The sequence below is a fragment of the Bacteroides mediterraneensis genome, assembly GCF_016900355.1.
Lineage (GTDB): Bacteria > Bacteroidota > Bacteroidia > Bacteroidales > Bacteroidaceae > Phocaeicola.
Genome location: NZ_JACJKA010000004.1, coordinates 57672 through 115342, shown reverse-complemented (window position 1 = coordinate 115342; position 57671 = coordinate 57672). Strand labels below are relative to the sequence as shown.

The window sequence follows — 57671 nt, the reverse complement described above, 5'->3', positions numbered from 1 at the left end:
AATCTCCATTTCTTTTTGATTGTCAATCAGTTGGTAGTCGTAGGAGAGAGATTCTAACCTCGTGAGAGTTGAATTTTTGGCATCGCCCGTATCTTCCTGCGCAAATAAGCCAAAGAGATCGGGTTGAGCGGCGGAGGAAGAAGGAGCCTTCTGTTCGGTTTTGAGTACCCGGTCAATCAGGGTCCGGAATTCCAGCATTTCGAATAAACGGCGTAACTCTTCTTCGTTGGGGGCTTCCCTTTTTAGTGCTTCCATGTCGAGGGCAATGGGCACATCCGTTTTGATGGTTGCCAGGAATTTGGAGAACGTAATCTGTTCCTTGTTTTCTTCTACCTTCTTTTTAAGAGCTCCTTTCAGTTCGTCAGTATGCGCTAACAGGTTCTCGATGCTCCCGAATTGCGCAATCAGTTTCTGGGCGGTTTTTTCTCCTACGCCGGGACAGCCGGGAATGTTGTCGGCTGTATCTCCCATCAGCCCCAGCATGTCGATGACCTGTAGGGGAGACTCGATGTCGAATTTAGCTTTGACTTCCTTGACTCCCATGACCTCGAAATCTTTGTCGCCGTATTTCGGACGGTACATAAATACACAGTCGCTCACCAGCTGACCATAATCTTTGTCGGGGGTCATCATGTAAGTGGGGATACCTTTCTTTCCGGCTTCGGTAGCCAGTGTGCCGATTACGTCGTCGGCTTCATAGCCTTGCACCTCCAGAATAGGAATATTGTAGGCACGGATAATATCTTTGATGATAGGGACAGACTGCCGGATGGCTTCCGGCGTTTCTTCCCGCTGAGCTTTGTAGGCTTCATAAGCTTCGTGGCGAAACGTAGGTCCCGCAGGGTCGAAAGCAATACCGATGTGTGTCGGGTTTTCTTTTCGCAAGACCTCTTCCAGTGTGTTGACAAATCCCAGGATGGCCGAGGTATTCAGCCCTTTGGAATTGATACGGGGATTCTTGATAAAGGCGTAGTAGGCACGGTAAATCAGTGCATAAGCGTCTAATAGAAATAGTTTCTCCATTCGTGTAAAAATATTAAGATTTTTCATGTAAAAGTACAAAAAAATACGGTATTCGGTCTTTTATTATTACTTTTGTGGGCTTAAATGAATGTACATGAACAAAATTGAGTTAATAAAGCAGCCTGTAGAAAAGGAATTGGAAGAATTCAGAACGCTTTTTGAGAGTTCTTTGACCAGTACAGACCCTTTACTGGGAGAAGTGCTGTCGTACGTAAAGAAACGGAGTGGAAAGATGATGCGTCCGATACTGGTGATGCTGATGGCGAAGTTGTTCGGTACATTAAACGATTCTACCTTTCATGCGGCCTTGTCGCTCGAGTTGCTTCATACGGCCAGTCTGATTCACGATGACGTGGTAGACGAAAGTGACAAACGCCGTGGACAGTCCTCAGTCAATGCAATCTATAATAATAAAGTATCTGTGCTGGTGGGCGATTACATGCTGGCTACAAGTCTGAAGCATGCGGCTCATACCGGTAAGGTAGAGTTGGTGGAACTGGTGGCTTGTCTGGGACAAGAGCTTTCGGAAGGGGAGATTCTTCAGTTGGGAAACACCGGCAAGGAAGATTTTGCGGAAGACACCTACTTTGATATTATACGGAAGAAAACAGCCGCCTTGTTCAAGGCCAGTGCGCAAAGTGGGGCGGTATCTGTAGGAGCCTCTTCAGAAGAGTCGATGAAAGCGGCACTTTTTGGTGAAATGATAGGAATCGCTTTTCAGATAAAAGATGATATCTTCGATTATTTTGAAAGTCCTGAGTTAGGTAAGCCGACAGGTAACGACATGCTGGAAGGTAAGCTGACGTTGCCGGCGTTGTATGTGTTGAACAAGCTGCACGATGCTTCCTTGAAGGAACTGGCGTTGCAGATACGCGCTTTGCATGCATCGAAAGAAGAGATTGCCCAGTTTGTGGAGACGGTGAAGAAGGAGGGAGGCATTGAGTATGCTACGCAGAAAATGTATGAGTTCCGCGAGAAGGCTCTTTCACTTCTGCCGGCTTCTACCGATGAGGCGATTCGTACTTCACTCACTGCTTATATTGATTACGTCATCGAGCGAAATAAGTAGTTCATACTACCAATCATAATAAATGCCCCTTTCTGCTGCGGTTTTCCCGCGATAGAAAGGGGCATTTCCTGTTTTTTTATGTGTCCTTTAGAAGAACTTGGTTTCACTGCCTACAATCTCTGAAAGCAGGAGATTGGCCAGACGGCTGGTGCCCAAACGGAATCGTTCGTTGGTCAGCCATTCTTCACCCAACAGTTCTTTCACAATGGTATAATAAACCAACGCATCGTGTACGGAGTTGATGCCGCCTGCCGGTTTGAAGCCTACTTTCCGGCCTGTTTCCAGGAAGTATTCCTTGATGGCTTGGCACATCACATAAGCCGCTTCCGGAGTGGCTGCCGGTTTTTCTTTTCCAGTAGAAGTCTTGATGAAGTCTGCTCCGCAATACATGGAAAGGATGGAAGCTTTCTTGATGTTCGACGCACTGCCCAAGGCACCTGTTTCCAGGATTACCTTCAGGTGTTTGTCACCGCACACTTCTTTCAGTTCTTCGATTTCATCGCACATGCCTTCGTAGTCTCCGCTCAAGAATTTGCCCACTGAAATCACGATATCGATTTCATCGGCGCCGGCATGCAGTGCCATGGCGGTTTCAGCTACCTTTACTTCGATGAACGTCTGTGAGGAAGGGAATCCTCCCGATACGCAGGCAATCTTGACATCATCTGCTTCCAGAGTATCATTGACAATCTCGGCCATGTTGGGGTAGACGCAGATGGCGGCCACGTTCTTCAGGTCCGGATAGCGGTCTACAAATTCATTCACTTTTTCGGTAAACTTCATCACGCTCGTTTCACTGTCCGTGCATTTCAGCGTGGTCAGGTCGATGCAGTTGAAAAGGAATTTCTTTACCTCCAGGGTGTTGTTTTCTTCCAGATGCTTTTCGATGAGCTTTGCTGTCTTTTCAGCGATTTCATCGTCATTCAGCTTCGTATTGTACTTGTGCAATGCTTCGTCATACTTGCTGGTCTGGTTCGGGTTTTCTCTTTCGTCCTCGGGGTTGTATCCATATCCGTCCCCATGTTCGCGATAATGTTCCATACTCTTATTATAGTTTAGGGTTGTTTTTATGTCTGTCTTTGTCACGGTTTGTCTTTTTCTCCAGATTCTTGCGGAAAGCCTCGGTCAGGTCCACTCCCGTCTGGTTGGCCAGGCAGAGTAGAACCCAGAGCACATCCGCCATTTCATCGCCTAAGTCCGTCTTTTCTCCGGTCTTGAACGACTGGTCGCCGTAGGTCCGTGCCATGATGCGGGCCAGTTCTCCCACTTCTTCGGTGAGCACGGCCATGTTGGTCAGTTCACTGAAGTATCTCACTCCATACGTCTTGATCCACGTATCTACCGTTTTCTGTGCTTCTTCCAGTGTCATAGTTATTCTTTGTTTTTGGTATCCATGCAGATGGTTACCGGTCCGTTATTGATCAGTTCTACTTTCATGTCGGCTCCGAATTCACCGGTTCCTACCTCTTTTCCGAGGGCGATGCTCAGTTCGTTACAGAAGTAATTGTAAAGAGGAATCGCTGTTTCATGTCCTGCCGCCCGGATGTAGGAAGGACGGTTTCCTTTCTTGGTCGAAGCCATCAAGGTAAACTGGCTGATGACCAGAATTTCCCCTTGCACATCCAGAATCGATTTGTTCATCACTCCGTTTTCATCGTCAAACACGCGCAGGTTGACAATCTTCTTGCAGAGCCAGTCGGCATCTTCCTGGGTGTCGGCTTCCTCAATGCCGACCAGTACCATGAAGCCCTCTTTTATGGCCGATTTGCATGTCCCGTTGATGGTCACGGAGGCACGCGTCACACGTTGTATAACTACTCTCATGATATTCGTTTTCTTTCTACAAAAATACGCATTTTATTTGGATTCCGACAGCGATTCCTTGACGCTTTTCGCCGCGCTTTCTCCGACGACCTCTGCAATTTCCTCCAAGGTTGCCTGGCGGATGCGGGCCACGCTTTTGAATTTCTTCAGCAGGGCGGTTTTCCGTTTCTCTCCGATGCTTTTGATGGTGTCGAGTGCCGAAGCTATCTGACTCTTGCTTCGCTTGTCGCGATGGAATGTGATGGCAAAACGGTGTACCTCGTCCTGTATGTTTTCCAATAAGTGGAACAGGGGAGTACCTTGTTTGATGCCGAGCGTCTGTGGTGGAAATCCATATAGAATCTCAGAGGTCCGATGCCGGTTGTTCTTGGCCAGTCCCACAATGGGAATTTGCAGGTGCAGTTCATCTTCTATGACTTCTCGTACGACTTCCATTTGTCCCTTTCCACCGTCGGTCAGAATCAGGTCGGGCAGTTCGCCTTGTTCTTCCAGAATGCGGGAATAGCGGCGTCGCACCACCTCCTGCATGGAGGCATAATCGTCGGGACCCACCACGGTTTTGATAAGGTATTTGCGGTAATCCTTTTTGCTGGGCTTGGCCTTTTTGAACACCACGCAGGCCGCCACAGCATCCGAACCTTGGATGTTAGAGTTATCGAAACATTCGATGTGGTTGGGCATTTTCTCCAGGTGGAGCTGTGCCTGGATTTCCTTCATCAAGCGTACACTCCGTTGTTCTGGATTCAGCTTTTCTGCCTGTTTCAACCGGTCTACCTTATATTGCTTCACATTCATCAACGAAAGATCGAGCAGGTGTTTCTTTTCGCCTCGCTGGGGTACGGTGAATGTTACCCCGTTCATTTCCATATCCAGCTCGAACGGTACGATAATTTCCTTGGAGGTACTCTTGTAACGCTCCCTCATTTCCACGATACCGAGCGAAAGCAGCTCTTCTTTGCTTTCGTTCATTCGCAGTTTGTATTCAAAGGTGAAGGCTTGGTTGATGCATCCGTTGGTGATGTGCAGGTAATTGATGTAAGCCGTGTTTTCATCCGTTTCTATTGAGAACACATCAATCTGGTGCAGGGTCGCACTGACCACTTCGCTCTTGGCTCGGTAGCTTTCAATAAGCAGGTATTGCTCTTTGATTTTCTGTGCTTCCTCAAACCGCATTTCGCCGGCCAGTCGCTTCATCTCTTCCATTAGGGCGTTGCTTACGGCCTGTGTGTTTCCCTTCAACAATTCTTTTGCCTGTGCGATGTGTTGCATGTATTCCTCGTGCGACTGCTGGCCGATGCAGGGACCCAGGCAGTTCTTGATGTGGTATTCCAGACATACCTTGAACTTCCCCTGTGCGATGTTTTCAGGCGTCAGGGCGAGGTGGCAGGTGCGTAGCGGATATAACTTCTTGATCAGTTCCAGGATGGCTACCATTGAAGGAATATGGCTGTAAGGACCGTAGTAGGTAGACCCGTCGCGAATGATTTTCCGGGTCTTGTAGATACGCGGAAAATACTCGTTGCTGACGCAGATGGAAGGGTAGGTCTTGTCGTCTTTCAACAGCACATTATAGCGCGGCTTGTATTTCTTGATGAGGTTGTTCTCCAGCAGCAGGGCATCCTCTTCCGTGTTGACTACGATGTAGCGGATGTCCGCAATCTTCGACACCAGCATCCGCGTCTTGGCCGACTGGTGGTCCTTGGAAAAATAAGAGTACACCCTCCGTTTCAGGTTCTTGGCTTTCCCTACATAAATGATGACTCCCTCCTTGTTCAAGTATTGGTAAATGCCCGGACCGTCCGGCAGGTTCAGCACAATTCCCTTCAGGTATTCGCGGGTATTTTCTTTCTTTTCTACCTCTTCCATGGTTGCTTTTTAGGGTTGAAAAGCAGCCTTCCCTGCAGGGGCTTTCCGCTCCTCGCAAAGAAGGCTGCTTGGATTTTTTTGTATTACGCCGAAGCGATTTTTACAGCTTCAGCAGGGTAGTGACTTCTACGTTTTCGTCGAATGCTTTCCGGCCGTTCAGTCCTTCCAGTTCGATGACAAAGTTGACGTATGCTTGCTTCACTCCGCATCGTTTCACCAGTCGGTGAGCGGCTGCCATGGTGCCTCCCGTTGCTAACAGGTCGTCGTGCAACAGCACCACGTCGTCAGGGCTGATGGCATCTTTATGAATCTGGATGGTATCGGTGCCGTATTCCTTTGCATAGGTTTCTTCAATCACTTCAGCCGGCAGTTTACCCGGCTTGCGGGCCATGATGAAGCCTGCTCCTAAACGGGCTGCCAGAGCCCCTCCTAAGATAAATCCTCTCGATTCGATTCCCACTACTTTGGTGATGCCTTTGTCCTTGTACATCTCGTAAAGTTCGTCTATCATGCCCTGCAAACATTCCGAATTTTTGAAGAGGGTAGTGACATCGTAGAACAAGATGCCTGGCTTGGGAAAATCAGGAATTTCTCGGAGGTTTTTCTTTAATGTTTCTTTGTTCATATCCAGTGTTTTATATGTAATCTTTAAATAAATTGTTTCACGTGAAACATCGCTCGTTTAACGCCCTAACAGCACGAGCAGCACGTTGATGTCGCTGGGCGAAACGCCTGGGATACGGCTGGCTTGTGCCAGGGTCTCTGGGTCTATCTTCACGAGCTTCTGGCGTGCTTCGGTCGACAGGGATTGGAGGTTGGCGTAGTCGAACCGGCCCTTGATGCGGATGGTCTCCAACCGGTGAATCTTGTCGGCAATGGTTCGCTCCCTGTCAATGTAGCCTTTGTACTTGATACGGATTTCGGCGGCCTCTATAATCTCTTCTTTCCGGTCTTCAATCTTGTCCAGCTCGGCCTGGAACGCGGCGATGTGTGGCGCAATGTTTTCGATGGTAATCTGTGGGCGACTGATTAAATCCACCAGCTTGCATCCATGAGTAAGTCGGGCCGTGCCCAGGCTTTCCAGCGCGTCATTAATCTTGTCGGCCTTTACCGAGAAGTTGTTCACGAAGTCTACCAGATGGTCGATGGCTTCCCGCTTCTTTTGGAAGATGGCATACCGGTCTTCTTTTACCAATCCTAATTGATAAGCACGTTCTGTCAGTCGCATGTCGGCATCGTCCTGACGAAGCAGGATACGGTATTCGGCTCTTGAGGTAAACATACGGTACGGCTCGTCCACACCCTTCGTTACCAAGTCGTCAATTAATACGCCGATGTACGCTTCATCACGTCCTAATACGAAAGGCTCTCCGCCATGGCAGTTCAGGTGGGCGTTGATACCGGCAATGATTCCTTGTCCGCCGGCTTCTTCGTATCCGGTCGTACCGTTCACCTGTCCGGCAAAGAACAGGTTCTTCACCACCTTCGATTCCAGTGTATGCTTCAGCTGGGTCGGGTCGAAATAGTCGTATTCGATGGCATATCCCGGACGGTATACTACCAGATCTTTGAAGCACGGAATCTTCTTCAAAGCCTCTAACTGAATCTCCATCGGCAGCGAAGAAGAGAATCCATTCAGGTAAAGTTCGCGGGTCGTTTCCCCTTCCGGTTCCAGGAAAAGCTGGTGTTGCGGTTTGTCGGGGAAGGTCACGATTTTGGTCTCGATGCTCGGGCAGTAACGTGGTCCGATGCTCTTGATTTGTCCGTTGAAAAGGGGAGAGTCGGCCAGTCCTTTCCGCAAGGTGGCATGCACTTCCTCGTTGGTGAAGCACGTCCAGCATTGCAGTTGCTTCAGGTGACGCGGCTCGCTGATGAACGAGAAACGGTGGAAATCATTTTCTCCGTCCTGGGTGTCCATCAAGTCGAAGTGAACGCTCTTGCCGTCGATGCGGACCGGTGTACCCGTCTTCATTCGCCCGGCCGTAATGCCGTGGCGGGTGATGGATTCGGTGAGATGATACGATGCCGGTTCCGCACAGCGTCCGCCGGGCAGCATCTTGTGGCCGATGTGCATCAGTCCGTTCAAGAACGTACCCGCGGTGAGTACGATACATTTGGCATGGAACGTCACGCCCCAGCAAGTCACCAGTCCCGTCACTTCTCCGTTTTCTACCAGCAGTTCCTCTACGGTGTCCTGCCAGATATGCAGGTTCGGCAGATTCTCGAGCACCTCTCTCCAGGCCCAGATAAACTTGCCACGGTCGCATTGCGCACGCGGGCTCCACATGGCCGGACCCTTGGAACGGTTCAGCATGCGGAACTGGATAGCCGTCTTGTCGGTCACGAGTCCCATGTATCCGCCTAAGGCATCAATCTCTCTCACGATTTGTCCCTTGGCAATACCTCCGACGGCCGGGTTGCAGCTCATCTGTCCGATTTTGTTCATGTCCATGGTAATCAGGCAGGTCTTTGAACCCAAGTTGGCGGCGGCCGCTGCGGCCTCGCATCCGGCATGACCGGCTCCGATTACGATTACATCATACTTGAAATCCATTCGTTTTTATGTTTTTATTTCTTTTGCAAAAATACGAATTACATGAAATCTTTCCGCATTTCCAGGGCCTTGTTTTCGGCGGCCTCCATGATTTCGCGTTCGCCGGGACCCTTGTCGTTGATGCCGCACAAGTGCAGTACACCGTGGATGATAACCCGGAAAAGTTCCGTCTCATACGGCGCTTCAAACTGCACGGCATTGGTGCGTACGGTGTCCAGGCTGATGAACAGGTCGCCCGACAGCCGTTTCCCTTCGCAGTAGTCGAAGGTGATGATATCCGTGTAATAATCGTGCTGCAGGTACTGGCGGTTCACTTCCAGAATCTTCTCGTCCGAGCAGAAAATATAGGCAATGTCGCCCACTCTTTTTCCGTAGGTTTCTGCTACGGCTTTGATCCATGCGGTGGTTTCACGCTGCTTGATGGCGGGCATTTCCACGCCTTCCGTTTGATAAGTGATCATAATGGTATGTTAATTGAAAAATAAATATCCGATAAAGATGGCAGCCAGAATACCGGCAAAGTCGGCAATCAGTCCGCAAGGCACGGCGTGCCGGGTGCGCGTTACGCTCACACTGCCAAAGTAGACTGCCAAGATGTAGAACGTGGTATCGGTGGAACCTTGGAAAATGCAGGCCAGCCGTCCCACGAAAGAATCAGCCCCGTAGGTCGTCATGGCATCCACCATCAGTCCACGGGCCCCGCTTCCGCTCAACGGTTTCATCAGGGCGGTAGGTAATGCCCCCACAAACTGGTCGTCCAGTCCGCAGCCTCTCACCAAGGTGGCGATACCTTGTATCAGAAAATCCATGGCACCCGAAGCCCGGAACACTCCGATGGCAACTAAGATGGCCACCAGATACGGGATGATTCGTACGGCAGTGGAGAAACCCTCTTTGGCCCCTTCCACAAAGGCATCGTACACATTGACCTTTTTCCGTACGCCGGCCACGATGAAACCGATGATAATCAGAAACAGGAAGACATTGGCAAAGGTGGTAGAGTACAGGTCAATCTGCTGCCGGGTAAGCAGGTGGAAGAAATAGATGATGCCCGCGATGAAAAGGCTGGCTCCTCCCAAGAACAGGAGGATGGTACGGTTCAGCAAGTTGATGCGTTGGTACAGGCTGACTGCAAGAATGCCGGCCAAGGTTGAAAAGAACGTAGCCAACAGGATGGGTACAAACACATCGGTGGGTTGGGCCGCTCCTAACTGCGCCCGATACACCATGATGCTGATAGGAATCAAGGTCAGCCCCGAAGTGTTCAGCACTAAAAACATAATCATCGGGTTGCTCGCCGTGTCTTTTTTCGGGTTCAGTTCTTGCAGTCCTTCCATGGCTTTCAGTCCGAGCGGAGTGGCTGCGTTGTCCAGCCCCAGCATGTTGGCCGCTAAGTTCATGAAAATACTACCCGTCACCGGATGTCCTTTCGGGATGTCCGGAAACAGTTTTGAAAACAGCGGACTGAGCAGCCGGGCAAAGAGCTGGATCACGCCTCCCTTCTCACCAATCTTCATGATGCCGAGCCAAAGCGAAAGTACACCGGTCAGTCCCAAAGAAATCTCGAAAGCCGTCTTCGACGAGTCGAAAGTAGAGTTGATGATGGTTGGAAAAACCGTCGTGTCGCCAAAGCACACCAGTTTCACAAGGGCCACCCCGAAGGCCAGCAGAAAGAATGCAATCCAGATGTAGTTTAATGCCATTTTCTGTCTAAGTATAATTCATGATTAATCTGTGTTACAAAAGTATATATTTTCTTCGTCACTACCTTCACCTTCTTTGAAAACATATAACTTTGTGTGTATGAAAAGTTTTCCGTTACGTTTTGTCCGTTGGGGCATAGAAGCCTTTTTGCTGGTGCTGGTAATTCTCTGCCGTTATTGGCCGGCGGCGGGAGAGGCGTATGCCCGTTACGTCTATCCCGTGTGTTCCACCGTGCTGTCTGCCCTGGTGGCATGGATTCCATTTTCGGTGGAAGAATGGCTGGTCATCGCTTTTTGTGCCCTTTTCATCGGGCTGCCGTTTTGGGCACGCAGGAAGAAAAAAGGCTGGAAGTGGACGTTGCGTGCCGAAGCCGAAGTCCTCGTGGTCGTCTATCTTTGGTTCTATTGGGGGTGGGGCATCAATTATTTCCGGAAAGACTTTTTCAATCGGTCGGCCATCGAACCGGTGGCCTATGTGGAAGAAGATTTCCATCGTTTCCTGACTACTTATACCGACAGCCTGAATGCGGCCTATACCACCCTGTCGCTTCCCGCCCACGATGAAATCGAGCAGGAAGTGAAACAACTCTATGCGCAGGTACCCTCCCGTTTCGGTTTGTCGTCTCCTCGCAGCTACCAGCATCCCAAGCCGGTAGCTTTCAACGCCCTCTATTCCGGTGTGGGAGTCTTGGGCTACATGGGACCTTTCTTTGCCGAATCGCAGTTGAACCGTGAGTTGCCTCCTTTGCAATGGCCTTTTACCTATGCGCATGAATATGCCCACCTGTTGGGAGTAAGCAGTGAGGCCGAAGCCAATTTCTGGGCCTATCAGATTTGCATCCGTTCCCAGTCGCCGGCTGTCCGTTATGCCGGTTACTTCGGATTGCTCCCTTATGTACTTTCCAATGCGGCCGGTTTGCTGGATGACGATGCTTACCGTCAGCTGCTCCAGTCCATCCGTCCGGAGGTCATTCAGACTCTTCGGGAGAAGCAGGCGTATTGGGAAGAAAGATACAGTCCGTGGGTCGGACGGATACAGGAGCAGATTTACGAATGGTACCTGAAGGGCAATCAGATTCCGTCCGGGCAGAAAAACTATGGGGAGGTCATCGCCATGGTCTTGTCATTACCCGCCGACTGGTGGAAATGAGTTTGTGAGAATGTAAAATTCACGTCCACTCGTCGGGCGGTGAATAAATTTTCGATTCTCGTGAGGGAAAAGTGACGTATTTTGTTGTAGGATAGTGACTTATCGGTTTTGGAGGCTTGGCAATCTGGAAACAAATGAAAAGAATCGTTAAAATGCATCCCCACAATAGGCCACAGAGAGCCGTCTCGGTTTTTTCCCGTCCGGGCTTAAAGTGTGAAAATCAGTAAATAGACCGCATTTTCGGAGAAAAAGCATTATCTTTACAGCCTTAATTTTTCTAAACTCTTAGCGAACGAAAGAAAATTATACCGCAATGACTATCTCGATTCAAAAAGTTACGACGAAAGCAGAACTGAAGAAGTTCATACGTTTCAATTACGAACTTTATAAAAATAATCCTTATTCTGTCCCCGATTTGTACGATGACATGCTCAACACCTTCAACCCGAAGAAGAATGCAGCGTTTGAGTTTTGTGAGGCCGATTATTTTCTGGCCTATCGGGGGGATGAGATTGTAGGCCGTGTGGCTGCCATCATCAATCACCGGGCCAACGACACCTGGCACAAGAAGGAAGTGCGCTTCGGCTGGATTGACTTCATTGACGAAGAAGAAGTGTCGGCAGCCTTGCTCGATGCGGTGGCCAAATGGGGAAAGGAACGAGGAATGGAAGCCATGGTGGGTCCGCTGGGGTTTACCGATATGGATGCCGAAGGCATGCTGGTAGAAGGGTACGACCAGTTGGGTACGATGGCTACCATTTATAACTATTCTTACTATCCCGAACACATGGAGCAGTTGGGCTTTGAGAAAGAAGCCGACTGGGTGGAATACAAGCTCACTGTGCCGCACCAGCTTCCCGACAAGTTTGTGCGTATCTCTGAAATCATCCTGCAGAAATACAAACTGAAAATCAAGAAACTCAAACGGGGTGACATCAAAAAAGGAAATTACGGGCAGAAAATCTTCGATTTGATTAATGAAGCCTACGCGCCATTGTATGGCTATTCACAGATGACCCAGGGACAGATTGACCAGTATGTCAAGATGTATCTCCCACTCATCGATTTGCGCATGGTGTCGTTGGTAGAAGACGAAGAAGGCAATCTGGTAGCCGTGGGTATTGCCATGCCTTCGTTGTCTGTTGCCTTGCAGAAAGCCAAGGGCAAGATGCTGCCTTTCGGTTGGTATTATTTGCTGAAAGCCCTGTTCATCAAGCGGCCTCGCATCCTCGATTTGTTGCTGGTAGGCGTGAAGCCCGAATACCAGAGCAAGGGAGTCAATGCCCTGCTGTTCTACGATTTGGTACCTATCTTCCAGCAGATGGGATTTGAGTACGGTGAGAGCAACCCGGAACTGGAGCTCAACAAGAAAGTGCAGGCACAGTGGAGTGCCTTTGAATCGGTACAGCACAAACGTCGTCGGGCTTATAAGAAAATGATTTAATGTCAGAAAGGGGATTTATATAATGGAGGAAATTAACGAACACACCGTTTCTTCCGCCAACTATACGGAAGAGAACATTCGTCACCTGAGCGACATGGAGCACGTGCGCACTCGTCCCGGTATGTACATCGGACGACTGGGCGACGGTTCACAGGCCGAAGATGGTATCTATGTACTGCTCAAGGAAGTGGTGGACAACAGCATCGACGAGTTCAAGATGGGCGCCGGAAAGCGCATCGAGATTCAGCTGGAAGACAACTTGCGTGTGTCCGTGCGCGACTATGGGCGAGGCATCCCTTTGGGAAGTCTGGTCGATGCCGTCTCCATGCTGAACACCGGAGGTAAGTACGACACCAAGGCCTTCAAGAAAAGTGTGGGACTGAATGGAGTAGGTGCCAAGGCGGTCAATGCCCTGAGTTCGCATTTTGTAGCCTGGAGTGCCCGCGACGGACAGATGCGCAAGGCCGTCTTCGAACGTGGAGAACTGATCAGCGACGAAACCTGCGCTACCGACGAGGAGAACGGTACCTATATCTTCTTTGAACCCGACGACACCCTGTTTCTGAACTATCGCTTCCGTCCGGAGTTCATCGAGACCATGCTCCGTAACTATACCTATCTGAACACAGGTCTTTCCATTTATTACAACGGCCACCGCATCGTGAGCCGTAACGGACTGGAGGACTTGCTGAACGATAACATGACGGCCCCGGGACTGTATCCCATCGTGCACCTCACGGGCGAGGACATTGAGATAGCCTTTACCCACAGTGCCCAGTATGGCGAAGAATACTATTCGTTTGTCAACGGACAACACACCACCCAGGGAGGAACTCACCAGAGTGCCTTCAAGGAACACATTGCCCGCACCATCAAGGAATTCTACGGGAAGAACCTCGAATACCAGGACATCCGTAACGGACTGGTGGCTGCCATTGCCATCAACGTGATTGAGCCTACTTTCGAGAGTCAGACCAAAATCAAGCTCGGTTCGCTCACCATGGCCCCCGAAAAAGACTCCGACGGGAATCCCTATCCGCTGTCGGGTGTCAGCGTGAACAAGTTTGTGGGCGACTTTGTGAAAGAGCAGGTAGACAACTATCTCCACAAGCATCCCGATGTAGCCGAAATCCTGTTGCAAAAAATTCAGGAATCCGAGAAAGAGCGCAAGGCCATTGCCGGCGTGACGAAGATTGCCCGCGAGCGTGCCAAGAAAGCCAACCTGCACAACCGCAAGCTGCGCGATTGCCGCATCCACCTCAATGACCAGAAGGGCGGTAAGAAAGACGACGAGGACGACCCGCGTTTGGAAAGCTCCATCTTCATTACCGAGGGAGATTCGGCCAGCGGTTCCATCACGAAGAGCCGCGATGTCAACACCCAGGCCGTGTTCAGCTTGCGCGGTAAGCCGTTGAACTCGTTCGGCCTGACCAAGAAGGTGGTCTACGAGAACGAAGAGTTCAACCTCTTGCAGGCAGCCCTGAACATCGAAGACGGACTCGACGGACTCCGGTATAATAAGGTAATCGTGGCCACCGATGCCGATGTGGACGGTATGCACATCCGTCTGCTGATGATTACTTTCTTCCTGCAGTTCTTCCCCGACCTGATTAAGAAAGGTCATGTCTATATTTTGCAGACCCCGTTGTTTCGCGTGCGAAACCGCAAGAAAGGTGTTTACGAAACCATCTACTGCTATTCGGACGAAGAACGTCTGGCCGCCATCGAGAAGCTGAGCCCCAATCCGGAAATCACCCGATTCAAAGGACTGGGAGAAATCTCGCCCGACGAGTTCCGCCATTTTATCGGCAAGGACATGCGTCTGGAGCAGGTCACCCTCCGCAAGACCGACGCCGTGAAGGAACTGCTGGAGTTCTACATGGGCAAGAATACCATGGAACGCCAGAACTTCATCATCGACAACCTGGTGGTGGAAGAAGACCTGATCAAGGAAGAAGAATGAATCATTAAATAAGTATCGACTGTCAATTATCAGTGATGAAAAAAGCAATATTCCCGGGCACCTTCGACCCGTTTACCATCGGCCACTATTCCGTGGTGAAGCGTGCCCTGACTTTTATGGACGAAATCGTCATCGGCATCGGAGTGAACGACAAGAAGAAAACCTGGTTCCCCACCGAGAAGCGTGTGGAGATGATCCGGAAACTCTATGCCGACGAACCCCGCATCACCGTCGAGGCCTACGATAACCTTACGGTGGATTTTGCCCGCGAACGGGGAGCCGGATTCATTATCCGCGGCATCCGTACCGTACACGATTTTGAATACGAAGAAACCATTGCCGACATCAACCGCAAGCTGGCCGGTGTGGAAACCATCCTGCTCTTTACCGAGCCGGAACTGACCGCCATCAGCTCCACCATCGTACGCGAGCTGTTGCAGTATGGCAAGGACGTGTCGGCGTTCCTGCCCGAAGGAATGGATATAGACGACAAATAAAACTTTCAGCACATGAAAATCAGCAAATATGTTTTGGCGTTCTGTTGCGGACTGGCTGCCTGGACGGCCCTGCCTGCACAGAACAGACTGCTCGACTCCCCTTCGCGCAAGTTGCAGTTGGCGGAGTTTGCCATTTCCAATCTTTATGTAGATAAAGTAGACGAAGACAAGTTGGTGGAAACCGCCATTGTCAGCATGCTCGAAGAGCTCGACCCGCATTCCACCTATTCCGACCCGGAAGAAGTGAAACGCCTCAATGAACCCCTTCAGGGAAATTTCGACGGTATCGGCATCCAGTTCAACATGGCCACCGATACCCTGTTTGTCATCCAGCCCGTATCGGGAGGACCTTCCGAGAAGGTCGGTATCCTGGCTGGCGACCGCATCATTGAAGTGAACGACACGGTGATTGCCGGCGTGAAGATGAACACCGACGAAGTGATGCGCCGTCTGCGCGGACCGAAAGGCTCCACGGTGACGGTGAAAGTGCTGCGTGCCGGGGTGAAGGAACTCCTGCCGTTCACCATCAAGCGCGACAAGATTCCCGTATACAGTCTCGACGCTTCCTACATGGTGGAAGGACAGATTGGCTACATCCGCGTGAACCGTTTTGCGGCCACTACCGCCAAGGAATTCACGGATGCCCTGCATAAATTGCAGAAACAAGGCATGAAAGACCTGATACTCGACTTGCAAGGCAACGGCGGCGGTTACCTGAATGCGGCCATCAGCCTGTGCGACCAGATATTGGGAGCAAAGGAACTCATTGTCTACACCGAAGGCCGCCGCAACCCGCGGTCGGAATTTGAGGCCAAAGGCGACGGGGATTTCCAGCAAGGTCGTTTGGTGGTACTGGTCGACGAATATTCCGCTTCGGCCAGTGAGATTGTCACCGGAGCCATCCAGGACTGGGACCGCGGTATCGTGGTCGGTCGGCGTACCTTTGGAAAAGGACTGGTGCAGCGTCCCATCGACCTGCCCGACGGTTCCATGATCCGCCTGACCGTAGCCCGCTACTACACTCCTTCGGGCCGTTGCATCCAGAAACCTTACGAGAGCATCGAAAAATACAACCAGGATTTGATTGACCGCTACAACCGCGGCGAGATGATGAGTGCCGACAGCATCCATTTCCCCGATTCGCTCAAGGCCAAGACCCTGAAGTTAGGACGTACCGTGTATGGCGGTGGAGGCATCATGCCCGACTATTTTGTGCCCATCGATACCACGATGTACACCGACTACTACCTGGCTCTGCGCGACAAGGGAGCCATGGTACAGCTGAACATCAAGCTCATCGACCGTCACCGGCAGGAATGGCTCAAGCGTTACAAGACCTTCGACCGTTTCAACCGCGAGTTTGAAGTGACCAAGGAGATGCTCGACGAGCTGGTGGCACAAGGTACTTCGCTGGGCGTGAAGTATGACGAAGCCCAGTTCCAGACCGCCCTGCCGCTGATAAAGACCCAGCTGAAGGCCCTGCTGGCCCGCGACATCTGGGACATGAACGAGTACTTCCAGGTGATTAATACGCTGAGCGACAGCATGAAAAAGGCACTGGAACTGCTGCGCCAGCCCGGCATGAATTTCCCTAAAAGATAGGCCCGGAAAAACGCAAGTGCGTTTGTCCTGAAACGCAAGTACGTTTCAAGTAAAACGCAAGGACGTTTTCCCTAAAACGCAAGTGCGTTTGGATCAAAACTCTTCGGCGTTTTGTTTCAAACGCACTTGCGTTTTTTTAGACCTCCGAATCCAGCTCCCGATTACAGAATTTTTTCCATAATCTGTTGTATTATCTGAAGAAAACTTCTAATTTTGCATCATAATTTAGACCGTGGGGTACGAATTTATAGTTCTAACAATTAAATAATTTAAATTCAATCATTTATGTGGTTAAGTAATTCATCTATTGGAAGGAAAGTGGTGATGAGCGTCACAGGTATCGCCCTTGTCCTGTTTCTGACATTTCACATGGCGATGAACCTTGTTGCATTGTTCTCGGGCGAGGCATACAACATGGTCTGTGAGTTCCTCGGCGCTAACTGGTATGCACTGGTAGCTACTGTCGGACTGGCTGCCCTGTTTGTAATTCACATCATCTACGCTTTCTGGCTGACGATGCTGAACCGTGCCGCACGCGGTCACGAACGTTATGCAGTGACATCAAAACCGAAAACGGTAGAATGGGCTTCTCAGAACATGCTGGTACTGGGTATCATCGTAATTTTGGGTCTGGTTCTTCACTTCGTGAACTTCTGGAGCAAAATGCAGTTTGCTGAAATTGTAGGCAACCCGATGATGGGAGGTCTTGATGCAGCCGACGGTTATGGCTACATCCTGCAGACATTCTCTAATCCGGTGTTCTTTGTACTGTACATCATCTGGCTGATTGCCTTGTGGTTCCACTTGACTCACGGTTTCTGGAGCGCTATGCAGACACTGGGTTGGAACAACACCATCTGGATTAACCGCTGGAAATGCATCTCTAACATCTATTCTACCATTATCGTACTGTGCTTCATGCTGGTAGCTGTGGTATTCTTCATCAAGAGTTTGATGGGTTGCGGTGCTTGCTAATTTAAGTATAACTGATTAAATAGAAAAAACATTATGACTAAGATACTTGATTCTAAGATTCCTGAAGGCCCGATAGCTGAGAAATGGACCAATTATAAAGCTCACCAGAAACTGGTGAACCCGGCTAACAAACGTCGTCTGGACATCATCGTAGTAGGTACTGGTTTGGCAGGTGCTTCTGCAGCTGCTTCTCTCGGTGAAATGGGATTCCGCGTATTCAACTTCTGTATCCAGGATTCTCCGCGTCGTGCACACTCTATCGCTGCACAGGGTGGTATCAACGCAGCCAAAAACTACCAGAACGATGGTGACTCTATCTACCGTCTGTTCTATGATACAGTGAAAGGTGGTGACTACCGTGCACGTGAAGCTAACGTATACCGTCTGGCCGAAGTGTCAAACAACATCATCGACCAGTGCGTGGCACAGGGTGTTCCTTTCGCTCGTGAATACGGTGGTACACTGGCTAACCGTTCATTCGGTGGTGCACAGGTATCACGTACTTTCTATGCCAAAGGTCAGACTGGTCAGCAGCTGTTGTTGGGTGCTTACTCTGCATTGAGCCGTCAGGTAGGTGCAGGTACTGTAAAACTGTACACTCGTTATGAAATGGAAGACATCGTCCTCATCGGCGGTCGTGCCCGCGGTATCATTGCCAAGAACCTGGTAACTGGTAAATTGGAACGCTTCGCTGCTCATGCAGTAGTTATTGCTACCGGTGGTTACGGTAACACTTACTTCCTGTCTACCAACGCAATGGCTTGTAACTGTACAGCTGCCATGTCTTGCTACCGTAAAGGTGCCTTGTTTGCTAACCCGGCTTACGTACAGATTCACCCGACCTGTATTCCGGTACACGGTGACAAGCAGTCTAAGCTGACTTTGATGTCTGAGTCTCTGCGTAACGATGGTCGTATCTGGGTTCCGAAGAAACTGGAAGATGCCAAAGCATTGCAGGCTGGTACCATGAAGCCGACCGATATCCCTGAAGAAGACCGTGACTACTACTTGGAACGTCGTTATCCGGCATTCGGTAACCTGGTTCCGCGTGACGTTGCTTCACGTGCTGCCAAGGAACGTTGCGACCACGGTTATGGTGTAAACAACACCGGTCTGGCTGTTTACCTGGACTTCTCTGAATGTATCGAACGTCTGGGCTTGGATGTAGTTCGTCAGCGTTACGGTAACCTCTTCGATATGTACGAAGAAATCACTGACGTCAATCCGGGTGAAGTAGGAAAAGAAATCAATGGCGTGAAATATTATAATCCGATGATGATTTATCCGGCTATCCACTATACTATGGGTGGTATCTGGGTAGACTACGAATTGCAGACTACCATCAAGGGTCTGTTCGCCATCGGTGAATGTAACTTCTCTGACCACGGTGCCAACCGTCTGGGTGCTTCTGCATTGATGCAGGGTCTGGCCGACGGTTACTTCGTATTGCCTTACACTATCCAGAACTACCTGGCTGACCAGATTACGGTTCCTCGCTTCTCTACTGACCTGCCTGAATTTGAAGAGGCAGAAAACGCTGTGAAAGCGAAGATTGATCACCTGATGAACATCAAGGGTAAGAAGTCAGTTGATTCTATCCACAAGGAATTGGGTCGTGTAATGTGGGAATACGTCGGAATGGGACGTACGGCAGAAGGCTTGAAGACTGGTCTGGCTAAGTTGAAAGAAATCCGTAAGGAATTCGAAACTGAACTGTTCATCCCGGGTTCTAAGGAAGGCATGAACATCGAGCTGGATAAGGCTATCCGTCTGAACGACTTCATCACAATGGGTGAGCTGATTGCTTACGATGCATTGAACCGTAACGAATCTTGCGGTGGTCACTTCCGTGAAGAATACCAGACAGAAGAAGGTGAAGCAAAACGTGATGACGAACACTTCTTCTACGTAGCTTGCTGGGAATACCAGGGAAGCGACGACAAGGCTCCGGTATTGTACAAAGAACCGCTGGTTTACGAAGCTATCAAAGTACAGACTCGTAACTACAAGAGCTAATCAGTGAAGTTAAACAATTAAAGAATCTAAGTAAAATGGATAAAAATATATCATTTACGCTGAAAATTTGGCGTCAGAACGGACCTAAGGAAAAAGGTCATTTCGATACATTCCAGATGAAGGATATCCCGGGCGATACTTCTTTCCTGGAAATGCTGGATATCTTGAACGAACAGCTGATTGAATCAGGAAAAGAACCGATTGTATTCGACCATGACTGTCGTGAAGGTATCTGCGGTATGTGTTCTTTGTACATCAACGGACATCCTCACGGACCTGCAAAAGGTGCTACTACCTGCCAGATCTACATGCGTCGTTTCAATGACGGCGATGTAATCACTGTAGAACCGTGGCGTTCTGCCGGTTTCCCGGTTATCAAGGACTTGATGGTAGACCGTTCGGCTTACGATAAAATCATGCAGGCAGGTGGTTTCATCAGCGTGCGTACAGGTGCTCCTCAGGACGCCAACGCCATCCTGATTCCGAAGCCTATTGCTGACGAAGCCATGGATGCCGCTACTTGTATCGGTTGCGGTGCCTGTGTAGCTGCTTGCAAGAACGGTTCAGCCATGCTGTTCGTTTCTGCCAAGGTGAGCCAGTTGAACCTGTTGCCTCAAGGTAAGCCGGAAGCTTTGCGCCGTGCAAAGGCCATGATTGCCAAGATGGACGAACTGGGCTTCGGTAACTGTACCAACACCCGTGCATGCGAAGCAGAATGCCCGAAATGCGTTTCTATCAGCAACATCGCTCGTTTGAACCGCGATTTCATCAAGGCCAAACTGAAAGACTAATTGTCAACTATTCCTGAATAAACCAAGATTCGCCCCGGAGCAGAAAGTGTTTCGGGGCGAATTGTTTTTTTCTATTGCTAAATAGTTTTAAAAAGCTGAAAATCAAGGTGTGAATACTTGCACAGAATAAGTGTTATTCTTACATTTGCAACGTGATTTTTTTCATAGTATTAGATTTAAGGTTAACAAGGTTGGGAGAAAGCGTTCTCCCATTTTTTTTGCCCGTTTTTTTGTAGAAAAAGAAAAAGTTGGTATTTTCGAGGCAGCTTTATATAAAACTGGGGATTTATGAAGCGGTTTATAGTTTGTATTTGGTTGGGTTTGTTCATTACCTTTCTTCACGGGGCAGCGTTATCTTTTGATGATATGCGCGAGAGGATAGCCTACGACCCTTTGGGCTCGTTAGCATCGCTGGATAGTCTGGAGACTGATTCGGCCTATTCTTCCTATCAGATAGATTATTTGCGGGCTTTGTCCTATCACACACAGTCACAGTATTACATGTCCGTGTATTATGTGCGGCGTGCGTTCGAGACAAAAGGCCTGCAGCGGGATACAGTATTGCTTCCTTATGCGTATACGCTGTGGGCCAAGTCATCCATCATGTCCTTTCAGTTAAAAGAGGCAGCCAAGGTGATAGCTGCAGGAAAAAGTTATGCCTTGAAGTGCCATAATTTGGGCCTGCAGGCCAGTATGCTGCAGCTGGAGGGCGACCTTTACCGTAAGATGGGAATCCTGCCTAAAAGCTATGAATGCGTCACAGAGGCTGTGGCATTGCTTTCGGAAGCTAGGACGCAGGAAGATTATCTCTTGCTTTCCGACAGCATGGGTTACCTGATGTCCTATTATATCACGGATAATCAGTTGCAGAAGGCTTGGGAGGTCGGTCAGCGTCGGGAAGAAGTGCTTGCCGCATGGGAGAAATGCCTGACCGAAGATGCCCATGTGCTGGACCGGCAGAAAGGTTTCTTCTACAGTAAGATGGCTTATCTGGCTTATAAGCTGAAAAAAGGTGGGCTGTCTGAGGCTTATCTCAGTAAATTCTATGCAACCAATTTTTCCAAGACCCAGAGAGGGATGCTTGAGATAAACAATTATTTGTTGAAGGTGGGTCGTTACGAGGAGGTGTTGCGCCATAACGAGGCCTATCTGGGTCTGGTGAGTGAAGCCGATTCACTGAATCTCATGCGTCTTCGAACACTGGAGCAGAGTAGTCAGGCCTACCGTGCCTTGGGAGATTATGTACATGCGTATCTTGCGATGCTTCAGGTGCATCAGATTTCCCAGCAGATGGCTACTAACCGTGAGCGCAGCCAGATATTCCAGTTGGCAGATGTGACGGAAGCGGTGGCCCGTCAATATCGGTTGGAAAAGGCCGATTATGAGCTGAAGGTCCAGCGCTATGTCATTTCCGCTTTGTTGGTTGTGACGTTGGTGTTGCTGGTCTTGTTTGGCGGTCTTTGGCGTACGCTGCGCGTGATTCGTCGGAAAAACCGGAAAATGGCAGAGCTGGTTTTGCAATTGGACAACCAGCGCAGTGAAATCCAGTCAGTAGAAAGTGAACTGGAATGGAAGGAAGAAGAGAGAGAGGGGAAAGATACAGATGAGCAGCTGTTTTTCAGATTCGACTGGCAGGTAAAGGAGCAGAAACTGTATTTGAATTATCAGTTAGGAAGAGATGATTATGCGCAGCTGATGGGAGTGGATCGAAATCGTTTTGCTGCCATTTTGAAAAAGTTTACCTCCAATAACCTGAGCACTTATCTCAATGACCTTCGTCTGGAACATTCGGTCACTTTGTTTCGCGAACATCCAGACTGGAGTATTAATAAAGTGGCCGAAGAAAGTGCCCTTCCTCGCATTTCTACTTTTTATCGCTTGTTTAAAGACAAATACGGCATCAGCCCCAACAGTTTCCGTAAAACTTTGTCTTGAATGTGGATAGAATCATACGTAAATTGGTCATTTCTATTTGATGAATAGACTATTATAAAGAATTCCCATTTTGTAAGAATGTTCTTGACAAAATGGGAATTTGTTGTGATTATATGGGAATTCTTAGCTTTTCGCTGTATATAATTTGTATATATTTTTGTAGCCGAAATGAAATGAGTATAAAGGTTAAGGTATTCTTACTATGAAAAGATTTTTTCTGTGGATGATATTTCTGTTTGTTTGCTTAGGGGGCTCTGCTCAGAAAATAGCCGTGAAAACAAACCTGCTTTATGACGTGACTACTACGTTGAATCTTGGTACAGAGTTTCGCGTAGCTCCGAAGTGGACCATTGATTTGTCGGGTAATTACAATCCTTTCAATTTGGGAAACGACCGCAAGATGAGACACTGGCTGGTGCAGCCCGAGGTGCGTTACTGGTTCTGTGAAGCGTTTAACGGGCATTTCCTGGCACTTCATGCATTGGGCGGACAATTTAATGTGGCAAATATGGATCTCAAGATTTTCCCTTCTTTTAAGGATTACCGTTATCAGGGGGGTATGTACGGAGCCGGTATCGGTTACGGTTATCAGTTTGTGCTGTCCAAACACTGGAACTTGGGGCTGGAAATCGGAGCCGGGTGGATACGTGCCAACTACGACCAGTACGACTGTCCGCATTGCGGGGAATGGCGCGGAAGCGACAAGAAAGATTATTTCGGCCTGACCAAGGCAGCCATATCCTTGATTTATATAATTAAATGATGGAGGAACGCAGGATGAAAAAATATATTATCTCTCTCGTATTTGTGCTGGCTGCCGGCATTCCCGTGTGGGGCCAGACTTCTTATTTGAGTGAAATCAAGATTGTGGACCGCGAAGTGGCAAAGACAGCCGACCGTCAGGCCCGTGTGAAGATGACGGTGAGTCTGGACGAGCTGGACATCAAGAACCAGCATTCGCTGTGCGTGGTACCGGTGATTCTTTCTGTCGACGGAACGCAGGAGCAGGAGCTGCCTTCTTTTGTGGTGAACGGAAAGGTGCGCGACAAGGTGCAGCAGCGTACGGAGGCTTTTGAACATACTGACCTCCATCCGGGGGCTGTGGCGAAAGTGCGCCGCAAGAACGGTACGTCCCAGACTCTCGATTACGATGCATCCGTTCCCTTCAAGCGCTGGATGATTGGGGGCAATCTTCAGCTTCGGGGCTATGTGACAGGCTGTGCCCAGTGTAATGACGGGGATGAAACGGCCACTACGGGCGATATTTTCCCACCGATGAATCCGGCTTACTATTCTCCGTTTATCCAGCCGAAAGAAGAGATGGTGAAGCGCCGTTCTGAAACACGGTCTGCCCGTCTGCAGTTCCGTCAGGACAGCCACCGCATCGATCCGAGGTATAAGAACAATCGGGCGGAACTGGATACGGTGCGCAACTCCATTGCGTTGGTGGAAAACAATAACGATTTGACCATTACGGGCATTTACGTGACGGGTTATGCCTCACCGGAAGGAACTTTCGATTACAACATGAAGCTGTCTGAACGCCGTGCCAGGGCCTTTACGGAGTACATGAAGGATGACCTGAAAGAGGTGGATCCGCAGGTGTACCATGTAGACTGGAAGGGTGAAGACTGGGTTGGCTTGCGCGAGGAGGTGGTGAAGCACCCTAAACTGCTGAAGAGTGAAGAAGTATTGGCTATCATTGATCACTGCGGAGACGACAAGGATGCGTGCGAAGAGCAGTTGAAAGCGCTGGTACCGCCTGAAATCTATCAGCGTTTGCTGAACGAGATGTATCCGGCAGTCCGTCGCAACGAATACCGTATAGAATACAACGTGCGTCATTTCACCGTGGCCGAAGGCAGGGAGATGATCAAGACCCATCCGGAACTGATGAGCGTGAGCGAGATTCAGCAGGTGGCCGACAGTTATGGAAAGGGGAGTCCTGAATACGTAGATTGCTTGGTGCGCGGTGCACAGGCTTATCCGAACGATGTGACGGCCGTAAATAATGCCGCACTGGCCCTGATGGAAGCTAACCGCACAGACGAAGCCATCCGCCTGCTGGACAATGCGCCGGCCGAAGGGGAACTGTTGAACATGAGGGGAGTGGTTTATATTAAGGCAGGCGAGCTGGAAAAAGCCGTGCAGGCTTTCTCCGAGGCCCAGGCCAAGGGCTATCCGCAAGCAGGGGAGAATCTGTCGCAGCTGAAGCAGTATATGGAATATATGGCAGAATAAAAGCAGGATAGAGAATAAGAAAAGAATATGTGTAATTTAAATTTTATGGATTATGAAATTTTCTAAAGGTTTATTTTTGGCATTTGCGGGCTTGGGTTTGTTCGCATGCTCTAATGAAGATGTAAATGAAAATGGAGGTGTGCAGGGTAATGCAGTTGTTGGTGTAAAGATTAGTGATCCTGCATTAAGTCGTGCTGTTGCTGGCTATACGGCATCAACTGATGTGACCTTGAATCGTATTAGATTGGTTCTGACTGCTCAGACAGGAGGAAGTGAAAAGACTTTTAACTTGGGCGATTATGATAGCCGTCAAGATTTATTAGATGCTGTGAATGAATTTCAATTTACGGGTGTTCGTAATCCGTCAAAGATGGAAGTCTATATCAATACGGATAAGTCATCTGGATGGACTTCTAGTGAATTTATGGCTGCAGGATTGGCAGAACCTTTATATGCATCTTCAACTACATTTGTAAATCAAGGTGATACAGACACGGATGGTATTGATGAATACAAAGTAACTTTGGAACCAGCACATACAATGGCTCGTTTAGAGTTTGGCGGTATTGCTCATGTAGATACTGAGGGGAAAGACTGTATATTCCAAACTATAAAAATTGATGGCGTGATTTTAGATGGTGTTACGAATGTTACTCAGGTTGAAGAGTGGGATGCAAGCAATTCGATGAGTAATACTATTAATGAAGACTTTACTGAGGCTACAGGTTCTGCTGATACCGGTTGGACTCCCTCATGGCCTGAAAATAATCAGTGCTATGCTTATAATATTGCTCCTATTGAGAGTGGAGATCTTCCTATTCTGAAAGTTTGTTTTAGTAACATTAGTATTAAGAGTAATCTAACTGGTGGAGGAGTGATTGCATGGAATCCAGAGCGCGTGGGTTATGCTACTGTGAAAAATTATAAATTGACAGCAAATTCAAGTCAATATGCTACTGCTTTCGGAGTTAACGGAGAAGGTAATATTACAAAATTTCCAGCAGGTTACATTTATCAGGTGAAATCTCTTGCAATTCCTGATGAAGCGATTGGTCAAGGTTGGCAAGGTGGTGAAGATATCCATGTAATAGCTTATGTTACTGTTAAATCTTGGACAATTGCTGAAGGAACAGTAGTATGGAATTGATGAATTGAATAATAAAAGTTTCATCTTGGCGGAGATATTCTCCGCCAAGATATTCCAAACATACAGTAAACAAAATCCTTAAACAAACAATAATGAAATCAATTAGATACATATTAATGATGCTGTTCGCTGCCGTCCTGACGACCAGCTGTATTAAAGAAGATCTGGATGATTGCGACAATGTGACCATTTACTTCCAGTATCTCGCCGACGGCGATAAGGACGTGTTACACCAGTATATGAGCAAGGTAGACCTGTATGTTTTCGATGAGAGTGGCCATATACTGGGAGTCGGCTCATACAATCAGGACGAATTAACTAATTTTGAGGCTGTCCCGTCTTTCAGACTCAAAGCAGGACAGCGTTATAAGGTGGTGGCAGTAGGGAATGCCTATGACCATACAGAGGTGGTAAACCACACTACCGAAACAGATTTTGCAAACATTTATTTACAGGACTCGGCATGGACTGACCCGGAGGTACCTGTAACCAATCATGATTACAATTATCTGGGCCAGCAGGAGTTTGTGATGCCCAGTCAAGAGGGAGTGATGTATCGTGATACAGTCACACTTTACAGTGCACACATCAAAGTAGATGTGGAAATTCATGGCCTTCCCGCTCCGGATGCTTCGCGTCAGGATGCCGGAATATCTTATCAGCTGAGCTTCGAACATTCGAATGCCCAGACTTCTTTTGAAAATGAAATCAATCTGGATCAGAAAGGTACCATTTACCCTGATTTGGTTTACGATAGTGAGAACCAGTGCTACCGCACACAAAACCTGGCCCTTTTCCGCCTGGACGACGAGACGGGAGAACTGAGTGCGGACTATTGCGAGCATGAGTTGGTTCTTGTAGATAAGAATACCAACCAGGAACTTATCCGTGGTAATCTGTACAATTATCTGGTGCGCAATGCGGATGCCATTGACGTGACGAAACAAGAGGCTGAATTGCCTATCTCTATTGAGTTCCATGGAGTGGATGTGGAAATTAAACTTCCGGATTGGATAATTGTGGATGGACAACCGGACTGGAATTAACCTTAAAGAGAGAGACGTATGAGGAAATTAGAAAGATATTTAGGAATTGTCCTGCTTGTGCTGCTGACAGGGATGGTGTGCTCGTGCGGTAAGGAGAGATTATCGGATACCTCTTCTGAGAAGGTAAATGTGACTTTGAATTTCGATACTCGTGTGGGAGATAGTGAATCTGTGGCTATTGATGAGGGAGAGGGTATTAGGACTTTACGTATAATTATTACAGATGAGAATAATCAGGTAATTGATAATATTTGGAGAGATTACTCTTCAGAAGGAACATTAACTGCCTCAAAGACTTTGACCATCATGGGATTGGAAGCCGGTATAAAGAAGTTCTATGTGGTGATTAATGAGAAGAGTATAGGATTATTTAATTATTTGAATGGAATAAATACGGTTTTGCCTTCTGATTTTACTTCTAAAGTCATTCAGAATACTACCACTGATACTTATTTTCCAAGAATGTATTCGAACATTGAAAATGGAGTCCCGGCAACAGGAATGATAGCAGTTGATTTAAATGAGACAAATAATACTTTTACAATTCCGTGTGTACATACAGTGATAAAGGTGGAATTGAACATTAAAAATTTGATGAATGTCCCGTGTCCTATATCAGCAATAACGTTTGGAAAGTTTGTTCCAAATGCAACTTATTTGTTTGATGATTATCCAGATGCTGAAGGGAAATCTGTTAACTTACCTGAGGGCACAACTATTTCAAATCTTCAATACGATGAGCCGAATGGATTTACTGGCATTTCTCTGCATGCAAATATGTCAAATTTTCAGAAGGTACTTGTATTCTATATGTTTGAGCCAAAGGTGGATACGTCTGAAGATTTTAGTATAGCGTTGACTGCTGCATGGTTTGAAAGTCTAAGTGTGGCTAAAAGTTTTATTTCTCAGACGGAGATTCCCCGTAATAGTTTATTAAGAATCAATGCAACAATTGATTTACAAAAAGAAGTTACAATTTCTATGTTAGATTATGAAGTTCTGCCTTGGGGTACAGCAACTGTAGAGGTTCCTGGGTTTAATTAAGAAAAAGGAGGATTGATATATGAAACAATTTGCTAAAATATATTCGTTATGCTTGATATTGCTCATTCTATTTGGAGTATCTGCATGTAATGATGATTGGGGCGTGAGAACGGGAAATGTCAAAGAAGGTGTTCCTACTACAATCTCCTTAAACTTCTCGACAAGTTCACAAACTATACAGTCTCGTGTGGAGCAGCCTGGAGAAACAGAATATAATGTATCTTCTGTGTATTTATTTGCTTTTAACAGCAATGGAGATAAAACGGGTGGACAGGCTTTTAATAGTCAGAAGGGTTTGACAGGCTCGTATGTAAATGATTCATTTACAGGCACATTGTCTGGATTTAATGTGCTGTCTGGAAGTAACCAGACATTGTATGCTTTGGTTAATTACGATAATGCAAATTTTACATTATCAAAATCTTTGGATGAGATTAATCGTATAGAGGATTTAAAAGATTTGACTGTAAAAATTGCGGATGAACGGATTACCCTGAATAGATACTCTTTTTTTATGTTAGGTAAAGAAGAAGGGGTGACTGTTTCAGAACGTGGAGAGGTAACTGCAGATGGGGGCAATGTAACATTACAAATGAAAAGATTGGATGCCAAGATTACGTTTGAAATTAAAACTAAGATTGATGGGGCTATCTCAGGAACTGTGAAATTTATACCTAAAAGTTTTTTAGTGAAACAGTTGCCTCTTTCAGCTAGGGTGGCTGAAGCAAAAGAAAATTCGTCAGATATAATTTATAAGTCGATGACTGAAGATATGAAAGTCACCAACTTTGATAAGGTGGGAGAAACAGAATCCTCCTTTAACTTTTATATGTTTGAGAATAATGTGGCTCCGCCTGTTAGAGGGGCTGAAGGTGGAAGTGGCAAATGGATTGATGCAACAGAACGGGATAAACATGCAGCAGAAAGTATGTATGCTCTGCGAGAAAAAGAGGAGAAATCTCAATTAGGAGAAGAAGATGCAGCTCATCCTGGAATGACAGAGCAGAATACAGGCAATTATGTATATGCTCCTGAGCATGCTACTTCTGTGGAAATTACAGGTGAATTATCTTATGAACGCGAGAATAATAAATCTAAAGTCACTGAGTATGTCAATGTCTCAGCTCGCTATACGATACATTTAGGAGAAACAAGAGAGGCTTCAGATTGTGATAATGAGGAATATGTTAATAATTATATGGTAAGGCGTAACACGCATTACACATATACTATTACATTAACTGGTATTGATTCATATCAGGCTGAAGTGGAGTCTGATCAAGAGGTACGTCCTGGTATGGAAGGAGATGTCATTATTGCTGGTGACCAGGTAAAGGCTATTGATAGTCATTTTGCGCGTACGCGAATTAAGTTTACGCGTGAGGCATTGAGAGGGGGGCTTTCTTGGATTGTCCAAACTCCTTTTGACAAAGGTATGAAATTGCATACTAGTAATGAAAATAGTATTAAAGATTATAAGTGGATTTTGTTTGCCGTAAACAAAGAATTTGGGCTTAATAAGGATGCAACTAATAGCCCTAATAATTCGAATATGGTTAAATTTCCGGGATATGATGCATATGATGGCGGAGCGAGAACATTAACCACACAAACAAATGCGTCAAGTGATGAGGGAAATGGTACTTCTAATGGAAAAGAAATATGGAAAAATCGTATGTCAACGGATGCATATTATTATCAATATTTGAACGATTTGTCAGATGATGCATGTCTGCGTGATGTGAATCAGTTGATAAATCATTTGGAAACTCAGGCACTTCGGAAGGATGATAATACGGATAATACGATTTTTGAGGTTGATGAGAATGGTGACGAAGTGGTATATGTCACCGCTTTTGTAGATGAGTATATGTATAATTATGATCCTCGTAACGAAGAATATCAAGCTCCAGTAGCTGGGATAACAGATCCAAAACGCTTGTTATTATGGAAGGCAGTGGTTAATGGCTCAGAACGAATGATGCATATATGTGTTAAAGGCGCACAATATAGTCCCGATGGAGATACTTCATGGTCAAATAGCGTGGTGACTTTCCGACAAACTCCAATTTATAGTATGTATGATGCCTCGAAAGTAAATTCTGCGTGGGGGACAGAAAGTATTTTAGAAACCGGACCATTAGCAGCTACTACATCTCATATTCCTTCGTATACTTTGACAATGAACAACGGCCGGAAAAATACATTGGCCTTTTTTGTCAAACAACAAGGGGGGAATAATTATGTTACCAATGGTACTAGTTGGACAGCAGTTTTAAGTCGAGATGCAGCAGAAGTAGAAGGTGGCGAGCATGAATTGAATACGAATTATCGAAATACTTGGTATGCTTGTATGACACGTAATCGTGATTTGGATGGAGATAATGTGATTGATCCGGAAGAAGTTCGTTGGTGTTTAGCTTCAATTGATGAATTGACAGATTTGTGGATTGGTGAAAATGCTTTGCCTCAAACCGCTAAATTATATAAGGGAGATGGAAGTTACATGGAGCACATGGCAAGTAGTTCTGGATCCTATGATGATGCCCGTACTACTCCATGGATTATATGGGCAGAAGAAGGTGCATCCCGTGGACAATATAATGATGGAAGTTATACAAATAAGGAAACAAAAGGGCGTGATTATACTTATCGTTGTATTCGTTATTTAGGCATAAGCTTAGACAATGTGGATGCTACTCCAACTGATTATGTACAAGTAACATCAGCCACCCCTGAAGTCTCTTCGTACGGGACAAGTTATCGTATTGATGTTTCTCGTTTGTCGAATGCTGCTAAACGTGATTTGCAGGATAGTGGGCTTGAGCTTCCTATACATTATGAACGAGGTACTGATTATCTGAATATGCCTTATACTGCATTTGAGGTGTTGATTACGCCTCACGGAGATGGTGCTACTGCTAGGAGGTGGAAGGATTATGATGGTACTAGTGCTATAGGGCTTAAATCGATGATGAATTACGGTGGCAATAGTAACCTTTGTCCTCCCGGATATCGTGTTCCTAATCAACGTGAATTAATGTTGATGTATACGTCCTTAAATGAAAACAATGGGTACAATGTCCCATGGTCTGACTCTTATTGGTCTTCAACTCAATTTAGTTATAGTAACAATCAGACTCTTTATAATGCGGAACGACCTGGTTTTGGGACCTCTGGTATTAATTTGATATTGACAAGTGTAGCATGGGGGTGGAATGCAGACAAACGCGAGTGGGAACCTTCAGGAGATAATATTGCTGGTAAAGTTCGTTGTGTCCGTGATGTTAAATAGTATCTGAATTCAAGTTCTATAATAGCCTTCATTTTGGCACAAAATAAGTAAAGTGTTGAAATGAAGGCTGTTTTTGTAATATATTTACAATCAGGTTTTATGTGGTATGAGAAATAGATATGTAGTATTGGTATTTATAATCTTATTATTTTCTGCCTGCGGAAATCCTTCCAAGCAGAAGCAAGCGGAAACTTCTGCAACGGTAGAAAACCCTCAAGCCGTCTCGGAAGCCAAGTTCCCTTTTCCAGAAATCCCCACCATGCTCACCCAGCCGGACGAACGGAAAGCATATCTCATGGCGCACTACTGGGATAACTTCAACTTCGCGGATACGGCATTGGTGAACAACCGGAATGTATCGGAGCAAGGGGCAGCCAATTACTTGGCCATACTGGCCGACGGTACGCTCACTGAGGAGCAAGTGAAAGGTAGTCTGGATGGTTTCTGCAAAGGAATGGAGGTGCAGGAACATGCACGGAAGGTGTTCTTACAGATGATGGAGGACTACCTGTATAACCCGAATTCGCCTTACCACAACGAGGCCTTGTATGCCTTGTTCCTGGAGCGGATGTTGAAAAGTGAATACGTGGACGAGGCACGGAAGAGTTCGCTGAAGTTCAGCTTGGATCTGATTAGTCGGAACTGCCCGGGGAAGAGAGCGACGGACTTTGTGTATTTCCTGCCGGATGGCAGCAAGCGGTCGCTGGCACAGACACGGGCAAAGAACAACCGTCTGCTGTTGGTGTTCTACGATCCGGAGTGCCCGAGCTGTCACGAAACGATGCTGGAGATGGTGGCCGACGGGCTGCTGGCGGAAGCAGTAAAGGCCGGGAAGCTGACGATATTGGCGGTGTACACCGAAGGGAATCAGGAGGTATGGAAGCGTACGCTGAGTGATTTGCCTCAGGGATGGACGGTGGGCAGTGACCACGAGACGGTGAAGCAGGGGGCCTTGTACGACCTGAAAGCGATGCCTTCACTGTATCTGCTGGACGGCTCGAAGAAGGTGCTGCTGAAGGATGCGCCTTACGCAAAGATTCGGGAGGAGATTGCGGCACTGTAAGCAGATTTTCGTATCTTTGCTATATACATACGCAAAGCCTATGAAACCTGTTCCCAAATTTTTTAATACGGCCGGCCCGATGAAGCCGGAGCTGCATTACTGCATTGACCCGCTGACACGCTTTGACTTGGAGGAAATAGAGTCGCTCATCCGGCAGAACAAGTATTTCATTCTTCATGCGCCACGCCAGACGGGGAAGACTTCGTGTCTGCTGGCCTTGCGTGACTACATCAACAAGCAGGGGGAATTTTATGCCGTGTATGCCAATGTGGAAGGGGGGCAGGCGATGAGAAATCAGGTGGAGGAGGTGATTGATGGAGTGATAGACATCATCAGCTTTCAGCTCCAGATGATTCTGAAAGAGGAAATGCCGAAGATATTGGCTTCACAAGTGAAACGGAATAGTGCGGCTTCAGTGAAGCTCACGGAATATTTGTCATTGCTTTGCCAGAAATTGGACAAACCCTTACTCTTGTTTATAGACGAGATTGATGCACTGGTAGGCGATTCGCTGGTGAGCGTGTTGCGTCAGCTTCGCAGTGGATACGACTTGCGGCCTCAGGCATTTCCGCAAAGTATTATTCTGTGTGGGGTACGCGATGTGCGTGACTATCGGATTGTGTTGTCGAATCAGGATATTGTGACGGGTGGTTCTGCGTTTAACATCAAGGCTGAATCGCTTCGTTTGGGGAATTTCTCCCGTGAAGAAATTCATCAGCTTTATATGCAGCATACGGCGGCTACGGGCCAGGTATTTGACGAGGCTTGTTTCCCGCAGATATGGGAAGCCACAGAGGGGCAGCCGTGGCTGGTGAATGCGTTGGGCTATGAGGTGACAATGAACATGCGTGAGAATCGTGACCGGAGTGTGCGGATTATACCGGAAATGATGTATCGTGCGCAGGAGCGGCTGATTTACCGTCGTGACACGCACATCGATATACTGATAGACAAACTCCGGGAAGAGAGGGTGAGAAATGTAATCGCTCCGATTCTGGCCAACGAGGACGGAGAGGTGGAGCAACACCTGAAAGACGATGACATCCAATATGTGGTGGATATGGGCTTAGTGGTGCGTGACAAGCCTCTGCGTATTGCAAATGCCATTTATCGTGAGGTGATTCCGCGCGAATTGACATGGGCACGTCAGCAGACGCTGGTGCAGCAGTCTGCGTGGTATATGAACCCTGATAACAGCATCAACATGGAAAAGCTGTTACTTGATTTTCAAGATTTCTTTCGTCAGAATGCGGATTCGTGGATTGAACGTTTTGATTATAAGGAGAGCGGGCCACAGCTGTTGCTTCAGGCTTTCTTGCAGCGTGTGGTGAATGGTGGTGGTTATATTGACCGCGAGTATGGCCTTGGCCGTGGTCGTACGGATTTGCTGATAACGAAACCTCTGACAAATCATTATGGTGGCCCAATGCAACGTGTGGTGATGGAACTCAAAATCAAGCGGGGTGAACAAGAAGGTATCATCCGTAAAGGATTGGAACAGACCGCAGCGTATATGGACAAGTGTGGCGGCACCATCAACGAGGGGCATTTTATCCTTTTCAATCGTGATAAGGGAGTGAGCTGGGACGATAAAATCTGGCATCGCGAGGAGTCGTTTGGCGGAAAGAAAATTATGGTTTGGGGGATGTAATACTCCCTCAGGCTAACTTGTAAACTCCTCCAGCCAAAGCACGAACCACGCCCTTCATCTCTAAATTGAACAGCAGGCTGGTCATACGGTTGATGGCGATGTTGGTCTCCACCACGAGTGTGTTGACCTGAATGCCGTCGGGGTGTTTCTTTAAATGGGTGACTACCTGTTCTTCTTCGGGGCTTAGTTCCGGGAAAAGCTGTCGCTGGACTACCTGCGGCACGACAGGGGCATGGTCCCAGTTCATGGCTTTTACTACGTCTTCCGCGCTCTGTATCAAGGCAGCGCGGTTTTTTTGTATCAGCACGTTGCAGCCCGTGGAGTAGGTATCGCCCACACGGCCCGGAAAGGCGAAACAGTCGCGCTGGTAGCTTTCGGCAATTTCCGCGGTAATTAAAGAACCTCCTTTGGGACCGGATTCCACCACGAGGGTGGCATCGCTGAGGCCGGCCACGATGCGGTTGCGCTTCACGAAGTTCTGCCGGTCGGGATTGGTGCCGCTCATGAACTCGGTGAGCAGTCCGCCCTGTGTCAGCATCTCGGTAGCCGTGCGGCGGTGTACGGCGGGATAGATGCGGTCCAGTCCGTGAGCCAGTACGGCTACGGTGTCGAAGCCGCGGGAGAGAGCTTCCCGGTGGGCATGAATGTCAATGCCGTAAGCCAGTCCGCTCACAATCAGCGTGTCGGGCAGCAGAGTACTGAGTTCCTGCATGAACCGCTGGCAGAGCGATTTGCCGTAATCGGTGGCGTTGCGCGTACCCACGATGCTCAGGATGTGGCGGCAGTTCAGGTTGGCCGAGCCTTTGTAGAACAGCACGAGCGGAGCATCGGGACATTCGCGGAGGCGGGAAGGGTAAGCTTCGTCGTCTTCGGTCAGGCATTGAATCTGGTGTTTCTGCGCAAACGACAGTTCGGCCTCGCACACGCGGAACACTTCGGTGTGCTGGAAGGCGGTAGCTATCTTGGGCGACAGGCCGGGGATGAGGGCCGGCAGTTCGCGGGTATGCTCGAAAAGCATGGTGGCACTTCCGGCAGCCTGAATGAGGTGGCGAGCACTTACCAGACCGATGCCGGGCAGAAGGGGCAGGGCCAGACGGCAGAGGAGTTCTTTTTCGTTCATTTCAGGTAAGGTGCAAAGATTTCATTGAAGAGAGGACTGTCTCCCAGTCGTCCGTGGATGACGCACACGGTTTCTACGGTTGATTTGATGACGGGTTTCAGGTCGGGCAGGCGGTAGATGTCCTGCACAAAGACGTATTTGATGCCTTCCTTGCGGAGAGCCAGCTTGGAAATGAACTCGTCGCCGCTGGTCAGCGGGGTTTTGAAGGCCATGTTCAGGCGGGCTACCACGGGGTCGATGCCTTGCTCGTGGAGCTGGGCGAAACTGACACCGACGGAGGTCAGGAACTCATGGCGGGTATGCTCGATGTAGTGCTGGTAATTTGCGTTGTTGACGATTCCTTGCAGGTCACATTCATAGTCGCGGACCTTCATTTTCAGTTCAAAGATGTAATTCTCCATGTGAGTGGGATTTATGTATTTCTACAAAGATAAGGAATTATTCCTATATTTGCGGAATATGAAAGAGAATGTACCGGTAATTTATGCGGCCCCTTTGCAGGGCTTTACGGAAGCGGCGTGGCGCAATGCCCATGCGCAGTGTTTTGGAGGAGTGGAGGCTTATTACACACCTTTTGTGCGGTTGGAAAAGGGAGTCATCCGCAACAAGGACAGGCGTGACGTGTCGCCCGACGAGAATACGGTGCCCCGGCTGATTCCCCAAGTAATTGCCTCGGAGCCGGAGGAATTGCGGCAGCTGACGGATTTCCTGGCAGGACTGGGCTATCGGGAGCTGGATGTGAACATGGGCTGTCCGTTCCCGCTGATTGTCCGCCGTGGAAAAGGAGCGGGTATCTTGTCCTCTCCGGAGAAAGTGGCGGCTTTGTTGGAGACGATGAAAACCTTTCCGGAAATACGTTTCTCGGTGAAGATGAGATTAGGAGGACAGGAACCCGACGAGTGGAGAGCGTTAGTGCCGTTGCTCAACGGTTCGTGTGTGACTCAAGTTACGTTGCATCCGCGTATCGGGAAGCAGCAATACAAGGGAACGGTCGACCGGGAGGCGTTCCGGGCGTTCTATGAGGCTTGTGAGCTACCGTTGGTCTATAATGGCGATCTGCAGACGGTGTCCGACATCCGGGAGGTGTTGGAAGCATTCCCTCGGCTGAAAGGGGTGATGTTAGGAAGAGGCTTGTTGGCCAATCCGTCATTGGCCCTTGCTTTTCGGGAAGGAGAACTGTCGGAGGGCGAGTTAAAAGGTCGTGTAGCTCAGATGCACCGGCTGATGTATCTGTATTACCATCGGGTGATAGAGGGGGGAGAAGCGCAGCTGCTGGCCAAGCTGAAGACCTGCTGGGAGTACCTGTTGCCGGAGCTGGACAAGAAACGGCGGAAGGCCATCTTGAAGAGCAATCGTCTGGACGGGTATCTGCGGGCAGTGGAAGAGGCGTTGCGGTGATGTAGTTCAAATCTCTTTCTTCTTGAAATATTCATACCCGATGCGGCAGAACAGGCATTTCTTCGGGTCGCAGTAGTTCTTCTTGAGCTGGATAAGAGCCTGGCTGTCGCCGGCATGGGCGGCGGAGAGGCCACATTCCTTCCACAGGCGGATAATGTAATTATTTTCCGGTTTCAGTTGTTCCAGCAGGTTACTGGCCCGTTCAATGAGCCGTTCTTCCCCTTTGTGCTTGCCATAGGCATAAAGAAAAGGCACCACGGTGTTGATAATCAGGAGGTCGATGGAAGCGTCGCTGAGAGTCTTCGGACGGGCAGGCGACGGTTCACCGAACACGTAGTGAGTGAGCCAGTAGAGGGAGGTGCCTCCCCGCAACAGGTCGCGCAGCTCTTTCACGGTAGGAGCCAGCAGGAGCTGGGAAAGCATCCCTTGGGAATGGTGATAGAGGTTGGCCAGTTGGGCAATGCGTACGTGCGGGAAATTGCCCGGACGCATGCGGAGCATCTTCCAGCGAAGGTGTTCGGAAGGATGCAGTTCGAATTTATGGGCCAGGTAAGCATATTCCTTGGTAAGCTGGGCAGAATACTCGTCGGAAGGGAGCTCCTGTAGCAGGCCGGCTTGTCCGAAGAAAATCGCTTCTATCTGGAAAAGGTTGTCACGGTGTTTGTTGACCGCCTGTAAGGGAATGGTCTGGGCCCATTGTTCGAAAGCATCGCTGTTGGTGCCGAAACCGAAGTTGCGGGCCAGGGTGAGAAAGAAGGCTTGTTCCCAGTCGCCTTTGCTTTGGGTGAGCTGGGCCTGGATACGCTTTGTTTTCTGCTCGAAGCGTTCCGTTTGCAAGCTGGAGAGCCAGCTGTGGAGCAGGAGTTTGGGCAGTTGGGGGATGAGGCGGTAGCAGGCCGGGTAGTGACTGGTTTCAATCAGTTCGCGGTAGTTTTCCAACAGGTAGGGCGGGTAGTGCAGTTCCATTTGCGGGATGGGTTCGCCATCCGTACGGAAGGTCTCTGCATCGATGTCGGAAGCCACATGCAGAATTACAGAGTCGTAGGCACGGTCCTGATGATGGTGGTGGCGTTTCCAGTCGGAAGCGTGCACGTGGATTTCTACATTTCCCACCCACAGAATGCCGTCTATCTTGATTTTCGCATTGAAAAAGTCGGGTCCTGCATCGGGATTGGGGAGTCCGGGGTCAATGACTTCCACGGTTTGTCCTTGCGTGGTATGCAGCGGAGTGAGCGGAAAAAGCTTGTGCTTCCATACAAACTGGAGTAGATGTTCCATGTTAACGAGCTGTAAATGTTGGGTAAATGTAATGATTAATACTGAAAAACACTATCTTTGCGAATAAAATTATCATCAGAATTATGAAAATTGCATTAATTGGATATGGAAAGATGGGAAAGGAAATTGAAAAAATTGCCCTTTCCAGAGGTCATGAAATTGTGAGTATCATTGATATAAATAATCGGGAAGATTTTGCTTCGGAGGCTTTCCGCTCGGCCGATGTGGCCATTGAATTTACGGCTCCTTCAGTGGCTTACGGCAACTGTCTGGAGGCGTTCAAGCAGGGCGTGAAGGTGGTTTCAGGCAGTACCGGATGGATGGCTGAACACGGGGAGGAAATGCGTCGCCTGTGTCAGGAAGAAGGAAAAACTTTGTTCTGGTCGTCCAACTTCAGCCTGGGAGTGGCTATTTTTTCGGCGGTCAACAAGTATCTGGCCAAAATCATGAACCAGTTCCCGAATTACGATGTTTCGATGGTGGAAACGCATCACGTACACAAGCTGGATGCCCCGAGCGGTACGGCCATTACGCTGGCTGAAGGGATTCTGGAAAACCTGGACCGCAAGCACAAATGGGTGATGGGTACGCTGACGGCTCCCGATGGAACCGTGACAGGTACAACCGACTGTGCGCCGGATGAATTGCCGGTAAGTGCCATCCGCGAAGGGGAAGTGCCGGGTATCCACACCATCAAGTACGAATCGGAAGCCGATTCCATCGTGATTACACACGATGCGAAGAACCGCAAGGGATTTGCCTTGGGCGCGGTACTGGCAGCGGAATATACAGCCGGACACACCGGTTTTTTGGGTATGAATGATTTATTTCAGTTTTGAGTATGATACAAGCCTCACGTAAGCAATGGATAAAGTTCAGCATAGTGCTGGTGCTTTACCTGATTTTCCTGATTTGGTTGAAAAGCTGGCTGGGACTGATTGTGGTTCCGTTCATCTTTGATGCTTATATCTCCAAGAAGATTCCTTGGACATGGTGGAAGAAGTCGACCAACAAGACCGTGCTGACGGTGATGGGTTGGGTGGATGCCATCGTGTTCGCATTGGTGGCGGTTTATTTCGTCAACCTGTATTTCTTCCAGAATTACGTGATTCCTTCGTCTTCACTGGAGAAATCGTTGCTGGTGGGCGACTACCTGTTTGTGAGCAAGATGAGTTATGGAGCCCGTATCCCGCAGACCCCGCTTCACATGCCGCTGACGCAGCATACGTTGCCGGTATTCAACTGCAAGTCGTACCTGGAATGGCCGAAATGGGACTACAAGCGGGTGTCCGGACTGGGGAAAGTGCAGCTGAACGACATCGTGGTGTTCAACTTCCCGGCGGGTGATACGGTGGCAACCGGTAATCCGGCAGAGGATATCTACCGCATGAGCTATGCCATCGGCAAGCAGCTTTCGCAGCCCATCGACTTGGCGAGCCTGAACGTGGAACAGCAGCGTGAAGTGTACGATTATTATTATACGGTGGGCCGCAAGTATATCGATGAGAACCCACAGCTGTATGGCAAGGTGATTACGCGTCCGGTAGACCGCCGGGAGAATTACGTGAAGCGTTGCGTGGGATTGCCGGGACAGACATTGCAAATCAAGAACCGGATTATCTACCTGGACGGCAAGCCGAACAAGGAACCGGACAACGTGCAGTATCGTTATCTGGTACACACCAAAGGCATGCTGCCGGAAGATTTGTGCCATGAACTGGGCATCAGCCAGGAGGATTTGATGGCTTATTACACGGAAGAATCCATGTACAACATGCCGCTGACCGAGAAGGCAAAAGCAGCCCTGTTGGCACGGAAGGATTTGGTGACTTCCATCGAGAATGCACCGGATGACGATGCGGGTGGTCTGTATCCCGACAATAAGCTGACGGGCTGGACGGTGGACAACTACGGACCGATATGGATTCCGAAGAAAGGGGCTACCGTGGATTTGACTTTGGACAACCTGCCGATTTATGAACGTCCGATCCGGAATTACGAAGGCAACCGCCTGGAAGTGAAGGATGGAAAGATTTACATCAACGGGCAGGAAACAACGAAATATACCTTTAAGATGGATTATTACTGGATGATGGGAGACAACCGTCACAACTCGGCCGACTCCCGCTTCTGGGGCTTTGTGCCGGAAGATCATATCGTGGGTAAGCCGATTTTTATCTGGCTGTCGCTGGATCAGGACCGCGGATGGTTTAACGGAAAGATACGCTGGAGCCGTCTGTTCAAGTTTGTAGATTCCATCAAATGATGTATGAGTAAAGGAAAGTCCGGATGGTGGTGGTTGAAAGCTGCCGGTCTGGCGGTATTGGCCGTCTGGCTGGTGCGGACGCTGCTTGTGACGACTTGTGTGATTCCTTCTTCCGGCATGGAGAACTCGCTTTATCAGGGGGAACGGATTCTGGTCAGCAAGTGGAGCTACGGGTTGCGTCTGCCTTTCTGTTCGCTCTTCGGCTATCACCGGCTGGCGGCTTCTCGGGCAAAGAAGGGGGATATTATCTTGTTCAACAATCCGCATCCCCAGAATCCGAAGAAGGGAATCGAATGGCGGGAATTGTTTATCAGCCGTTGTATCGGTACGCCAGGCGACACGCTGATGCTGGACGCTGATTTAAATAATGTAGGCGGAAAGGTGTTGAGCCCGGATGCCAAATCGCTTTATGCGTATCCGGTTTCGACAGAGGACCTGATGCTGACGGTGCTTTCAGTGTTGGGCATTGAAGGCAATACGCTGGTGGGATATACTTCCGACGGGGGATATATCCGGAGTTTCAGTCAGTATGAATATTATTTACTTTCGCAGAAACTGGAAGGGCGGATTCCGCTGATTCCATTGGACGAGAAGAACCGTACGGAGGCACATCCGTATGTGATTCCGGCCAAGGGAGTACCGGTGAAGGTCTATCCGTGGAATGTGACGTTGCTGTGCAACACGATTGTGGCGCATGAGCACGAGCCGGCAGAGGTGCGTCACGATACGCTGTACGTAAAGGGAAAGCCCGTAGATACCTATACCTTCCGCAAGGATTACTATTGGGTAGCTTCGAACGATCCGGTGAATATTCTTGACTCCCGTTTGTTCGGACTGGTGCCGGAAGACCATCTGGTAGGGAAGGCCTGGCTGATCTGGTATTCTTCACGGTCGGGACGTTTCGGACAGCGGGTGCAATGACTAAAAAAGAAAGAATGAAGAAGGAAGTGATTTTAGGGTCGGCCTATCTGGCGCCCGTGGAATATTATACCAAACTTTTTGCTTATCCTGAGGTGTATGTGGAACGGTATGATCACTACATGAAGCAGACGTACCGGAACCGTTGTGTGATTGCATCGGCCGACGGACCGTTGGCACTGACCATCCCGACGGAAAAAGGGGATGACCTGAAATGCCTGATGAAGGATATACGCATTTCCGACCACGGGAACTGGCGGCACGTGCATTGGAACGCCTTTGTGGCGGCTTACAAGCACAGCCCGTTTTTCGATTATTATGCGGACGAGTTTCACCGTTTCTTTGAACAGAAGTATGAGTTTCTGTTCGATTTTAATCTGGAACTGTGTGAATGGGTGTGCCAACAGATCGATATGCAGCCTCGGTTGATTCCGACCGATGATTATGTGACGGAGCCGGAAACGGCGGATGATTTCCGAGAAAGGATTCATCCCAAACGGGATTTCCGGGAGGTGGACAAAGCATTTGTGCCGAAACCTTACTATCAGGTGTTCGACCAGAAGTTGGGCTTCCTGCCTAACCTGAGTGTGATAGATTTGCTTTTTAATATGGGACCGGAAAGTCTGTTGGTGCTACGCGACTCTGTCGGTGCATGCAATGAATTTTAAGCATGCGGATGCGCCCAAACCAGATTTATATTGTACATTTGCAACTGAATCAATGATTTAACAACATGAATAATCTTCCAACAGTAACGAAAAACCTGCTTATTATCAATGTGCTCTGTTTTCTGGGTATGTTTGTGGCCCGGAAATACGGAGTGGATATAGAAAATTTGCTCGGACTTCACTTTTTCCTGGCTTCAGATTTTAATCTGGTACAGCTTGTCACTTATATGTTCATGCATGCCAATTTCTCACATATTTTCTTCAATATGTTTGCGGTATGGATGTTCGGACGGGTATTGGAACAAGTGTGGGGGCCTAAGCGTTTCCTGACGTATTACCTGGTGTGCGGTATCGGAGCCGGACTGATACAGGAACTGGTGCAGTACATTGAATATGCGATGGTGTGGTCGAATTATTCCTCAGTTGATACGGGATTAGGAATTATTCCGATGGATGTTTTCCTGAACCAGCTGACCACAGTGGGTGCTTCGGGAGCCGTGTATGGTATCTTGTTGGCTTTCGGAGTGTTATTTCCTAACAGCCAGATGTTTGTATTTCCTATTCCCATGCCGATTAAGGCCAAATATTTTGTGATTGGTTATGTGATTTTGGAATTGGTGTTGGGCTTGGGCGGCAGCGACAATGTGGCACACTTTGCACATTTGGGCGGTATGCTGTTCGGTTTAATATTGATTATGTATTGGAAAAAGAAAAATGGCAGCGGACGGATTTATTACTGATTTGAAACGGAAATTCCAGCAGGGCGATATTGCGGTACGGTTGGTGTACTTCAATGTGGCGGTGTTTCTGGTCGTGACGGTGGTACAGATTTTTCTGACCCTGTTTAATGTGCCTTCGTCACCGTGGATGCATTTTCTGGAACTGCCGGCCTGGACAGAAGCGTTTATCCGTCAGCCCTGGTCGCTGATTACGTATATGTTTATGCATGCCGGGGTATTGCACATCTTGTTCAACATGCTGTGGCTATTCTGGTTCGGGCGTCTGTTCCTGATGTTTTTCTCGGCCAAGCATCTGCGCGGATTGTATTTCCTGGGAGGTATCTGCGGAGGAGTGCTGTACATGGTAGCTTATAATGTATTCCCTTATTTCCAGGATGCCGTGTATTCGTCTTACCTGTTGGGGGCATCGGCTTCGGTGCTGGCCATCGTGGTAGCGGTGGGGGTACGCGAGCCGAATTATCCCGTACAGTTTCTGTTCATCGGCACGGTGCGGCTGAAATATGTGGCTTTGTTTATGGTCGTGCTCGATTTGCTCTTCATGACCTCAGGCAATGCAGGCGGACACATCGCACATTTGGGCGGGGCACTGGCCGGATGGGTATTTGCGGTGGGTTTGCAGCGTGGACACGATGCTACAAAATGGATAAACGGAGTGTGCGACTGGTGTTTGCAGCTGGAACATCCGGTGAAACGGAAACCTAAAATGAAGGTACACTACGGAGGCCGTCAGGCGGACTATGATTATAACGCCCGCAAGAAAGAACGGGAAGCTGAAATCGACCGAATTCTGGATAAGTTGCGGAAGTCGGGATACAACAGTCTGACGGAAGAAGAAAAAAAGAGTTTATTTGACGCAAGTAAAAAATGAATATTCTGGGACATACCGTAAAAGGAGTACTTCTGTTCGGTAACATAGTGGCCGGCGCGGGATTCTTGTTCTGTGCATATAGCTCTTCTTTGTCGCCTGTGGCACATCCGGTGCTGTCGTGTGCGGGACTGTTTTTCCCTTTCTTGTTGCTGGCCGTAGTGGCGTTTGTGTTTGTCTGGTTGTTTTACCGTAGACGACTGGTATGGGTTCCATTGGCCTTTCTGTTATTGGGTGGAGGGGCTATCATGACTTATACTCCTTTTCATGGTGCGAAAGAGACGGCAGACGGAGAAGTCCTGAAGTTTTTGACCTACAATGTAATGGGGATGCAGGGCGATGAGGAGGATGAGTCGCATCCGATACAGACTTATATCCAGCAGAGTGATGCCGATGTGGTGTGTTTGCAGGAATTCCGGTGGGATGAGAAGCAGATGAAGGAAGCTTTTCCGATGTATCCTTATGTGAAGAGTCTGGATGTGGAAAATGGAAACCGGATGGGATGTCTTTCACGTTTTCCTATACTTTCAGCCAAGCGGATTCCTTATGAGAGCGGCACCAACGGAAGTTTTCTTCTTCGGTTAAAAATGGAAACAGATACCTTGACGGTGGTATGTAATCATTTGGAATCGAACAAGCTGGATGCGCATGACAAGGAGGTGTATGAAGGCTTGCTGAAATCGCCGGATGAGCAGAAAGTCAAGACGGGAGGAAAGTATCTGATTCGGAAACTGGCCGATGCAGCGGTGATTCGTGCCCCTCAGGCTGATTCTGTGGCACAGGCCATCGTCCGACAGGCCACCAAATACTTGCTGGTGTGCGGCGATTTCAACGATTCGCCGATTTCGTATGCGCATCGTACCATCGGAAGAGGACTGACCGATGCATATCGTGCGGCTGGATGGGGTCCGGGGTTCTCGTATAACCGGAATTTCCTGTATTTCCGCATTGACCATATGTTTGTGAACAAAGGCTTCCGACCGCTGAAGTGCCGGGTGGACAATTCCATTTCGGCTTCCGACCATTATCCGCTGTGGTGCCTGGTAGAGAAATTATAACCTGATAAAAACAATATGATGAAGAATTTAATTTTTGCAGCCGCTATGAGTTGTATGGTATGTGCCTGCGGACAGCAGGCAGCTGATACGGACAATCCGTTTCTGACTGAATTTCAAACGCCTTATGGCACGCCGGATTTTGACCGGATTAAGGTGGAACACTATGAACCGGCTTTCCTGAAAGGAATTGAACAGCAAAATCAGGAAATCAAGGCTATTGTGGAAAATGCCGAAGCTCCGACTTTCGAAAATACGATTGTGGCTTTGGACAACAGTGGGGAAATCTTGGCTCGGGTTAGTGGAGTGTTCTTTGCGTTGACCGAGGCTGATACGAATGATGAACTGATGGCACTGGAAGCCAAAATCGCTCCGATGTTGTCGGAACACAGTGACAATATTTTCCTGAATCAGGATTTGTATAAGCGAGTGGCTTCTGTACATGCGCAGGAAGAAGCAGGCAAAATCAAGCTGACTACTGAGCAGCATTATTTGCTGGATAAATATTACAAGGAATTTATCCGTTCGGGTGCGGGACTGGATGCACAGAAACAGGAGCGTCTGCGCGAAATCAACAAACAACTGTCTACGCTGACCATTGAATTCGGTAACCATGTATTGGCCGACAACAATGATTATTTGCTGGTGGTAGACAAGAAAGAAGACTTGGCCGGTCTGCCGGAAGCAGTGATTGAAGGAGCTGCTCATGAAGCAAAAGCGCACGGAAAGGACGGAAAATGGGTATTTACTTTGCAGGAATCCAGCCGTACGCCGTTGTTGCAGTATGCACAGAACCGCGAATTGAGAAAGAATATCTATCAAGCTTATACCAGCTTGGGTAACCGGGGCAATGCGAACGACAACAAGGACGTGCTGAAGCAGGTACTGGCGCTCCGTCTGGAAAAGGCACAGCTGATGGGATTCAGTAACTATGCGGAATACCAGTTGTCCGACAACATGGCCAAGACGCCTCAGAATGCGTTGGATTTGTTGTATGGATTGTGGAAATATTCCATCAAGAATGCCGAGGCTGAGGCTGCAGAACTCCAGAAAATCATGGACCGTGAAGGGAAAGGTGAGAAACTGGAAGCATGGGACTGGTGGTATTATGCCGAGAAACTCCGTCAGGAAAAATACAGTTTGAACGAAGACGAAATCAAGCCTTATTTCAGTCAGGAAGACGTGTTCAACGGTTTGTGCATGGTTGTGAACAAACTGTATGGCATTACTCTTACGCCGTGTGATTCTATCTCTGTATACAACAAAGATGTAAAAACTTACATCGTGAAGGATGCGGACGGCTCGCTTTTGGGTGTGTTCTACAGTGACTATATGCCTCGTGCCAGCAAGCGGAGCGGTGCTTGGATGAGTAACTTCCGTGAAGAACAGGAAGGTGTCCGTCCGTTGATTTACAATGTGGCCAGCTTTACCAAACCGGCCGGTGACATTCCGTCATTGCTGACCATTGACGAGGCTCGTACGATGTTCCATGAATTCGGACATGCCCTGCATGGTTTACTGACTCAGTGTAAGTATAAAGGCGTATCCGGTACTTCGGTGGCACGTGACTTTGTGGAACTTCCTTCGCAGATTATGGAACACTGGGCTGTGGCTCCGGAGGTGCTGAAGATGTATGCCAAGCATTATAAGACCCGTGAGGCCATTCCGGATTCTTTGATTGCCAAGATTGAGAACCAAGCCTTGTTCAACCAAGGATTCATGACGACCGAGTTGCTGGCTGCCGCTATTCTGGATATGGAGATGCACTGCCTGACCACCATGGAAGGCTTTGACGTACTACAGTTTGAAAAGCAGCTGATGGATAAAATCGGTCTGATTCCGCAAATCGCACCTCGTTACCGTTCTACCTATTTCAATCATATCATGGGTGGTTATGCAGCCGGATACTACTGCTATCTGTGGGCTGAACGTTTGGATACGGATGCATTTGAAGCGTTCAAGGAACATGGATTGTTTGATCCGGCTACGGCCACTTCTTTCCGCAAGAACATCTTGGAAAAAGGTGGTTCCGACGACCCGATGAAGTTGTATGTCACCTTCCGTGGGGCAGAGCCTAGCATTGAACCGCTGTTGGAGGCACGTGGATTGAAATAAAATGTCTGAAAGACAGGGAATATCCTGTACTTTATAAATAAAAGAAGGAGCTATTGCTTAATTTTTGCAAGCGATAGCTCCTTTTTTAGGCTCTATGGCTTAAATATTTACAATGGTTTCCGCATATCTAATGAAAAAAAACTATATTTGCAACCTTGAATAAACGTATCAAATTTTAAAAGTAAATATAATAAATTAAAGTAACATGCAAAACAAAGGATTTGTAAAGGTTTTTGCGGTATTACTGACCCTTGCGTGTGCTTTTTACCTTTCATTCTCATTCGTTACCCGTTATCAGATGAACAAGGCGGCTGAGGACCCGAAGGGTTCGGCACATTACCTGGATTCCATGCAGAATCAGAAGGTGTGGTTGGGGATTTACACGCTGAAACAATGTCGTGAGATGGAAATCGGGTTGGGTTTGGACCTGAAAGGTGGTATGAACGTCATTCTGGAGGTTTCCGTACCGGACGTAGTGAAGGCGTTGGCCGACAACAAACCGGATGAAGCCTTTAACAAGGCTGTGGCTGAAGCTGCCAAATTGCAGATTAACAGTCAGGAAGATTTCGTGACCCTGTTTATCAGAGAATACAAGAAACTGGCTCCGGAAGGCAAACTTGCTGAACTTTTTGCCACCCAGCAGTTGAAAGACAAAGTGAATACCCGTAGTACAGATGCAGAAGTTGAGAAAGTATTGCGCGAGGAAGTAAAAGCTGCCGTAGACAACTCTTACAATGTTTTGCGTACACGTATCGACCGTTTTGGTGTGGCTCAGCCGAACATCCAGACACTGGAAGGAAAGATGGGCCGTATCATGGTGGAACTGCCGGGTATCAAGGAACCGGAACGTGTGAGAAAACTCTTGCAGGGTTCTGCCAACCTGGAATTTTGGGAAACTTTCGAAGCAAAAGATATCGTGCCGGTATTGGCTTCTGCCGACAACCGTGCCCGTGGCTTGCTGAACAACGAGGCTCCTGCTGATTCTGTACAGGCTGAAGCCGATACGACTGCAGTGGCTCAGGCTTCTGCCGTTTCTGCCAAAGACAGCTTGACGGCTGCCCTGAAGGGAGAGACACCGGCTGCTTCCAGTGCAGATATGGAACAGATGAAGAAAGAACATCCGTTGTTGTCTGTACTGCAGCTGAACCAGAGCGGAGTAGGTTGTATCGTAGGTTATGCCGATTATAAAGATACAGCGGATGTGAACCGCATTCTGAACATGAAGGCCGTGAAGGAAGTGATGCCGCGCGACCTGAAACTGATGTGGGGTGTGAAAGCTTCCGATATGGACAAGACCGGACGTATCTTCGAATTGTATGCCATCAAGTCGACTGAACGTAACGGACGTGCGCCGTTGGAAGGTGATGTAGTAACAGACGCCAAAGACGAATATGACCAGTTCAACAAGCCGTGCGTCAGCATGTCAATGAACACAGAAGGTTCTCGTCGTTGGGCTGCCCTGACAAAGAAGAACATCGGTAAGGAAATCGCCATCGTATTGGATGGATATGTATACAGTGCACCGCGTGTAAACTCTGAAATTACCGGTGGTAATTCACAGATTACGGGTAACTTTACTCCGGAAGTCACAAAAGACTTGGCCAACGTGTTGAAATCCGGTAAGATGCCGGCTCCGGCTCGTATCGTACAGGAAGACATCGTAGGTCCGTCTTTGGGACAGGAATCTATCAACCAGGGTATCGTATCCTTCATCGTGGCTTTGATTGTCTTGATGGCTTACATGTGTGTGATGTACGGATTCATTCCGGGTATGGTGGCCAACGGTGCGTTGTTCATCAACTTCTTCTTCACACTGGGTATCCTTTCCTCTTTCCAGGCTGCCTTGACGATGTCTGGTATCGCCGGTATGGTGTTGTCACTGGGTATGGCCGTGGATGCGAACGTATTGATTTATGAACGTACGAAAGAAGAGCTTCGTGCAGGCAAGGGAACCAAGCAGGCTTTGGCCGAAGGTTACAAGAACGCGTTCTCTGCCATCTTCGACTCTAACTTGACTTCTATCATCACAGGTGTTATCCTGTTCAACTTCGGTACCGGTCCGATTCGTGGTTTTGCCACTACCTTGATTATCGGTATCCTCTGTTCGTTCTTCTCAGCCGTGTTCTTGACTCGTCTGGTTTACGAACACTTTATGAATAAGGACAAATGGTTGAACCTGACATTCACTACAGGCGTTTCAAAGAACCTGATGCAGAATGTACACTATAACTTCATGGGTATCACCAAACGTTCGTTTACGATTTGGGCGATTATCATTGTAGTATGTATCGTTTCTTTCTTTGTACGCGGACTGGCACAGAGTATCGACTTCACCGGTGGACGTAACTTCGTGGTTCAGTTTGAACAGGTGGTACAGCCGGAAACCGTACGTGACCTGCTGCAGCCGAAAGTGGGAGATGCCAACGTACAGGCCATTGCCTTGGGTACAGATGGAAAGACTATCCGTGTGACGACCAACTACCGCATCAACGAAGATTCTCCGACAATCGATGCCGAAATCGAAGAGTTCCTTTACAATGCATTGAAAGAAGGTAACTTGCTGGGCAAGGGTACTACGCTCGAAATCTTCATCGACCGTGATAACCGTGCCGGAGGTTCTATCATCAGTTCTCAGAAGGTAGGTCCTAGCATCGCCGATGATATTAAGACTTCAGCTGTATGGTCAGTGGCACTGGCCTTGATTGCCATTGGTCTGTATATCTTGGTTCGTTTCAACAACATTGCCTTCAGTATTGGTGCTACGGTTGCATTGACGGTAGATACTGTGCTGATTATCGGAGCATACTCCTTGTGTCACGGATGGATGCCGTTCTCTCTGGAAATAGACCAGACATTCATCGGAGCCATCCTAACTGCAATCGGTTATTCTATCAATGATAAGGTGGTTATCTTCGACCGTGTGCGTGAGTTCATCGGCTTGTATCCGAAACGTGACCGTACGCAATTGTTCAACGATTCGCTGAACACCACTTTGAGCCGTACCATCAACACTTCTTTGAGTACCTTGATTGTGTTGCTGAGTATCTTCATCCTGGGTGGTGACAGTATCCGTAGCTTTGCATTCGCCATGATTCTGGGTGTGGTAATCGGTACATTGTCTTCTTTGTTCGTGGCTGCCCCGGTAGCTTACCTGACTATGGGACACAAGATGCCGAAACAAGTAGGTGAAGTAGAAGAAGCATAATAAGAATCTGATATAATGTTTGAGAAACGGCTGTTTTCCGCGTGAAGGCAGCCGTTTTTTTATGGTTTTTTCCGATGTCCGGAAAACGCCTTTGCGTTTGGTATCAAACACAAGTGCATTTAAAGTAAAACGCCCTTACGTTTTGGGTGAAACGCAAGGGCGTTTGCATTCAAACGTAAAGGCGTTTTGTCTGAAACGCAAGTCCGTTTTTTCAGCTTTCTTTTTTGTCTGTATTTTCTTCGATGGATTTGCCTGTCAGCTTCTTCAGGTACTCGGAAGCCGACATTCCGAATTCCTCTTTAAAACACTGCCGGAAATAGACATTGCTGTTGATTCCCACCTTGAAAGCAACCTCAGAGATGGTATATTTGCCTTCCAGCAGGTATTTCTCGGCCAGCTGCATCTTGATTTTCCGGATATACTCGTTGGTAGACATGCCCGTAAGTGCTTTGACCTTCCGGTAGAGGGTAGAGCTGCTCATGCATAAAGCATTAGACAATACGGTAATATCCACATTTTCCGCAGTAGAAAGACTTTCCGTGATGATGTTGGTTATTTTGTCCAGGAATTCTTTGTCCAGCTTGTTCATGGATTCTGTAATGATGGCTCTTTTTTCTTCCATGCTTTGCTTCTGTGGGGTTTCCGGCCGGATAGAGAAGCGTTCCGAGAGTCGTCTTCTCTGTGCCAGCAGGTTACTGATTCGACTTTGCAGCAGGCTGGCACTGAAAGGTTTGGTGAGGTAGGAGTCGGCCCCTGCCTGATAACCTTCTTCCTTGTCGGTGATGCTGTCTTTTGCTGTCAGGAGGATGACAGGGATGTGGCTGGTACGGATATCCGTTTTCAGCTTCTGGCACATTACGATGCCGTTCATGACTGGCATCATAATGTCGCTCACCACAATGTCGGGAGCACAGTCTGTGGCAATCTTCAGTCCTTCCTTGCCGTTGGAAGCAGTCTTTACCTCATATAAATCCGTAAAGGCATCGGCAATATAGTCCCGGATGTCTGCATTGTCTTCTACTACCAGAACGATGGGTTTTGAGTCTTTAGACGAATCTGCTGCCTCCAGTTTCTCTATATTCTCCTCCTTTACTTCCGGTGTATCTGTATGTACGTCCTCTCCATGCAACGCCTGTGGATAGGTATTGTTGGCTTTCAGGCGCAGGGAGAAGATGGTACCGATGTCGGGCTGACTTTTCACCTGTATGTCTCCTTCATGCAGCGTAACTAAGTTCTTGACCAGTGCCAGTCCGATTCCTGTACCCGAGGCCTGATGCTCTCCGCTTTCCTGATAATATCGTTCAAAGACGTGCGCAAGTGCTTCCTTTCCGATGCCATAACCGGTATCTTCCACGGAAAGCTGGGCGTATCGTACGTCATTTTCCGTCACCCATTCGGCACGGATACGGACATAGCCCTTCTCGGTATATTTCAGGGCGTTTGAAATCAGGTTGTCCAGAATCATGGTGATGACTTCCTTGTCAAAGAATAGAATCATGTTCTCTTCTTTCACTTCTATGAGTATCTGTACATTCGGGTTGTTGTTCAATTCCTTGTATTTCAGCCCAGTTTCATATACAGCACTGGTCAGGTTTCCTTTGGCGACACACAGTTTCTTATTCTGGGTTTCCGTTTTGCGGAAGTCCAGAATCTGGTTAATCAGGTTCAGCAGGCGTACGGCACTTTGATAGATGACCGAAATCCGGTGATGGTCTTTGGCGGACAGGCTGCTGTTTTTTACCATATCTTCCAAGGGACCTAATATTAAGGTAAGCGGTGTGCGCAGTTCGTGCGTGATGTTGGTGAAAAATCTCAGCCGTTCATCATTCAGTTTCTGCTCCTGTTCGTGGCTTTTCTTTTCCGATTCGTACAAGTATTCCAGGTTTAGTTTGCGTTTATAAACCGAAAAGACTCCCATGAGAATTCCGACTCCTGCTATCACGTACAGAAGTTTTGCCCACCAGGACAGCCAGAGCGGGGGAGCAATGACGATTTCTATCTGTGAGATTTCGTCAGACCATTCTTGGTTCCGGATGCGGGTTTTAACCTGGAATTCATATCTTCCCGGGGGCAGGTTACGGAAAGTCACATTGTTAGGATCTTTTACGGTGTACCAGGAGTCTTCCAGTCCTTTTAGCATATAGGCATATTCCACTCTTTCATTCAGGGAATAGTCTTGTATGTTGAATGTGATGCTGAAATTATTTTGTACGTACTTTAGTTTGATTTCCTTTTTGTTGAAGAGTGAATATTCTGTTTCATCACTATCGTCGGATGTCATGGGTTCAAAGACTGTAATTTTTCCGATGATAGCTTGGGGGCATTGCTTTTTTTCCAGTATCTGACTGGGGGTGAAATAACAAAGTCCGTCGGTAGAACCGAAATAAATAGTATTGTTCACGTCCCTGCAAACACTTCTTCCTGTAAAGCTGGCCATGGGAATATTGTCTCTATAATCGTAATTATAGATGCGCTTCCGGTCTTTGGACAAACAGCTGATTCCTTGGTTGGTACTGAACCAGATGTTGTGTGCTTCATCTTCTGTAATAGCCCAAATGAAGGTGTTGACAAGTCCTTCGTTTCGCTGGTAGACCTTATATGTCCAGGGCGATTGGTTTTCAAACTGTACCAGCCCCTCCCCGGTGGCAGCCCATATGGTTCCTTGGGAATCTTCAAAAATCTGGTTGATGGTATTGGAAGGAAAATCGAGGTAAGTATTGAAGTCTTTCAAATGCTTTTGATCGGCCGAATAGAGGAAAATTCCTCTTCCGAAACTTCCTATCCATATTTGGCCTTTTTGATCCTTGATGACCGTACGAATCAGGTTGTCGGGCGTATTGAAATGGTGCAGGATTTTCTGGGAATCTCTGTCGATTTGAAAGACTCCCTCACTGGTTCCCACCCAGATAATTCCTTCTTGATCTTCAAAAAGCGAACGGACATCGTGATTGCTCTCTTCTTTCGGGAAAACTTGCTTGAAGGTCCTGGAATAGATGTTGTAGTACATAATTCCTCCATTAAAGATGCCGAACCACAGGTTGCCTTTCCGGTCACACAGCGCCGTTTGGATGGAGTTTCCGCTGAGGCCACTGTTGGCTTCGGTATAGGTAGCCGTGCGTTGTCCGTTTTTCAGAACATTGATGCCTCCGCCGTCTGTTCCTACCCATAGGTTACCTTGCAAGTCGATGCAGACTGCGCTGGCAATGTGGGCATTCAGGTTGCTGCCGGGTGAACTGGACGAGTAACTGAACGACTTGAATAAGGCGGTATTGGAGCTGAGGAAGTTGACTCCTCCTCCCCAGGTACCTGCCCAGATATTCTGGTGGGAATCTTGGAACAAGCATCGCACTGTAGCGTTGTTGAGGCTGTATTCATTGTCACCTGCTTGTATGAGGTGAATCTTTTCTGTGGTGTTAAACAGGCTTCTGGAGAGATCTATGATGGAGATACCTCCGAATTCAGTAGCTACCCATAACTGATGCTCATTGAATTGTTGTATATCATAAATGAGATGGGAGAGTGGGGAACCTTTATCACCCAAGCGGATAAACTCTTCAGTTTCGGGGTTGAACAGAGCAAGTCCTTTACCGGTGCCTACCCATATATTTCCTGTATTGTCTTTGAATATACATTGTACGTTGTTGTTGGGTAGAGTTTTTTCGTTCGAGCCGTCGTAGGTGAAGTTCTTGACTTTTTTCGTCTTTAACGACAGGATGCTCATTCCATTCTCGTGATGCCCAATGTACAGATTTCCTCTTTGGTCGTCCATTAAGGTCCATACCGTGTTGCTGGGAAGTCCTGGAACGGTTGATTGATTGTAGTGGGTAAACTTGCCGGTTTTCTTGTCCAGATAATCAACTCCCCGCCAGTACGTCGTAATCCATAAATTTCCGTTCTTTGCAGGGAAAATGCCGGTCACGTCATTGGTAGCAATGCTTGACGGGTCATTCTGGTGATGCTGGTAGATTGTTTGACTATTGGTCTGGTAGTTGAATGCAATAAGCCCTGCCCGTTGGGTGGCAATCCATAAGATGGGTTCATTAGGATCATCCAGCAGGCTGTTTAGTTCATTTCCTGTCAGATTCAAAGCTTTGTGCTTGTTGCTCTTGTAGAAAGCGGTAAAATGGTTGCCTTCTAATTTGTTGAGTCCTTCCTCTGTGGCAAACCACAAATATCCGTTCTTGTCTTCGGCTATATCGATAATATAACTGTTCGACAGTCCTTTTTCTGGTCCCAGTTTTTTGATGGTATAGGGCTGTGAATGGACTGCGGAAAGAGAGAGTAATAAACAGAATAAGATTAGCTGGTATTTCATGGCCTTTTTATTTGCGTGACTTCAAAAGTACGAATATTAATTGAATAAGCTGCTTTATAAATTAAATAATGATTGATCTATAATTGTTTTATGGTAAATTTACTTTGTAGCTTCGGTGGAAGCTTGCTTATCTTTAAATCAATCGGTAAACCTCCATTGGTGTTAACGCATAAATACAATGAATCGTTGGGCTTGAAATTTAGAAGTGTATGAAAGATTGTTTAAGAATGGAGATTTTATTTGAATTTCTTGGTGTGAATTTGAATATGTTTTTTCCCCTCGAAAGTTGTATGAAGTTAGTTGGGAATCTCGTTTTTTAATGATATAAATCATGCAATGCAATATTTGCTGTTTATTATTGCATGATTTATTTATCTATGTGTGTATTTCTTTATATACTTTTGCGTTCACATTCATTAACTCTAATAATCTATGAGGAATTTAAAATTCTTAACGACTTGCATGATGCTACTGATGTCTGTTGTAGCATTTGCACAAAATCAGATCAAAGGTCACGTGGCAGACGCTGCAGGAGACCCTATTATTGGAGCCAATGTTACTGTGAAAGGCACAACTACAGGAACCATCACAGACATTGACGGTAACTTCACACTTGAGGTGGGATCCACCGATGGTACTCTCGTGGTTTCATTTATCGGCTATAAGTCAGTGGAAGCCAAGATGAATGGAACATCACCTATTAATGTGATACTACAGGAAGACACTGAAACGCTGGATGAGGTGGTTGTAGTAGGTTACGGTACGCAGAACCGAAAAAGCTTGACGGGAGCTATTAGTGACGTGAAATCTGAATCGTTGACACGTTCAGTTTCTACCACTACAGCTGGAGCGCTTACCGGTAAGATTGCAGGTATTTCAACTCGTGCAAAGGATGCCCGACCAGGTAAAGGTATTAACCTGGAGATTCGTAACATGGGTACACCGTTGTTCGTAATTGATGGTATTCCGTACGGTGGTAATACAAGCAGTGACTGGTTGGTTAACTCTGAGGTATCCGGAAACGATGTGTTCAATTCGTTGAATATTGAAGATATCGAAAGTATTACGGTATTGAAGGATGCATCAGCAGCCATTTACGGTTTGCGAGCTTCAAACGGTGTAGTATTGGTTACCACAAAAAAAGGTAAAAAGAACGAGAAAGTCAGCATCAATGTCAACGGATATTACGGCTGGCAGAATCTGACACGTTTCCCTGAACTGGCCAATGCGGAACAATACACAAGAGGTTTGGCCGAGGCTGCTCAGAACAGAGGCGAAGATCCTAACTCTGTATATACAAAAGAAGAACTGGCAAAATGGGCTGCAGGTACAGAAAAAGGCTATAAGAGCTATGACTATTATGATATGATCATGAGAAAAAATGTACCGCAATATCATATCAATGCCAGCGTAACCGGTGGTTCTGAAAGAACGAACTATTACTTGTCAATTGCACATACCAATCAGGAAGCTATGATGCCTGACTTTAACTATCAGCGTACAAACTTCCAGTTGAACTTGGATACCAAAATTACCAACCGTTTCACTATTGGTGCTCAGGTAAGTGGCCGATATGAAAAGACAAACGATGTAGGTTTGCCGGGTGGTGATGGTTACTACTCTTCTATTTTGGCTATCTTCAGAATGCGTCCGATTGACAGCCCGTATGCAAATGATAATCCTAATTATATTAGAAATATCGACTCTTATCGTAACGGATATAACCCGGCTGCTTTCAGACGCGACATCGCCGGTTATAAAGACAGCATGACCCGTTATGCAAATATCAACGCATATGCTCAGTATGACTTCGGCTTCGGATTGACAGCGAAGGCTACATTCTCTTATGGTTATACCAACAGCCGTTTCGACGGTTATCAGTATGCTTACCAGATTTATACTTACGATGAAGCATCAGATACTTATAATGGAACGAATGCGGTAGGTCGCTGGAGATTGCAGATTGACCGTAGCGTACCGACTCGTTACATGCAGTTGCAGTTGAACTACAACAAGCAGATCAAGAATCATAATATTTCTGCTGTGTTGGGTTATGAAGCTTCTGATTATGACTGGAGCAAGAAAACTTACGGAACTGAACCTTCTACAGACTATTTGCCGTTGCTGCAGATGGATGAAATCAACAGTTTCGGCGATGAATGGAGCTATGAAGCTCGTGCCGGTTGGTTGGCTCGTGTGAACTATGACTATGCTCACAAATATTTGATTGAGTTGCTGGCTCGTTATGATGGTTCTTATTTGTATGCTCCGAGCAAGCGTTGGGGATTCTTCCCGGGCGTATCAGTTGGTTGGAGAATCTCTGAAGAAAAATTCTTCTCACCGCTGAAATCGGTAGTAGATGACTTGAAGATCCGTGCTTCTATTGGACAGACAGGTACAGAAAGTGGTGTTTCTATGTTCGGTTATATGAGTGGTTATAACTGGAACCAAGGAAGTGCAGTTCTGGATGGAGAATATGTGACTGGTTTGAATCAAAGAGGTTTGCCTGTAACTAACTTGTCATGGACCAAGAATACGACAAAGAACATCGGTTTCGATTTGACAATGTTTGGTAGCCGTTTGACGGTAAGTGCAGATGCTTTCCGTAAGGATATCACAGGTGTGCCGGCTGCACGTTATGACGTATTGCTGCCGAGTGAAGTTGGATATTCATTGCCGAATGAAAACTTGAACAAGCAAGCATACATCGGTGCTGAAGCCATGGCTACATGGACAGACCATATTGGTGAATTCAACTATCGTGTAAGTGGTAATATCACTTTCTCTCGTTACAGAAGCATTGAAACCTACAAGCCTCGTTTCAGCAACTCATGGGATGAATACCGTAACTCAGCCGAAGACCGTTGGGGTGGTATCTATTGGGGTTATCAGGTAATCGGACAGTTCCAGTCTGAAGAAGAAATCAAGAACTATCCTGTCAACCTGGATGGACAAGGTAATACTACACTGTTGCCGGGTGACCTTATCTATAAAGATGTAAACAACGATGGAGTAATCAACAGCATGGATGAACGTCCTATCGGATTCCCTGAAAACTGGGCACCGATTCTTTCTTTCGGTGGTAATATCGGACTGGAATGGAAAGGCATTGACTTGAACATCGACCTCTCTGGTGGTGCAATGCAAGGATGGAGACAGAACTATGAGTTGACTAACGCTTATCATAATGGTGGTAACTCTCCTGCTTATTTGCTGGAAGACCGTTGGCATCGTCTGGATTTGTATGATCCGGAAAGTGAATGGGTTCCGGGACGTTATCCGGCCATCCGTAACGGTGAGTTTGCTTATAACAATAAAAACAGTGATTTCTGGTTGCACAATGTACACTATCTGCGTATTTCCAACTTGGAAATCGGTTATAGCTTGCCGATGTGGATGTTGAAACCAATTCATGCACAGAAAGTACGTGTTTATGGTAGTGTATCTAACTTGTGTTCATTTGATAATGTTCACCAGTTCGGTATCGACCCGGAAATTACTGCAGCAGCAGCCGTAGTATATCCGCAGCAGCGTACCTTCCTTGTCGGATTTAATGTCACATTCTAAAAATGATTCTTAAGATGAAAAGTAATTCTATAAAATTATTTGTAATTGGAACAGCGCTCGTATCTGTATTGTCAGGTTGCGGTGACAGCTGGTTCGAAAGGGATCCGAAGAACATCCTGACCAATGAACAGGTCTGGAACGATCCCAATATGGTAAAATCTCAGTTGGCCAATCTTTATAACCGTATTACAAGTTTGCATGGTGATTTCAATACCGGCGGTATGTGTGAAATTGATGATGCCATGTGGAGTGGAGCATTGGA

At 47.6% G+C, this 57671-nt stretch carries 43 protein-coding genes (2 of these 43 cut by a window edge); 30 read left to right on the top strand and 13 right to left on the bottom strand.

The window, feature by feature from the left end; translation table 11 throughout:
• A protein-coding gene (gene polA, locus H6A28_RS04265) for a DNA polymerase I (RefSeq protein WP_204475522.1) crosses the window boundary here: on the bottom strand, nucleotides 1–1023 show its start. 1746 nt of this gene lie to the left of the window's left edge; the window shows 1023 of its 2769 coding nt (coding positions 1–1023); the start codon lies at nucleotides 1021–1023; its stop codon lies off the left edge, out of view.
• A 94-nt stretch (nucleotides 1024–1117) separates the two neighbouring features.
• Between polA and H6A28_RS04260 the strand changes: the two genes are divergently transcribed.
• A complete protein-coding gene (locus H6A28_RS04260; RefSeq protein WP_204479028.1) occupies nucleotides 1118–2092 on the top strand; it encodes a polyprenyl synthetase family protein in 975 nt (324 codons plus the stop codon).
• A gap of 87 nt (nucleotides 2093–2179) precedes the next feature.
• Here the strand turns inward: H6A28_RS04260 and deoC are convergent, their stop codons facing one another.
• The 8 genes from deoC to H6A28_RS04220 all read right to left on the bottom strand — a co-directional run bounded on the left by deoC (nucleotide 2180) and on the right by H6A28_RS04220 (nucleotide 10039).
• Nucleotides 2180–3133, bottom strand: a complete 954-nt coding sequence (gene deoC, locus H6A28_RS04255) for a deoxyribose-phosphate aldolase (RefSeq protein ID WP_204475520.1) — start codon at nucleotides 3131–3133, stop codon at nucleotides 2180–2182.
• A gap of 7 nt (nucleotides 3134–3140) precedes the next feature.
• Nucleotides 3141–3461 carry a nucleotide pyrophosphohydrolase gene (locus tag H6A28_RS04250; protein WP_204475519.1) on the bottom strand — a complete coding sequence of 107 codons (321 nt, stop codon included), beginning with the start codon at nucleotides 3459–3461 and terminating at the stop codon, nucleotides 3141–3143.
• Nucleotides 3462–3463: 2 nt separating this feature from the next.
• Nucleotides 3464–3916 (bottom strand): D-aminoacyl-tRNA deacylase, encoded by a 453-nt coding sequence (gene dtd, locus H6A28_RS04245; protein ID WP_204475518.1) that lies wholly within the window; start codon nucleotides 3914–3916, stop codon nucleotides 3464–3466.
• Between the two features lie 33 nt (nucleotides 3917–3949).
• A complete protein-coding gene (gene uvrC / locus H6A28_RS04240) occupies nucleotides 3950–5782 on the bottom strand; it encodes an excinuclease ABC subunit UvrC (protein ID WP_204479026.1) in 1833 nt (610 codons plus the stop codon).
• Between the two features lie 100 nt (nucleotides 5783–5882).
• Nucleotides 5883–6407: an adenine phosphoribosyltransferase gene (locus tag H6A28_RS04235; protein WP_204475516.1), complete on the bottom strand. Its 525-nt coding sequence runs from the start codon at nucleotides 6405–6407 to the stop codon at nucleotides 5883–5885.
• Between the two features lie 57 nt (nucleotides 6408–6464).
• Entirely contained in the window at nucleotides 6465–8336 is a 1872-nt protein-coding gene (mnmG, locus tag H6A28_RS04230) for a tRNA uridine-5-carboxymethylaminomethyl(34) synthesis enzyme MnmG (RefSeq protein ID WP_204475515.1), read from the bottom strand.
• Nucleotides 8337–8374: 38 nt separating this feature from the next.
• Nucleotides 8375–8800, bottom strand: coding sequence for an rRNA maturation RNase YbeY (gene ybeY, locus H6A28_RS04225; protein ID WP_204475559.1), 426 nt, complete (start codon nucleotides 8798–8800; stop codon nucleotides 8375–8377).
• A gap of 6 nt (nucleotides 8801–8806) precedes the next feature.
• Nucleotides 8807–10039, bottom strand: a complete 1233-nt coding sequence (locus tag H6A28_RS04220) for a nucleoside recognition domain-containing protein (protein WP_204479024.1) — start codon at nucleotides 10037–10039, stop codon at nucleotides 8807–8809.
• A 100-nt stretch (nucleotides 10040–10139) separates the two neighbouring features.
• Here H6A28_RS04220 and H6A28_RS04215 point away from each other — a divergent pair, with 100 nt between their 5' ends.
• The 17 genes from H6A28_RS04215 to H6A28_RS04135 all read left to right on the top strand — a co-directional run bounded on the left by H6A28_RS04215 (nucleotide 10140) and on the right by H6A28_RS04135 (nucleotide 33899).
• Nucleotides 10140–11189 carry a DUF3810 domain-containing protein gene (locus H6A28_RS04215; RefSeq protein ID WP_204479023.1) on the top strand — a complete coding sequence of 350 codons (1050 nt, stop codon included), beginning with the start codon at nucleotides 10140–10142 and terminating at the stop codon, nucleotides 11187–11189.
• Between the two features lie 313 nt (nucleotides 11190–11502).
• Nucleotides 11503–12633 carry an N-acetyltransferase gene (locus H6A28_RS04210; RefSeq protein ID WP_204479021.1) on the top strand — a complete coding sequence of 377 codons (1131 nt, stop codon included), beginning with the start codon at nucleotides 11503–11505 and terminating at the stop codon, nucleotides 12631–12633.
• A gap of 22 nt (nucleotides 12634–12655) precedes the next feature.
• Entirely contained in the window at nucleotides 12656–14596 is a 1941-nt protein-coding gene (locus H6A28_RS04205; RefSeq protein WP_204475511.1) for a DNA topoisomerase IV subunit B, read from the top strand.
• Nucleotides 14597–14631: 35 nt separating this feature from the next.
• Nucleotides 14632–15093, top strand: coding sequence for a pantetheine-phosphate adenylyltransferase (coaD, locus tag H6A28_RS04200; RefSeq protein ID WP_204475510.1), 462 nt, complete (start codon nucleotides 14632–14634; stop codon nucleotides 15091–15093).
• A 12-nt stretch (nucleotides 15094–15105) separates the two neighbouring features.
• On the top strand, nucleotides 15106–16695 hold the full coding sequence (locus tag H6A28_RS04195; RefSeq protein ID WP_204479019.1) for a S41 family peptidase: 1590 nt from the start codon (nucleotides 15106–15108) through the stop codon (nucleotides 16693–16695).
• Between the two features lie 285 nt (nucleotides 16696–16980).
• Entirely contained in the window at nucleotides 16981–17670 is a 690-nt protein-coding gene (locus H6A28_RS04190; RefSeq protein WP_204479018.1) for a succinate dehydrogenase/fumarate reductase cytochrome b subunit, read from the top strand.
• Between the two features lie 33 nt (nucleotides 17671–17703).
• The gene (locus H6A28_RS04185; RefSeq protein ID WP_204479016.1) at nucleotides 17704–19686 is read left to right on the top strand and encodes a fumarate reductase/succinate dehydrogenase flavoprotein subunit; all 1983 of its coding nucleotides are present in this window, start codon (nucleotides 17704–17706) and stop codon (nucleotides 19684–19686) included.
• Between the two features lie 35 nt (nucleotides 19687–19721).
• A complete protein-coding gene (locus H6A28_RS04180; protein ID WP_204475507.1) occupies nucleotides 19722–20477 on the top strand; it encodes a succinate dehydrogenase/fumarate reductase iron-sulfur subunit in 756 nt (251 codons plus the stop codon).
• A gap of 288 nt (nucleotides 20478–20765) precedes the next feature.
• Nucleotides 20766–22412 (top strand): helix-turn-helix domain-containing protein, encoded by a 1647-nt coding sequence (locus H6A28_RS04175; protein WP_204479014.1) that lies wholly within the window; start codon nucleotides 20766–20768, stop codon nucleotides 22410–22412.
• 202 nt (nucleotides 22413–22614) lie between these two features.
• Nucleotides 22615–23175, top strand: a complete 561-nt coding sequence (locus H6A28_RS04170) for a DUF3575 domain-containing protein (protein ID WP_204479012.1) — start codon at nucleotides 22615–22617, stop codon at nucleotides 23173–23175.
• 14 nt (nucleotides 23176–23189) lie between these two features.
• Complete coding sequence (locus H6A28_RS04165) at nucleotides 23190–24653, top strand: DUF3868 domain-containing protein (RefSeq protein ID WP_239465253.1); 1464 nt, start codon at nucleotides 23190–23192, stop codon at nucleotides 24651–24653.
• A gap of 52 nt (nucleotides 24654–24705) precedes the next feature.
• Nucleotides 24706–25800 (top strand): hypothetical protein, encoded by a 1095-nt coding sequence (locus H6A28_RS04160; protein ID WP_204479009.1) that lies wholly within the window; start codon nucleotides 24706–24708, stop codon nucleotides 25798–25800.
• Nucleotides 25801–25892: 92 nt separating this feature from the next.
• A complete protein-coding gene (locus H6A28_RS04155) occupies nucleotides 25893–26846 on the top strand; it encodes a FimB/Mfa2 family fimbrial subunit (RefSeq protein WP_239465252.1) in 954 nt (317 codons plus the stop codon).
• Between the two features lie 18 nt (nucleotides 26847–26864).
• A complete protein-coding gene (locus H6A28_RS04150; protein ID WP_204479007.1) occupies nucleotides 26865–27890 on the top strand; it encodes a hypothetical protein in 1026 nt (341 codons plus the stop codon).
• A gap of 19 nt (nucleotides 27891–27909) precedes the next feature.
• Nucleotides 27910–31185 (top strand): DUF4906 domain-containing protein, encoded by a 3276-nt coding sequence (locus H6A28_RS04145; protein WP_204479005.1) that lies wholly within the window; start codon nucleotides 27910–27912, stop codon nucleotides 31183–31185.
• A gap of 106 nt (nucleotides 31186–31291) precedes the next feature.
• On the top strand, nucleotides 31292–32248 hold the full coding sequence (locus H6A28_RS04140; protein WP_204479004.1) for a DUF5106 domain-containing protein: 957 nt from the start codon (nucleotides 31292–31294) through the stop codon (nucleotides 32246–32248).
• 40 nt (nucleotides 32249–32288) lie between these two features.
• Nucleotides 32289–33899 (top strand): AAA-like domain-containing protein, encoded by a 1611-nt coding sequence (locus H6A28_RS04135; RefSeq protein ID WP_204479002.1) that lies wholly within the window; start codon nucleotides 32289–32291, stop codon nucleotides 33897–33899.
• A 7-nt stretch (nucleotides 33900–33906) separates the two neighbouring features.
• On the opposite strand, the gene dprA is transcribed toward H6A28_RS04135, so the two are convergent.
• Together dprA and H6A28_RS04125 are read right to left on the bottom strand one after the other, a co-directional pair.
• Nucleotides 33907–35019 (bottom strand): DNA-processing protein DprA, encoded by a 1113-nt coding sequence (gene dprA, locus H6A28_RS04130; protein ID WP_204479000.1) that lies wholly within the window; start codon nucleotides 35017–35019, stop codon nucleotides 33907–33909.
• On the bottom strand, nucleotides 35016–35420 hold the full coding sequence (locus tag H6A28_RS04125) for an acyl-CoA thioesterase (protein ID WP_204477089.1): 405 nt from the start codon (nucleotides 35418–35420) through the stop codon (nucleotides 35016–35018). Before H6A28_RS04125 ends, dprA begins: the two co-directional genes overlap by 4 nt.
• Before the next feature lie 58 nt (nucleotides 35421–35478).
• Here H6A28_RS04125 and H6A28_RS04120 point away from each other — a divergent pair, with 58 nt between their 5' ends.
• The gene (locus tag H6A28_RS04120) at nucleotides 35479–36417 is read left to right on the top strand and encodes a tRNA-dihydrouridine synthase family protein (protein WP_204478994.1); all 939 of its coding nucleotides are present in this window, start codon (nucleotides 35479–35481) and stop codon (nucleotides 36415–36417) included.
• 6 nt (nucleotides 36418–36423) lie between these two features.
• Here the strand turns inward: H6A28_RS04120 and H6A28_RS04115 are convergent, their stop codons facing one another.
• Entirely contained in the window at nucleotides 36424–37695 is a 1272-nt protein-coding gene (locus H6A28_RS04115) for a DUF2851 family protein (RefSeq protein WP_204478992.1), read from the bottom strand.
• An 83-nt stretch (nucleotides 37696–37778) separates the two neighbouring features.
• Between H6A28_RS04115 and dapB the strand changes: the two genes are divergently transcribed.
• The 9 genes from dapB (at nucleotide 37779) to secDF (ending at nucleotide 49527) form a co-directional block, all read left to right on the top strand.
• Complete coding sequence (gene dapB / locus H6A28_RS04110) at nucleotides 37779–38534, top strand: 4-hydroxy-tetrahydrodipicolinate reductase (RefSeq protein ID WP_204476714.1); 756 nt, start codon at nucleotides 37779–37781, stop codon at nucleotides 38532–38534.
• A gap of 2 nt (nucleotides 38535–38536) precedes the next feature.
• Nucleotides 38537–39961: a signal peptidase I gene (lepB, locus tag H6A28_RS04105; protein ID WP_204478991.1), complete on the top strand. Its 1425-nt coding sequence runs from the start codon at nucleotides 38537–38539 to the stop codon at nucleotides 39959–39961.
• 3 nt (nucleotides 39962–39964) lie between these two features.
• Nucleotides 39965–40882 (top strand): signal peptidase I, encoded by a 918-nt coding sequence (lepB, locus tag H6A28_RS04100; RefSeq protein ID WP_204476717.1) that lies wholly within the window; start codon nucleotides 39965–39967, stop codon nucleotides 40880–40882.
• Between the two features lie 14 nt (nucleotides 40883–40896).
• Nucleotides 40897–41547, top strand: a complete 651-nt coding sequence (locus H6A28_RS04095) for a WbqC family protein (protein ID WP_204476719.1) — start codon at nucleotides 40897–40899, stop codon at nucleotides 41545–41547.
• 65 nt (nucleotides 41548–41612) lie between these two features.
• Nucleotides 41613–42287, top strand: a complete 675-nt coding sequence (locus tag H6A28_RS04090; protein ID WP_204476721.1) for a rhomboid family intramembrane serine protease — start codon at nucleotides 41613–41615, stop codon at nucleotides 42285–42287.
• Nucleotides 42262–43155, top strand: a complete 894-nt coding sequence (locus H6A28_RS04085) for a rhomboid family protein (RefSeq protein ID WP_204478989.1) — start codon at nucleotides 42262–42264, stop codon at nucleotides 43153–43155. The genes H6A28_RS04090 and H6A28_RS04085 overlap by 26 nt, the downstream gene beginning before the upstream one ends.
• A complete protein-coding gene (locus H6A28_RS04080; protein ID WP_204478987.1) occupies nucleotides 43152–44210 on the top strand; it encodes an endonuclease/exonuclease/phosphatase family protein in 1059 nt (352 codons plus the stop codon). Before H6A28_RS04085 ends, H6A28_RS04080 begins: the two co-directional genes overlap by 4 nt.
• An 18-nt stretch (nucleotides 44211–44228) precedes the next feature.
• Nucleotides 44229–46322, top strand: a complete 2094-nt coding sequence (locus H6A28_RS04075) for a M3 family metallopeptidase (protein ID WP_204479074.1) — start codon at nucleotides 44229–44231, stop codon at nucleotides 46320–46322.
• 205 nt (nucleotides 46323–46527) lie between these two features.
• Nucleotides 46528–49527, top strand: coding sequence for a protein translocase subunit SecDF (gene secDF, locus H6A28_RS04070; RefSeq protein WP_148329479.1), 3000 nt, complete (start codon nucleotides 46528–46530; stop codon nucleotides 49525–49527).
• Nucleotides 49528–49738: 211 nt separating this feature from the next.
• On the opposite strand, the gene H6A28_RS04065 is transcribed toward secDF, so the two are convergent.
• A complete protein-coding gene (locus H6A28_RS04065) occupies nucleotides 49739–53842 on the bottom strand; it encodes a hybrid sensor histidine kinase/response regulator transcription factor (protein WP_204478985.1) in 4104 nt (1367 codons plus the stop codon).
• Nucleotides 53843–54274: 432 nt separating this feature from the next.
• On the opposite strand from H6A28_RS04065, the gene H6A28_RS04060 reads away from it, so the two are divergent.
• Entirely contained in the window at nucleotides 54275–57409 is a 3135-nt protein-coding gene (locus H6A28_RS04060; RefSeq protein ID WP_204476728.1) for a SusC/RagA family TonB-linked outer membrane protein, read from the top strand.
• A gap of 14 nt (nucleotides 57410–57423) precedes the next feature.
• A protein-coding gene (locus H6A28_RS04055) for a RagB/SusD family nutrient uptake outer membrane protein (RefSeq protein WP_204478984.1) crosses the window boundary here: on the top strand, nucleotides 57424–57671 show its start. It continues 1624 nt past the right edge of the window; only the first 248 of its 1872 coding nucleotides appear in the window; its start codon is at nucleotides 57424–57426; the stop codon falls past the right edge of the window.

Bases quoted from the DNA above. Each gene is read 5' to 3' on its own strand.
- H6A28_RS04090 (WP_204476721.1), top strand. From the start codon at position 41,613: ATGAATAATCTTCCAACAGTAACGAAAAACCTGCTTATTATCAATGTG.
- H6A28_RS04165 (WP_239465253.1), top strand. From the start codon at position 23,190: ATGAAAAAATATATTATCTCTCTCGTATTTGTGCTGGCTGCCGGCATT.
- H6A28_RS04125 (WP_204477089.1), bottom strand. From the start codon at position 35,420: ATGGAGAATTACATCTTTGAACTGAAAATGAAGGTCCGCGACTATGAA.
- H6A28_RS04205 (WP_204475511.1), top strand. From the start codon at position 12,656: ATGGAGGAAATTAACGAACACACCGTTTCTTCCGCCAACTATACGGAA.
- H6A28_RS04210 (WP_204479021.1), top strand. From the start codon at position 11,503: ATGACTATCTCGATTCAAAAAGTTACGACGAAAGCAGAACTGAAGAAG.
- dprA (WP_204479000.1), bottom strand. From the start codon at position 35,019: ATGAACGAAAAAGAACTCCTCTGCCGTCTGGCCCTGCCCCTTCTGCCC.
- H6A28_RS04140 (WP_204479004.1), top strand. From the start codon at position 31,292: ATGAGAAATAGATATGTAGTATTGGTATTTATAATCTTATTATTTTCT.
- H6A28_RS04175 (WP_204479014.1), top strand. From the start codon at position 20,766: ATGAAGCGGTTTATAGTTTGTATTTGGTTGGGTTTGTTCATTACCTTT.
- H6A28_RS04115 (WP_204478992.1), bottom strand. From the start codon at position 37,695: ATGGAACATCTACTCCAGTTTGTATGGAAGCACAAGCTTTTTCCGCTC.
- H6A28_RS04215 (WP_204479023.1), top strand. From the start codon at position 10,140: ATGAAAAGTTTTCCGTTACGTTTTGTCCGTTGGGGCATAGAAGCCTTT.
- secDF (WP_148329479.1), top strand. From the start codon at position 46,528: ATGCAAAACAAAGGATTTGTAAAGGTTTTTGCGGTATTACTGACCCTT.
- H6A28_RS04135 (WP_204479002.1), top strand. From the start codon at position 32,289: ATGAAACCTGTTCCCAAATTTTTTAATACGGCCGGCCCGATGAAGCCG.
- H6A28_RS04150 (WP_204479007.1), top strand. From the start codon at position 26,865: ATGAGGAAATTAGAAAGATATTTAGGAATTGTCCTGCTTGTGCTGCTG.
- H6A28_RS04080 (WP_204478987.1), top strand. From the start codon at position 43,152: ATGAATATTCTGGGACATACCGTAAAAGGAGTACTTCTGTTCGGTAAC.
- uvrC (WP_204479026.1), bottom strand. From the start codon at position 5,782: ATGGAAGAGGTAGAAAAGAAAGAAAATACCCGCGAATACCTGAAGGGA.
- dtd (WP_204475518.1), bottom strand. From the start codon at position 3,916: ATGAGAGTAGTTATACAACGTGTGACGCGTGCCTCCGTGACCATCAAC.
- H6A28_RS04145 (WP_204479005.1), top strand. From the start codon at position 27,910: ATGAAACAATTTGCTAAAATATATTCGTTATGCTTGATATTGCTCATT.
- H6A28_RS04260 (WP_204479028.1), top strand. From the start codon at position 1,118: ATGAACAAAATTGAGTTAATAAAGCAGCCTGTAGAAAAGGAATTGGAA.
- coaD (WP_204475510.1), top strand. From the start codon at position 14,632: ATGAAAAAAGCAATATTCCCGGGCACCTTCGACCCGTTTACCATCGGC.
- H6A28_RS04060 (WP_204476728.1), top strand. From the start codon at position 54,275: ATGAGGAATTTAAAATTCTTAACGACTTGCATGATGCTACTGATGTCT.
- H6A28_RS04220 (WP_204479024.1), bottom strand. From the start codon at position 10,039: ATGGCATTAAACTACATCTGGATTGCATTCTTTCTGCTGGCCTTCGGG.
- H6A28_RS04190 (WP_204479018.1), top strand. From the start codon at position 16,981: ATGTGGTTAAGTAATTCATCTATTGGAAGGAAAGTGGTGATGAGCGTC.
- H6A28_RS04195 (WP_204479019.1), top strand. From the start codon at position 15,106: ATGAAAATCAGCAAATATGTTTTGGCGTTCTGTTGCGGACTGGCTGCC.
- H6A28_RS04075 (WP_204479074.1), top strand. From the start codon at position 44,229: ATGAAGAATTTAATTTTTGCAGCCGCTATGAGTTGTATGGTATGTGCC.
- mnmG (WP_204475515.1), bottom strand. From the start codon at position 8,336: ATGGATTTCAAGTATGATGTAATCGTAATCGGAGCCGGTCATGCCGGA.
- H6A28_RS04095 (WP_204476719.1), top strand. From the start codon at position 40,897: ATGAAGAAGGAAGTGATTTTAGGGTCGGCCTATCTGGCGCCCGTGGAA.
- lepB (WP_204476717.1), top strand. From the start codon at position 39,965: ATGAGTAAAGGAAAGTCCGGATGGTGGTGGTTGAAAGCTGCCGGTCTG.
- H6A28_RS04250 (WP_204475519.1), bottom strand. From the start codon at position 3,461: ATGACACTGGAAGAAGCACAGAAAACGGTAGATACGTGGATCAAGACG.
- H6A28_RS04160 (WP_204479009.1), top strand. From the start codon at position 24,706: ATGAAATTTTCTAAAGGTTTATTTTTGGCATTTGCGGGCTTGGGTTTG.
- lepB (WP_204478991.1), top strand. From the start codon at position 38,537: ATGATACAAGCCTCACGTAAGCAATGGATAAAGTTCAGCATAGTGCTG.
- H6A28_RS04085 (WP_204478989.1), top strand. From the start codon at position 42,262: ATGGCAGCGGACGGATTTATTACTGATTTGAAACGGAAATTCCAGCAG.
- H6A28_RS04185 (WP_204479016.1), top strand. From the start codon at position 17,704: ATGACTAAGATACTTGATTCTAAGATTCCTGAAGGCCCGATAGCTGAG.
- H6A28_RS04120 (WP_204478994.1), top strand. From the start codon at position 35,479: ATGAAAGAGAATGTACCGGTAATTTATGCGGCCCCTTTGCAGGGCTTT.
- H6A28_RS04170 (WP_204479012.1), top strand. From the start codon at position 22,615: ATGAAAAGATTTTTTCTGTGGATGATATTTCTGTTTGTTTGCTTAGGG.
- H6A28_RS04065 (WP_204478985.1), bottom strand. From the start codon at position 53,842: ATGAAATACCAGCTAATCTTATTCTGTTTATTACTCTCTCTTTCCGCA.
- dapB (WP_204476714.1), top strand. From the start codon at position 37,779: ATGAAAATTGCATTAATTGGATATGGAAAGATGGGAAAGGAAATTGAA.
- deoC (WP_204475520.1), bottom strand. From the start codon at position 3,133: ATGGAACATTATCGCGAACATGGGGACGGATATGGATACAACCCCGAG.
- H6A28_RS04180 (WP_204475507.1), top strand. From the start codon at position 19,722: ATGGATAAAAATATATCATTTACGCTGAAAATTTGGCGTCAGAACGGA.
- H6A28_RS04155 (WP_239465252.1), top strand. From the start codon at position 25,893: ATGAAATCAATTAGATACATATTAATGATGCTGTTCGCTGCCGTCCTG.
- H6A28_RS04235 (WP_204475516.1), bottom strand. From the start codon at position 6,407: ATGAACAAAGAAACATTAAAGAAAAACCTCCGAGAAATTCCTGATTTT.